Origin of the sequence: Streptomyces sp. NBC_00727, assembly GCF_045161745.1 — a bacterium.
Lineage (GTDB): Bacteria > Actinomycetota > Actinomycetes > Streptomycetales > Streptomycetaceae > Streptomyces.
This window is the reverse complement of the sequence record NZ_CP108981.1, coordinates 3,777,484-3,835,154: the sequence shown is the minus strand read 5'-3', so window position 1 is coordinate 3,835,154 and position 57,671 is coordinate 3,777,484. Positions and strand designations below refer to the sequence as shown.

The 57,671-nt window shown below is 70.9% G+C and carries 39 protein-coding genes, 2 tRNA genes, 3 rRNA genes and 1 riboswitch (2 of these 45 only partly in view); of the genes, 18 read left to right on the top strand and 26 right to left on the bottom strand.

The window, feature by feature from the left end:
- Positions 1-1,384, top strand: the 3' portion of a protein-coding gene (locus tag OG242_RS17090; protein ID WP_405898984.1) for a type VI secretion protein. It extends 242 nt beyond the left edge of the window; only the last 1,384 of its 1,626 coding nucleotides appear in the window; the start codon falls outside the window, past its left edge; its stop codon occupies positions 1,382-1,384.
- A 9-nt stretch (positions 1,385-1,393) separates the two neighbouring features.
- On the opposite strand, the gene OG242_RS17085 is transcribed toward OG242_RS17090, so the two are convergent.
- The gene (locus OG242_RS17085; RefSeq protein ID WP_405898983.1) at positions 1,394-1,951 is read right to left on the bottom strand and encodes a GNAT family N-acetyltransferase; all 558 of its coding nucleotides are present in this window, start codon (positions 1,949-1,951) and stop codon (positions 1,394-1,396) included.
- A 132-nt stretch (positions 1,952-2,083) separates the two neighbouring features.
- Between OG242_RS17085 and OG242_RS17080 the strand changes: the two genes are divergently transcribed.
- Genes OG242_RS17080 through OG242_RS17070 form a run of 3 tightly spaced genes read left to right on the top strand, consistent with a single transcriptional unit; the run spans position 2,084 to position 4,223 of the window.
- Positions 2,084-2,302: a hypothetical protein gene (locus OG242_RS17080; RefSeq protein ID WP_405898982.1), complete on the top strand. Its 219-nt coding sequence runs from the start codon at positions 2,084-2,086 to the stop codon at positions 2,300-2,302.
- Positions 2,263-3,561: a sensor histidine kinase gene (locus OG242_RS17075; RefSeq protein WP_405898981.1), complete on the top strand. Its 1,299-nt coding sequence runs from the start codon at positions 2,263-2,265 to the stop codon at positions 3,559-3,561. Before OG242_RS17080 ends, OG242_RS17075 begins: the two co-directional genes overlap by 40 nt.
- Positions 3,558-4,223 (top strand): response regulator, encoded by a 666-nt coding sequence (locus OG242_RS17070; protein WP_405898980.1) that lies wholly within the window; start codon positions 3,558-3,560, stop codon positions 4,221-4,223. The genes OG242_RS17075 and OG242_RS17070 overlap by 4 nt, the downstream gene beginning before the upstream one ends.
- A gap of 65 nt (positions 4,224-4,288) precedes the next feature.
- Here the strand turns inward: OG242_RS17070 and rrf are convergent.
- The 4 genes from rrf to OG242_RS17050 form a co-directional block, all read right to left on the bottom strand.
- Positions 4,289-4,405, bottom strand: a 5S ribosomal RNA gene (gene rrf, locus OG242_RS17065).
- A gap of 78 nt (positions 4,406-4,483) precedes the next feature.
- Positions 4,484-7,608, bottom strand: a 23S ribosomal RNA gene (locus tag OG242_RS17060).
- Positions 7,609-7,906: 298 nt separating this feature from the next.
- A 16S ribosomal RNA gene (locus OG242_RS17055) occupies positions 7,907-9,432 on the bottom strand.
- The 16S, 23S and 5S rRNA genes sit together here, the layout of an rRNA operon.
- A gap of 687 nt (positions 9,433-10,119) precedes the next feature.
- Positions 10,120-10,674: a MarR family winged helix-turn-helix transcriptional regulator gene (locus OG242_RS17050; RefSeq protein WP_405898979.1), complete on the bottom strand. Its 555-nt coding sequence runs from the start codon at positions 10,672-10,674 to the stop codon at positions 10,120-10,122.
- 155 nt (positions 10,675-10,829) lie between these two features.
- Here OG242_RS17050 and OG242_RS17045 point away from each other — a divergent pair, with 155 nt between their 5' ends.
- Positions 10,830-12,125, top strand: a complete 1,296-nt coding sequence (locus tag OG242_RS17045) for an MFS transporter (RefSeq protein ID WP_405898978.1) — start codon at positions 10,830-10,832, stop codon at positions 12,123-12,125.
- A 9-nt stretch (positions 12,126-12,134) separates the two neighbouring features.
- Here OG242_RS17045 and OG242_RS17040 read toward each other — a convergent pair whose 3' ends face one another.
- On the bottom strand, positions 12,135-13,796 hold the full coding sequence (locus OG242_RS17040; RefSeq protein WP_405898977.1) for a SpoIIE family protein phosphatase: 1,662 nt from the start codon (positions 13,794-13,796) through the stop codon (positions 12,135-12,137).
- Positions 13,797-13,976: 180 nt separating this feature from the next.
- Positions 13,977-15,293, bottom strand: a complete 1,317-nt coding sequence (locus OG242_RS17035; RefSeq protein ID WP_405898976.1) for an NAD(P)/FAD-dependent oxidoreductase — start codon at positions 15,291-15,293, stop codon at positions 13,977-13,979.
- 541 nt (positions 15,294-15,834) lie between these two features.
- Here OG242_RS17035 and OG242_RS17030 point away from each other — a divergent pair.
- Both OG242_RS17030 and OG242_RS17025 read left to right on the top strand, forming a co-directional pair.
- Positions 15,835-16,584 carry a TetR/AcrR family transcriptional regulator gene (locus tag OG242_RS17030; RefSeq protein ID WP_405901636.1) on the top strand — a complete coding sequence of 250 codons (750 nt, stop codon included), beginning with the start codon at positions 15,835-15,837 and terminating at the stop codon, positions 16,582-16,584.
- Between the two features lie 222 nt (positions 16,585-16,806).
- Positions 16,807-18,777 (top strand): sigma-70 family RNA polymerase sigma factor, encoded by a 1,971-nt coding sequence (locus tag OG242_RS17025; protein ID WP_405901635.1) that lies wholly within the window; start codon positions 16,807-16,809, stop codon positions 18,775-18,777.
- A gap of 23 nt (positions 18,778-18,800) precedes the next feature.
- Here OG242_RS17025 and OG242_RS17020 read toward each other — a convergent pair whose 3' ends face one another.
- Both OG242_RS17020 and OG242_RS17015 read right to left on the bottom strand, forming a co-directional pair.
- Entirely contained in the window at positions 18,801-22,166 is a 3,366-nt protein-coding gene (locus OG242_RS17020) for an AfsR/SARP family transcriptional regulator (RefSeq protein ID WP_405898975.1), read from the bottom strand.
- Between the two features lie 86 nt (positions 22,167-22,252).
- On the bottom strand, positions 22,253-24,364 hold the full coding sequence (locus OG242_RS17015; RefSeq protein ID WP_405898974.1) for an asparagine synthase-related protein: 2,112 nt from the start codon (positions 24,362-24,364) through the stop codon (positions 22,253-22,255).
- Between the two features lie 1,259 nt (positions 24,365-25,623).
- Between OG242_RS17015 and OG242_RS17010 the strand changes: the two genes are divergently transcribed.
- The 4 genes from OG242_RS17010 (at position 25,624) to OG242_RS16995 (ending at position 31,218) form a co-directional block, all read left to right on the top strand.
- Positions 25,624-27,207, top strand: a complete 1,584-nt coding sequence (locus OG242_RS17010; RefSeq protein ID WP_405898973.1) for a sporulation protein — start codon at positions 25,624-25,626, stop codon at positions 27,205-27,207.
- 92 nt (positions 27,208-27,299) lie between these two features.
- Complete coding sequence (gene lhgO / locus OG242_RS17005) at positions 27,300-28,550, top strand: L-2-hydroxyglutarate oxidase (RefSeq protein WP_405898972.1); 1,251 nt, start codon at positions 27,300-27,302, stop codon at positions 28,548-28,550.
- A gap of 135 nt (positions 28,551-28,685) precedes the next feature.
- Complete coding sequence (gene trmB, locus OG242_RS17000; protein WP_405901634.1) at positions 28,686-29,528, top strand: tRNA (guanosine(46)-N7)-methyltransferase TrmB; 843 nt, start codon at positions 28,686-28,688, stop codon at positions 29,526-29,528.
- Between the two features lie 88 nt (positions 29,529-29,616).
- Positions 29,617-31,218: a PrsW family intramembrane metalloprotease gene (locus OG242_RS16995; RefSeq protein ID WP_405898971.1), complete on the top strand. Its 1,602-nt coding sequence runs from the start codon at positions 29,617-29,619 to the stop codon at positions 31,216-31,218.
- 58 nt (positions 31,219-31,276) lie between these two features.
- Here the strand turns inward: OG242_RS16995 and OG242_RS16990 are convergent, their stop codons facing one another.
- The 4 genes from OG242_RS16990 to OG242_RS16975 form a co-directional block, all read right to left on the bottom strand.
- Complete coding sequence (locus tag OG242_RS16990; protein ID WP_405898970.1) at positions 31,277-32,221, bottom strand: aldo/keto reductase; 945 nt, start codon at positions 32,219-32,221, stop codon at positions 31,277-31,279.
- A 181-nt stretch (positions 32,222-32,402) separates the two neighbouring features.
- Positions 32,403-33,578 carry a M23 family metallopeptidase gene (locus tag OG242_RS16985; protein WP_405898969.1) on the bottom strand — a complete coding sequence of 392 codons (1,176 nt, stop codon included), beginning with the start codon at positions 33,576-33,578 and terminating at the stop codon, positions 32,403-32,405.
- An 11-nt stretch (positions 33,579-33,589) separates the two neighbouring features.
- A riboswitch (cyclic di-AMP (ydaO/yuaA leader) is annotated at positions 33,590-33,743 on the bottom strand.
- A 211-nt stretch (positions 33,744-33,954) separates the two neighbouring features.
- Entirely contained in the window at positions 33,955-35,118 is a 1,164-nt protein-coding gene (locus OG242_RS16980) for a PP2C family protein-serine/threonine phosphatase (protein ID WP_405898968.1), read from the bottom strand.
- 174 nt (positions 35,119-35,292) lie between these two features.
- A tRNA-Met gene (locus tag OG242_RS16975) sits at positions 35,293-35,366 on the bottom strand.
- 260 nt (positions 35,367-35,626) lie between these two features.
- On the opposite strand from OG242_RS16975, the gene OG242_RS16970 reads away from it, so the two are divergent.
- Positions 35,627-35,974, top strand: a complete 348-nt coding sequence (locus tag OG242_RS16970; RefSeq protein ID WP_405898967.1) for a hypothetical protein — start codon at positions 35,627-35,629, stop codon at positions 35,972-35,974.
- Between the two features lie 112 nt (positions 35,975-36,086).
- Positions 36,087-36,494, top strand: coding sequence for an SHOCT domain-containing protein (locus OG242_RS16965; RefSeq protein ID WP_405898966.1), 408 nt, complete (start codon positions 36,087-36,089; stop codon positions 36,492-36,494).
- 69 nt (positions 36,495-36,563) lie between these two features.
- Here the strand turns inward: OG242_RS16965 and OG242_RS16960 are convergent, their stop codons facing one another.
- From OG242_RS16960 to OG242_RS16930, 7 genes are all read right to left on the bottom strand, one after another.
- Positions 36,564-37,193, bottom strand: coding sequence for a sigma-70 family RNA polymerase sigma factor (locus OG242_RS16960; protein ID WP_405898965.1), 630 nt, complete (start codon positions 37,191-37,193; stop codon positions 36,564-36,566).
- A gap of 238 nt (positions 37,194-37,431) precedes the next feature.
- Positions 37,432-38,169 carry a hypothetical protein gene (locus tag OG242_RS16955; protein ID WP_405898964.1) on the bottom strand — a complete coding sequence of 246 codons (738 nt, stop codon included), beginning with the start codon at positions 38,167-38,169 and terminating at the stop codon, positions 37,432-37,434.
- A 136-nt stretch (positions 38,170-38,305) separates the two neighbouring features.
- Positions 38,306-38,830 carry a copper chaperone PCu(A)C gene (locus tag OG242_RS16950; RefSeq protein ID WP_405898963.1) on the bottom strand — a complete coding sequence of 175 codons (525 nt, stop codon included), beginning with the start codon at positions 38,828-38,830 and terminating at the stop codon, positions 38,306-38,308.
- Positions 38,830-41,109: a heavy metal translocating P-type ATPase gene (locus OG242_RS16945; protein ID WP_405898962.1), complete on the bottom strand. Its 2,280-nt coding sequence runs from the start codon at positions 41,107-41,109 to the stop codon at positions 38,830-38,832. The genes OG242_RS16950 and OG242_RS16945 overlap by 1 nt, the downstream gene beginning before the upstream one ends.
- A complete protein-coding gene (locus tag OG242_RS16940) occupies positions 41,109-41,324 on the bottom strand; it encodes a hypothetical protein (protein WP_405898961.1) in 216 nt (71 codons plus the stop codon). Before OG242_RS16940 ends, OG242_RS16945 begins: the two co-directional genes overlap by 1 nt.
- Positions 41,325-41,440: 116 nt before the next feature.
- Positions 41,441-42,100 carry a DUF5134 domain-containing protein gene (locus tag OG242_RS16935; protein WP_405898960.1) on the bottom strand — a complete coding sequence of 220 codons (660 nt, stop codon included), beginning with the start codon at positions 42,098-42,100 and terminating at the stop codon, positions 41,441-41,443.
- A complete protein-coding gene (locus OG242_RS16930; protein WP_405898959.1) occupies positions 42,097-43,569 on the bottom strand; it encodes a PepSY-associated TM helix domain-containing protein in 1,473 nt (490 codons plus the stop codon). The genes OG242_RS16935 and OG242_RS16930 overlap by 4 nt, the downstream gene beginning before the upstream one ends.
- A gap of 554 nt (positions 43,570-44,123) precedes the next feature.
- Between OG242_RS16930 and OG242_RS16925 the strand changes: the two genes are divergently transcribed.
- On the top strand, positions 44,124-45,341 hold the full coding sequence (locus OG242_RS16925) for a cation:proton antiporter (RefSeq protein ID WP_405898958.1): 1,218 nt from the start codon (positions 44,124-44,126) through the stop codon (positions 45,339-45,341).
- Between the two features lie 112 nt (positions 45,342-45,453).
- Here OG242_RS16925 and OG242_RS16920 read toward each other — a convergent pair whose 3' ends face one another.
- Together OG242_RS16920 and OG242_RS16915 are read right to left on the bottom strand one after the other, a co-directional pair.
- On the bottom strand, positions 45,454-45,915 hold the full coding sequence (locus tag OG242_RS16920) for a hypothetical protein (protein ID WP_405898957.1): 462 nt from the start codon (positions 45,913-45,915) through the stop codon (positions 45,454-45,456).
- Between the two features lie 101 nt (positions 45,916-46,016).
- Positions 46,017-46,418 (bottom strand): hypothetical protein, encoded by a 402-nt coding sequence (locus tag OG242_RS16915; RefSeq protein WP_405898956.1) that lies wholly within the window; start codon positions 46,416-46,418, stop codon positions 46,017-46,019.
- A 197-nt stretch (positions 46,419-46,615) separates the two neighbouring features.
- On the opposite strand from OG242_RS16915, the gene OG242_RS16910 reads away from it, so the two are divergent.
- The 4 genes from OG242_RS16910 (at position 46,616) to OG242_RS16895 (ending at position 51,882) form a co-directional block, all read left to right on the top strand.
- Positions 46,616-47,674 (top strand): PP2C family protein-serine/threonine phosphatase, encoded by a 1,059-nt coding sequence (locus OG242_RS16910; protein WP_405898955.1) that lies wholly within the window; start codon positions 46,616-46,618, stop codon positions 47,672-47,674.
- Between the two features lie 52 nt (positions 47,675-47,726).
- Positions 47,727-48,221, top strand: coding sequence for a MarR family winged helix-turn-helix transcriptional regulator (locus OG242_RS16905; RefSeq protein ID WP_405898954.1), 495 nt, complete (start codon positions 47,727-47,729; stop codon positions 48,219-48,221).
- A 425-nt stretch (positions 48,222-48,646) separates the two neighbouring features.
- Positions 48,647-49,816: a permease gene (locus tag OG242_RS16900; protein ID WP_405898953.1), complete on the top strand. Its 1,170-nt coding sequence runs from the start codon at positions 48,647-48,649 to the stop codon at positions 49,814-49,816.
- A 311-nt stretch (positions 49,817-50,127) separates the two neighbouring features.
- The gene (locus tag OG242_RS16895; RefSeq protein ID WP_405898952.1) at positions 50,128-51,882 is read left to right on the top strand and encodes a chloride channel protein; all 1,755 of its coding nucleotides are present in this window, start codon (positions 50,128-50,130) and stop codon (positions 51,880-51,882) included.
- 298 nt (positions 51,883-52,180) lie between these two features.
- Here the strand turns inward: OG242_RS16895 and OG242_RS16890 are convergent.
- The 4 genes from OG242_RS16890 to OG242_RS16875 form a co-directional block, all read right to left on the bottom strand.
- A tRNA-Lys gene (locus OG242_RS16890) sits at positions 52,181-52,257 on the bottom strand.
- A 98-nt stretch (positions 52,258-52,355) separates the two neighbouring features.
- Positions 52,356-54,476: an FG-GAP-like repeat-containing protein gene (locus OG242_RS16885; protein ID WP_405898951.1), complete on the bottom strand. Its 2,121-nt coding sequence runs from the start codon at positions 54,474-54,476 to the stop codon at positions 52,356-52,358.
- Positions 54,477-54,733: 257 nt separating this feature from the next.
- The gene (locus tag OG242_RS16880; RefSeq protein ID WP_405898950.1) at positions 54,734-56,836 is read right to left on the bottom strand and encodes a DEAD/DEAH box helicase; all 2,103 of its coding nucleotides are present in this window, start codon (positions 56,834-56,836) and stop codon (positions 54,734-54,736) included.
- A gap of 240 nt (positions 56,837-57,076) precedes the next feature.
- A protein-coding gene (locus tag OG242_RS16875; RefSeq protein WP_405898949.1) for a hypothetical protein crosses the window boundary here: on the bottom strand, positions 57,077-57,671 show its 3' portion. It continues 8 nt past the right edge of the window; the window shows 595 of its 603 coding nt (coding positions 9-603); the start codon falls outside the window, past its right edge; the stop codon is at positions 57,077-57,079.

Below are 57,671 nucleotides of genomic sequence, written 5' to 3'. Positions count from 1 at the left end.
CACACCACCGGGAGAGCTCTCCGGCTACGGCCTGTTCTGGGGCCTGCTCATCGGCGAACTGCTGGTGTTCGTCGTGCTGACGGTGTTCGTCATGGGCGTCGTCACCCGCTGGCGCGCCGTGCGGGCCCACCGCCGCGCGGACCGCGCCGAACGACTGGCGCTCCTCGAAGAGGCACGCAGGGAGGAGCGGACACAGCGCCTTGCCCAGCAGGGCAAGGGACGTGCCCGCGGCCGGCGGAGCAAGAGCGAGGAGTACGCGTACGAGGCGGCGCTCCCCGGGCCGACACCGCACCCGGAGCCCGACGCGTCCCGCAAGACCGCGCCGACAACCGGCGTTCCCGCGGAACGCGACACCGAAACCGAGCCCGAGCCCGCACCCGCCCCGGAGACGCGGCCCCTGCCGGCCACCGCAGTGACCGCCCCCGCCGCCCCAACCGTCCCCTCCCCCCGCGTCCCCCTCGTCCTCTACGGCCCCGCAGCCACCCGCCGGGCCACCGCCGTCGAGGCCATCCGCGAGGCCGACGGCCCCGTGCTCGTCGTGACCTCCGACCCCAGCCTCTGGGCCGAGACCAAGGACGCCCGCGCCAAGCTCGGCCCCGTCCTCGTCTACGACCCCGGCCACCTCTGCGACACCCCGGACCGGCTGCGCTGGGCGCCCACCACCGGCTGCGAGCAGGCCGACCGGGCCGCCGACCGGGCCACCGCACTGCTCGCCCCGGTCCGCCCGCAGGCCCGCGTGGACGTGGCGACAGCCGACACCGCCGAGACCCTGCTGCGCTGCTGGCTGCACGCCGCCGCCATAGACGGCCGCCCCTTCCGCCAGGTCCACCGCTGGGCCATGGGCGGCAACGCCCACGAACCCGTCCGCCTGCTGCGCACCCACCCGAAGGCGGCACCCGGGCTCGCCGGACTGCTGGAATCCGCGCTCACCGGCCACCCCGAACGCCGCGAGATGGCACAGGAGCTGACGGTCCGTGCGTTCGGCGCCCTCTCCTCGGTCCACGTCCGGGACGCCTGCACCCCAAATCGAGCAGATGCGCTCGCATTGGATTCCTTTGCGGACGAAGGGGGCAGCCTCTATGTGGTGGGTGAATCCATCGAGACCCCGCGATCCGGTCCAGGGACGATGCCCCTGCTCACCGCGCTCGCCTCAGACGTGGTCGAGCACGGCCGCCGCATGGCCGCACGGTCATCCGACGGCCGGCTCGACCCACCAATGACGCTCGTCCTCGACGACGTCGCGGCCGTCGCGCCCCTGCCCCGGCTTCCGGAGCTGCTGAGGTCCGGCCAGACCCAGGGTCTGTCGACCATCGCCCTGCTCCGCTCCCCGGAACAGGCCCGCTCGCAGTGGACGCAACAGCTCCGGACACCCAGCACCCTCTGAGACGGGGACTCAGGGCCGGGGCACCTCGTACTCCAGCTCACGCGCCGTCGGATCGCCCGGCATCGGCACCGTCTCCCCCGTCGGCACGAAGCCGAACCGCCGGTAGAACGCCGCGGCGCGCGGATTGTTCTCGTGCACATACAGCCGTACGCGCTCCAGCCGCGGCTTCTCCAGCGTCCACGCCCACTCCACGGCCGCCCGGAACAGCGCGTCCGCCACCCCGGAGCCCCGCGCCTCCGGCCGTACGAACACGCCGACCAGATGCCCCTGGTTCACCGAAGCCGGCTCACCGAACCGCATCTCGACGTCCGGCCCCTCGACGAGCACGGTCACCGACCCCGCCCACGAGCCGTCGGCGCCCTCGGCGACGAACTGCCGCACCTCCCCCGCACCGTCCTCGGACGCGTTCACCGTACGCTCGCGCCACGCCTCGTCCGCCCGCTTCAGGCTCTCCTCGTAGGTCTCCAGGAACGCCACCGGAGCCGCCGGGTCCTGGAGCGCGGCCAGCCGGAGATCCTTCACCGACTGCCACTCGTCGGCGCGCACCGGCCGTATCACGTAGTCCATGAACCGATCCTGACCCGCCTTCCCGCGCCCGCGCAAACGGATTCGCCCCGTCGTACCCCGGTACTACCCGGCCCCGTAGACCCCGCCCGGGGTCCGACGCCCGGCCCGCGCCGGCTCCGTAGCGTCGACCGCGTGATCAGAGCGAACGCACTCACCAAACGCTACGGGGACACCACCGTCGTCCAGGACCCCGACTTCACCGTCCGCCCGGGCTCCGCCGCACCTCTCCCGGACCCCGCCCTGCTCGCCCCGGCGCCGCGGGCCTCGGTCACACTGGTCGCGTCCACCGCGCTACTGCGGCGCCGGGACGCATGCCCCGTACGCAGCACGAGGCCGGAGGGCGACGAGTGACGGACGACGCGACGGACCGGGAGCCGGTGCCCGCGTCCACCCCGCTCACCGGCCACATACAGGGCCTCTTCCAGCGCGTCCGCGCCTTCGACCGCCGCCACCCGGCCGCCTGGAACGGCACCCTCACCACGTTCTGGGTGCTCTTCGCCGTCCTCGACGTCTCCACCGGCGGCTGGCGCACGGTCGCCGTCGACCGGCAGGTGCCGGAGCCGCTGGTCTTCACGATGAGCGTCGCGTTCTCCGCCCCGCTGCTGTGGCGCCGCACCCATCCGCTGCTCGTGCTGGCCCTCATGGCCCCGTTCTCCCTCGTCAACGTATGGACGGGCGCGGTCATCCAGGCGTCGCTGCTGCAGGAGATCGTGGTCTTCAACATCGCCGTACGGCTCCCGATGCGCACCCTGGCATGGTCCGGCGCACTGCTCGCCACACCCCTGGTGATCGCCTCGGGGCAGTTCCCGGACGACTGGGACCAACTGCTGCTCCCGCACGTCTGGATGTTCGCCATCGCCGCCCTGGCGGGCATCCTGGTGCGTACGCGCAAGGAGTACACGGAGGCCCTCGTCGACCGCGCCGACCGGCTGGAACGCGAACGCGACCAGCAGGCCCGCCTCGCCGCAGCCGCCGAGCGGACCCGGATCGCCCGCGAGATGCACGACATCATCGGCCACAACCTCTCCGTCATCACGAGCCTGGCCGACGGCGGCTCGTACGCGGCGGCCCGCAGCCCGGAACTCGCGGCCCAGGCTCTGGACGCCATCGGCACCACCAGCCGCCAGGCCCTCGCCGAGCTCCGCCGCCTGCTCGGTGTGTTGCGCGACCGGCCGGAGGACGCCGACCGTACCCCGCAGCCCACCCTCGACGACATCGACGCGCTACTGGAAGGCGTACGCCGGGCGGGTCTGCCGGTACGTCTGGATGTACGCGGTACGCCACCTGCTCAACCGCCGACGCCGGGACGCCAGCTGACGGCCTACCGGGTCGTGCAGGAGTCCCTGACCAACACGCTGAAACACGCGGGCGCCGCACCCTCGCTGACGGCCGAGGTCACCCTGATCTACCGGCCCGGCACACTCGAGGCCCTGATCACGGACAATGGCACCCCGCGCCCGGACGGGCGGGCGTCCGCCCCCACCGGACAGGGCATCACCGGGATGCGCGCCCGCGCTTCCCTGTACGACGGCACACTCGACGCCGGCCCGTCGGCCGAAGACGGCTGGCAGGTCCGGCTCCGGCTCCCCCTGGAGGACTCTCCCTCGTGACGACCGTGCTCATCGCGGACGACCAGCCGATGCAACGTTTCGGCTTTCGGATGCTGTTGGAGAGCCAGGACGACATGACGGTCGTCGGCGAGGCCGCCAACGGCCACGAAGCGCTCCAGCTCGTCGCCCGGCACCAACCGGACGTGGCCCTGATGGACATCCGCATGCCGCTCCTGGACGGCATAGAAGCAACCCGCCGCATCATCAGGGCCGGTTCCCGCACCCGCGTCCTGATCGTCACGACGTTCGACCTGGACCGGTACGCGTACGACGGGCTCCGCGCCGGCGCCAGCGGCTTCCTCATCAAGGACGCGCTGCCGGAGGAGCTGCTCTCCGGCATCCGGGCCGTGGCCGGCGGCGACGCCGTGGTCGCTCCCAGCCTGACCCGGCGGCTCCTGGACGCGTACGTACAGCACCTGCCGGCCGCACCGGGAGGTCCGGCCACCCAGGACCCGCGTATCGCCGGCCTCACCGGACGCGAGCTGGAGATCCTGACGGTCATCGGCCGGGGCTGGACCAACGCGGAGATCTCCGAGCGACTGCACCTCGCCGAGTCCACGGTGAAGACCCACGTCTCCCGCATTCTCGCGAAAACCGGTGCAAGGGACCGCGTCCAGGCGGTGATCCTGGCATACGACACCCACCTGGTCACCGCGGACTGAAGCCATGGGGGCCCGAAACGCAGAAAAGCCCCGTGCCATCGGCACGGGGCTTTCCCACAATGATTGTTCGGCGGCGTCCTACTCTCCCACAGGGTCCCCCCTGCAGTACCATCGGCGCTGAAAGGCTTAGCTTCCGGGTTCGAAATGTAACCGGGCGTTTCCCTAACGCAATGACCACCGAAACACTATGAAATTGAACCAACCGGACAACAACACGGCTGTTCGTTATTTCAGAACTAACACAGTGGACGCGAGCAACTGAGGACAAGCCCTCGGCCTATTAGTACCAGTCAGCTCCACCCGTTACCGGGCTTCCACATCTGGCCTATCAACCCAGTCGTCTACTGGGAGCCTTAACCAATCAAGTTGGTGGGAATACTCATCTCGAAGCAGGCTTCCCGCTTAGATGCTTTCAGCGGTTATCCTTTCCGAACGTAGCCAACCAGCCATGCCCTTGGCAGAACAACTGGCACACCAGAGGTTCGTCCGTCCCGGTCCTCTCGTACTAGGGACAGCCCTTCTCAATATTCCTACGCGCACAGCGGATAGGGACCGAACTGTCTCACGACGTTCTAAACCCAGCTCGCGTACCGCTTTAATGGGCGAACAGCCCAACCCTTGGGACCGACTCCAGCCCCAGGATGCGACGAGCCGACATCGAGGTGCCAAACCATCCCGTCGATATGGACTCTTGGGGAAGATCAGCCTGTTATCCCCGGGGTACCTTTTATCCGTTGAGCGACAGCGCTTCCACAAGCCACTGCCGGATCACTAGTCCCGACTTTCGTCCCTGCTCGACCCGTCGGTCTCACAGTCAAGCTCCCTTGTGCACTTACACTCAACACCTGATTGCCAACCAGGCTGAGGGAACCTTTGGGCGCCTCCGTTACTCTTTAGGAGGCAACCGCCCCAGTTAAACTACCCATCAGACACTGTCCCTGATCCGGATCACGGACCCAGGTTAGACATCCAGCACGACCAGAGTGGTATTTCAACGACGACTCCACAACCACTGGCGTGGCCGCTTCAAAGTCTCCCACCTATCCTACACAAGCCGAACCGAACACCAATATCAAACTATAGTAAAGGTCCCGGGGTCTTTCCGTCCTGCTGCGCGAAACGAGCATCTTTACTCGTAGTGCAATTTCACCGGGCCTATGGTTGAGACAGTCGAGAAGTCGTTACGCCATTCGTGCAGGTCGGAACTTACCCGACAAGGAATTTCGCTACCTTAGGATGGTTATAGTTACCACCGCCGTTTACTGGCGCTTAAGTTCTCAGCTTCGCCACCCCGAAGAGCAGCTAACCGGTCCCCTTAACGTTCCAGCACCGGGCAGGCGTCAGTCCGTATACATCGCCTTACGGCTTCGCACGGACCTGTGTTTTTAGTAAACAGTCGCTTCTCGCTGGTCTCTGCGGCCACCCCCAGCTCAGGAAGCAAGTTCCCTCACCAGTGATGGCCCCCCTTCTCCCGAAGTTACGGGGGCATTTTGCCGAGTTCCTTAACCATAGTTCACCCGAACGCCTCGGTATTCTCTACCTGACCACCTGAGTCGGTTTAGGGTACGGGCCGCCATGAAACTCGCTAGAGGCTTTTCTCGACAGCATAGGATCATCCACTTCACCACAATCGGCTCGGCATCAGGTCTCAGCCTTAATGTGTGACGGATTTGCCTACCACACGGCCTACACCCTTACCCCGGGACAACCACCGCCCGGGCTGGACTACCTTCCTGCGTCACCCCATCGCTTACCTACTACAAGTCTGGTTCATCGGCTCCACCACTACCCTCAACTCCGAAGAGATCGGGCCGGCTTCACGGACTTAGCATCGCCTGATTCAGTATTGGGCGTTTCAAAGCGGGTACCGGAATATCAACCGGTTGTCCATCGACTACGCCTGTCGGCCTCGCCTTAGGTCCCGACTTACCCTGGGCAGATCAGCTTGACCCAGGAACCCTTAGTCAATCGGCGCACACGTTTCTCACGTGTGTATCGCTACTCATGCCTGCATTCTCACTCGTGAACCGTCCACAACTCGCTTCCGCGGCTGCTTCACCCGGCACACGACGCTCCCCTACCCATCCATACAGGCGTTGGCCCTATGCGTATGAATGACACGACTTCGGCGGTACGCTTGAGCCCCGCTACATTGTCGGCGCGGAATCACTTGACCAGTGAGCTATTACGCACTCTTTCAAGGGTGGCTGCTTCTAAGCCAACCTCCTGGTTGTCTCTGCGACTCCACATCCTTTCCCACTTAGCGTACGCTTAGGGGCCTTAGTCGATGCTCTGGGCTGTTTCCCTCTCGACCATGGAGCTTATCCCCCACAGTCTCACTGCCGTGCTCTCACTTACCGGCATTCGGAGTTTGGCTAAGGTCAGTAACCCGGTAGGGCCCATCGCCTATCCAGTGCTCTACCTCCGGCAAGAAACACACGACGCTGCACCTAAATGCATTTCGGGGAGAACCAGCTATCACGGAGTTTGATTGGCCTTTCACCCCTAACCACAGGTCATCCCCCAGGTTTTCAACCCTGGTGGGTTCGGTCCTCCACGAAGTCTTACCTCCGCTTCAACCTGCCCATGGCTAGATCACTCCGCTTCGGGTCTTGAGCGCGCTACTAAACCGCCCTATTCGGACTCGCTTTCGCTACGGCTTCCCCACACGGGTTAACCTCGCAACACACCGCAAACTCGCAGGCTCATTCTTCAAAAGGCACGCAGTCACGACGCACCGAGCAAGCTCGATGCGCGACGCTCCCACGGCTTGTAGGCACACGGTTTCAGGTACTATTTCACTCCGCTCCCGCGGTACTTTTCACCATTCCCTCACGGTACTATCCGCTATCGGTCACCAGGGAATATTTAGGCTTAACGGGTGGTCCCGCCAGATTCACACGGGATTTCTCGGGCCCCGTGCTACTTGGGTGTCTCTCAAACAAGCCGCTGATGTTTCAGCTACGGGGGTCTTACCCTCTACGCCGGACCTTTCGCATGTCCTTCGCCTACATCAACGGTTTCTGACTCGTCTCACAGCCGGCAGACTGTGAAAGAGAGATCCCACAACCCCGCATGCGCAACCCCTGCCGGGTATCACACGCATACGGTTTGGCCTGATCCAGTTTCGCTCGCCACTACTCCCGGAATCACGGTTGTTTTCTCTTCCTGAGGGTACTGAGATGTTTCACTTCCCCTCGTTCCCTCCACACTGCCTATGTGTTCAGCAGCGGGTGACAGCCCATGACGACTGCCGGGTTTCCCCATTCGGAAACCCCCGGATCAAAGTCTGGTTGACGACTCCCCGGGGACTATCGTGGCCTCCCACGTCCTTCATCGGTTCCTGGTGCCAAGGCATCCACCGTGCGCCCTTAAAAACTTGGCCACAGATGCTCGCGTCCACTGTGCAGTTCTCAAACAACGACCAGCCACCCATCACCCTGCTCCTAAGAACAAGTTCACTGGGGCCGGCAACCGAAGGACGACCATGACGGCCGTACCTTCAGATACCCAACAGCGTGCCCGACCCGACCAATTGTTTTACACGTTCCACGCCGAAGCAGTACTAGTGACAAACAACTTGCCGTGCCGAGTAGTCAACGTTCCACCCATGAGCTGACCACCGTCGAACATTTGCCGACGTAGTGGCTCTGGACCCCCGAAAGGGTCTAGATGCTCCTTAGAAAGGAGGTGATCCAGCCGCACCTTCCGGTACGGCTACCTTGTTACGACTTCGTCCCAATCGCCAGTCCCACCTTCGACAGCTCCCTCCCACAAGGGGTTGGGCCACCGGCTTCGGGTGTTACCGACTTTCGTGACGTGACGGGCGGTGTGTACAAGGCCCGGGAACGTATTCACCGCAGCAATGCTGATCTGCGATTACTAGCAACTCCGACTTCATGGGGTCGAGTTGCAGACCCCAATCCGAACTGAGACCGGCTTTTTGAGATTCGCTCCGCCTCGCGGCATCGCAGCTCATTGTACCGGCCATTGTAGCACGTGTGCAGCCCAAGACATAAGGGGCATGATGACTTGACGTCGTCCCCACCTTCCTCCGAGTTGACCCCGGCAGTCTCCTGTGAGTCCCCATCACCCCGAAGGGCATGCTGGCAACACAGAACAAGGGTTGCGCTCGTTGCGGGACTTAACCCAACATCTCACGACACGAGCTGACGACAGCCATGCACCACCTGTACACCGACCACAAGGGGGGCACCATCTCTGATGCTTTCCGGTGTATGTCAAGCCTTGGTAAGGTTCTTCGCGTTGCGTCGAATTAAGCCACATGCTCCGCTGCTTGTGCGGGCCCCCGTCAATTCCTTTGAGTTTTAGCCTTGCGGCCGTACTCCCCAGGCGGGGAACTTAATGCGTTAGCTGCGGCACCGACGACGTGGAATGTCGCCAACACCTAGTTCCCAACGTTTACGGCGTGGACTACCAGGGTATCTAATCCTGTTCGCTCCCCACGCTTTCGCTCCTCAGCGTCAGTAATGGCCCAGAGATCCGCCTTCGCCACCGGTGTTCCTCCTGATATCTGCGCATTTCACCGCTACACCAGGAATTCCGATCTCCCCTACCACACTCTAGCCTGCCCGTATCGACTGCAGACCCGGGGTTAAGCCCCGGGCTTTCACAACCGACGTGACAAGCCGCCTACGAGCTCTTTACGCCCAATAATTCCGGACAACGCTTGCGCCCTACGTATTACCGCGGCTGCTGGCACGTAGTTAGCCGGCGCTTCTTCTGCAGGTACCGTCACTTTCGCTTCTTCCCTGCTGAAAGAGGTTTACAACCCGAAGGCCGTCATCCCTCACGCGGCGTCGCTGCATCAGGCTTTCGCCCATTGTGCAATATTCCCCACTGCTGCCTCCCGTAGGAGTCTGGGCCGTGTCTCAGTCCCAGTGTGGCCGGTCGCCCTCTCAGGCCGGCTACCCGTCGTCGCCTTGGTAGGCCATTACCCCACCAACTAGCTGATAGGCCGCGGGCTCATCCTTCACCGCCGGAGCTTTCAACCTTCCTCCAGGAGGAGGAAAGTATTATCCGGTATTAGACCCCGTTTCCAGGGCTTGTCCCAGAGTGAAGGGCAGATTGCCCACGTGTTACTCACCCGTTCGCCACTAATCCACCCCGAAGGGCTTCATCGTTCGACTTGCATGTGTTAAGCACGCCGCCAGCGTTCGTCCTGAGCCAGGATCAAACTCTCCGTGAATGTTTTCCCGTAATCGGGACAACACATCACGAGAGCGGAACGACAAGGTCGGAATAAGACCCGTCGTCCACTGCGTCCTCGCTGTGTTTTTGCCTGCCGAACCCGAAGGTTCCGCAGGACTTTCAAAGGAACCACCAACCTGCCGTAGCAGGCCGGGGTATCAACATATCTGGCGTTGACTTTTGGCACGCTGTTGAGTTCTCAAGGAACGGACGCTTCCTTTGTACTCACCCTCAGAACATTTTCTGGGGCTTTCCTCCGGGCGCTTCCCTTCGGTCTTGCGTTTCCGACTCTATCAGACTCTTTCGTGTCCGATTCCCGGTCGAAGCGGGTCAAGCGGTTTTCGCTTTCCAGTTCTTCGCTTTCGCGTTTCCCTTTCCGGCGAGTCCGACTCTATCAGATCCTTTCGGGCCTGATTCCCAGTCAGCGGGCTTGTCCTCCCGGCCGTTGGGCCGTTCCGACGTCCAAAACTCTAGCGGATTTTCCCGGCGGCTCATAATCGGGCCCTCGAAATGAATTCCGGCATGCCGGAATTCCTCCCGAGCGGGAGATCGTGCTGAGTTTGGGTTGCCGCATTCGCGGCGGATCGGTTACCGCTGAACCGTCAAGGCTCCGCGGCAACCCGGAGAACTTTACGGATCGCAGAGGGGTGTGTCAACCCCCTCTGGGCCGGTCCGGCAGCCGGCCTCAGTCCAGGTCGGTGAGGCGTCCGCCGGCGTCCGGCTGGGCGTGCTCCACCCGGCGCAGCAGCCGGGTCAGCATCTCGCCGAGCACCCCGCGCTCGTCGCTCTCCAGGTCCTGGAGCAGGTCCGCCTCGAAGTCGGTGGCCATCCGCATCGCCTCCAGCCACTTCGTACGACCGTCGTCCGTCAGCTCGACGATGACGCGGACGCGGTTGTTCTCGTCGCGGTCGCGGGTCACGAGGCCCTCGCCGGCCATGCGGTCGATGCGGTGCGTCATCGCGGCCGGGGTGAGTCCGAGCCGCTTGGCGAGCTCGCCCGGGCCGAGGCGGTACGGCTCGCCGCCCAGGACGAGGGTCTTGAGCACCTCCCACTCGGCGTTGCTGATGCCGAGCGCGGCGAGCTGTCTTCCGTACGCCACGTTCATCCGGCGGTTCAGCCGGCCGAGGGCGGAGACGACCTGTTCGACCTGGGGGTCCAGGTCGCGGTACTCGCGCTGGTAGGCGGCGATCTGCTCGTCGAGGCTCGGCTCATCGAGTCCGGGCTCGGTGGTGTCAGACATGGCGCGCAGTATGGCACGCCGCCCATAGCCGTCGAAGTCCTTCGAGTCGTAGTGTTCAACGTCTAACTTTAGTGGTAAAGTCTTCGGGTTCGAGTCGTTCGCTTCGTACGACTCAGGGTTTCGAGAGCTTGAGGTAGGTGAGTGTGACCAGGGAAATGGGCGCAGCACTGCGGCGGATTCAGCTGGGGAGCGCGCTGAGTGCGTTCGGGCTGGGGTTCACCGTTCCGTATCTGTACGTCTATGTGGCGCAGGTACGGGATCTGGGCGCCGGTACGGCCGGCATCGTGCTGGCGGTCTTCGCCATGGCGGCGCTCGCCGTCCTGCCGTTCACCGGCCGGGCGATCGACCGTCGTGGGCCGCTGCCCGTACTGGTCGCCGCCTCGGCCGTCGCTTCCCTGGGCGCCATCGCGCTCGGCGTGTCCTCGCAGGTCACCGCCTCCGTCCTGTCGGCGGCCGTGCTCGGCGCGGGAACCGCCGTCATGCAGCCGGCGCTCGCCACCATGCTCGTCCGGTGCACCGGCCCCGCCACCCGCACCCGGGCCTTCGCCATGCAGTTCTTCCTGCAGAACCTGGGCCTCGGCATCGGCGGTCTGGTCGGCGGGCAGATCGTCGACACCAGCAGCCCCGCGTCGTTCACGCTGCTGTTCCTGATCGAAGCCGTGATGTTCCTGGTGCTCGGCGTCATCGCGGCGACCGTGCGCATGCCGCGTATCCCCGTGAACGCGCCGGAGGCTGCGGCCGGGGCACCTGCCGCAGGCGGCGGGCTGCGGGCGCTGCTCTCGCACCGGGCGATGGTGCAGCTGTGCGTGCTGGGCTTCGTGCTGTTCTTCGCCTGCTACGGGCAGTTCGAGTCCGGGCTCGCGGCCTACGGCACCGAGGCCGCCGGCATCGAGCCCTCCACGCTCGGCGTCGCGCTGGCCGCCAACACCGCCGTCATCGTCGTCGCCCAGTTCGTGGTGCTGCGTCTCGTGGAGCACCGGCGGCGCACCCGGGTGATCGCCGCGGTCGGCCTGATCTGGGCCTTCGCCTGGATCGTGGCGGGCTACGCGGGCCTCGGGCACGGCAGCCAGACCATGGCGACGGCCGCGATGATCTCCACGTACGCGATGTTCGGGCTCGGCGAGTCCATGCTGTCGCCGACCCTCGCGCCGCTCGTCGCGGACCTGGCGCCGGAGTCGATGGTGGGCCAGTACAACTCGGCGTTCGCGCTGTGCAAGCAGCTCGCGCTGGCGGTCGGTCCCGCGGTCGGCGGTCCGATGGGGGCCTCGCTGCACGGTCCGTACATCGTGACGTTCGTGCTGTTCTCGCTGGGGATCACCGCGCTCGCGCTGCGGCTGGGCCGGCGGCTCACCCCCGTACAGGACCAGCCCTCGCTCGCGCATGTGCCGTCGCGAGTGGTGGCCGTTTCGATGCCGGAGAGCGCGCCGGAGCCCGTGGCCGCCGCGCGCTGACCGCGGGCGCTACCGCGGCAGTACGAACTCGCACCACACCGCCTTGCCGCCGCCCGGTGTGCGGCGGCTGCCCCACGACGTGGCGATCGAGGCGACGATCGAGATGCCCCGGCCCGCCTCGTCCGCCGGTTCGGCGCGGCGGCGGCGCGGCAGGTGGTCGTCCCCGTCCGTCACCTCGATGATCAGGCGGCGGTCGGTGCGGCGCAGCCCCAGCCGCATGGGCGGGGTGCCGTGCTGGAGGGAGTTGGCAACCAGCTCCCCCGCGGCGAGCACCCCGAGATCGCACAGCTCCACCGGGAAACGCCACGAGGCCAGCACGCCCGTCGCGAAGGCGCGGGCGCGCGGAGCCGCCTCGATGCCGCCGAGCAGGTCGAGCGAGGCGTTGTGGAACAGCTCGGCGGCGGCCCCCGTGCGAGCGGGGTGCTGCACCACCAGGACCGCCACGTCGTCGTCGTGCTCCGCGGTGACGTTGAGGGAGCGGATCAGCCGGTCGCAGACGACCTGCGGCGTGCCCTTCGCGCCGGACAGCGCACGCTCCAGCGCGGCCACGCCCTCGTCGATGTCCTCGCTGCGGCGCTCGACCAGCCCGTCCGTGTAGAGAACGGCCGTCGAACCGGGCGGCAGCGGGATCGTGCCCGAGGTGTGGAGCCAGCCGCCGGTGCCCAGCGGCGGGCCGATCGGGTCCTCCGCGCGGCGGACCGTGCCGTCCTCGTCGCGCACCAGGATCGGCAGATGTCCGGCGGAGGAGTATACGAGCAGGCCCTCGTTGGGGTCGTGCACGGCGTACGCGCAGGTGGCGATCTGACTGGCGTCGATCTCGGCGGCGAGCCCGTCGAGCAGCTGGAGGACCTCGTGCGGTGGGAGGTCGAGGCGGGCGTAGGCCCGTACGGCGGTGCGCAGCTGGCCCATCACGGCGGCGGCGCGCACTCCGCGGCCCATCACGTCCCCGATGACGAGCGCGGTGCGGCCCGCGCCGAGGGTGATCACGTCGTACCAGTCGCCGCCGACCGCGGCGTCGGTGCCGCCCGGCTGGTACGTGGCGGCGATCCGCAGGTCGTCGGGCTGCTCCAGCTCCTGCGGGAGCAGGGAGCGCTGGAGCGTGACGGCGGTCTCGCGGTGGCGGCCCTCGCTGGTGCGCAGCCGTTCGGCGGCCTCGGCGTGGTCGGTGACGTCGGCGGCGTACACGAGGACTCCGCCGTCGCGTCCCTTCTCCTTGTCGGGGCGCACGGGGGTGCAGGTCACGGTGTACGAGCGGCCGTCGGCGGCCTTGCGGGACTTGACCGTGCGCGGCGTGCCGCTGCGCAGGACCTGGTCCATGAGGGGCAGCAGGCCGATCTCGCTCAGCTCGGGCATCGCGTCGGCGGCCGGGGCTCCGCAGGGGCGGCCGCCGAAGGCGGCGGCGTACGCGTCGTTGACGTAGGCGATGCGGTGGTCGGGGCCGTGCACCAGGGCGACGAGGGCGGGCAGCCGGCCCAGGATGTCGCGGGCGGAGAGGTCCTCCAGATCGGGCGCCGAGGGCAGGGGGGCTCCGGCGGGCCCGTCCTGCGGCGGGCCCGCGCCCGGTTCGGCCCTGCTGTACTCGGCGCGGGCCGCCGGGACGGAGCTGTGGTCCTCCCGGGCGGCGCGACGCTGCGTACCGGGGAGGCGGGCGCTCCAACGCGTGAAGTTCACGGAATTTCTGGCCTCGTGTGTCGGTCTGGTCCGCTCGGGCGGGCTGCTTCCTCTGCCAGGGCGTCGGGGGCTTTCGGCGCCCCCGGGGTGGTCTTCGCTGGTCACTGTCGGTTGCCGCCGGCCGGGTCACTCTGTGCAGATGTGGGCCCACCCATGGTCACACGTCCAGTGTGTCGGACCCTACTGACAGTCGTCCCCGCCGGGCCGCGGCCGGCGCCCCGCGGCGAGTTCGAACTCGGCGCGGGGGTGCTCCAGGGAGCCCAGGGAGACGATCTCGCGTTTGAAGAAGGCGGCGAGCGTCCATTCGGCCAGGACGCGTGCCTTCCGGTTGAAGGTGGGAACCCGGCTGAGGTGGTACATGCGGTGTATCAGCCAGGCCGGATAGCCCTTCAGCCTGCGCCCGTAGATGTGCGCGACGCCCTTGTGGAGTCCGAGCGAGGCGACGGATCCCGCGTAGCTGTGGCGGTACTCGGTGAGCGGTGCCCCGTCGAGCGCGGCGACGACGTTGTCCGCGAGGACCTTGGCCTGGCGGACGGCGTGCTGGGCGTTGGGCGCGGTGGTGCGGCCGGTTTCGGCGGCGGTGAGGTCGGGTACGGCTGCGGCGTCACCCGCTGACCAGGCGTGTTCGACGCCCTCGACGGTGAGCTCGGCGGTGCAGACGAGCCTGCCGCGTTCGTCGAGGGGGAGGCCGGTGGCGGCGAGGAGCGGGGCGGGTTTGACACCGGCCGTCCACACGAGGGTGCGGGTGGGGAAGCGGGAGCCGTCGCTGAGCACGGCCACCCGGTCCTCGCAGGAGTCGAGCCGGGTGTCGAGGCGTACGTCGATGTTGCGGCCGCGCAGTTCCCGTACGGCGTAGCGGCCCAGGGATTCGCCGACCTCGGGGAGGATGCGGCCGGTGGCCTCGACGAGGATCCACTTCAGGTCATCGGCCTTGATGTTGTGGTAGTACCGCGAGGTGTAGCGGGCCATGTCCTCCAGCTCGGCGAGCGCCTCGACGCCCGCGTAGCCGCCGCCGACGAAGACGAAGGTCAGGGCGGCGTCACGGACGGCGGGATCGCGGGTGGCGGATGCGATGTCCATCTGTTCGATGACGTGGTTGCGCAGCCCGATGGCCTCCTCGACCGTCTTGAAACCCACGCCGTGGTCGGCGAGGCCGGGGACGGGAAGGGTGCGCGAGACGGAGCCGGGGGCCAGGACGATTTCGTCGTACGCGATCTCCAGGGCGCCGGTGCCGTCCTCACCGCTGGCCAGGGTGGTGACGGTGGCGGTGCGCTTGGTGTGGTCGATGGTGCGGGCCTCGCCGATGACGATGGTGCAGTGCGGCAGGACACGGCGCAGCGGTACGACGACGTGGCGCGGTGAGATCGAGCCGGCGGCGGCTTCCGGGAGGAACGGCTGATACGTCATGTAGGGCTCGGGCGCGACCACGACGATCTCGGTCTCGCCGCTTCTCAGCCGCTGTTTCAGCTTCCGCTGGAGACGCAGCGCGGTGTACATCCCGACGTAGCCTCCGCCGACGACGAGAACGCGCGTCGCCGGCGGAGGGCCGGGGGGCGTGCCCCCGGAAGCTGAAGCCATCACCTCCCCATGACGCATCGTGCACCGGAGTTTGTCCACAGCCCCGGCAAATTGTGTGACCGGAGGTCTTGGACGGGCCACCGGTGCCGGGGGGACCGTTGGTGCGCAAGTCCCGCAGGTCAGGCATTGCGGTACGGGGCACGGCTCCTGGCCAAGTGGTGATCAACCGGTCCTTGCTCCGATCGGGGGGCGCTCCGGGCGGAACTGCCCCCTTCTGAATTGACCCCGGCTCAACTATGTTCGTATGTCGTCGGGGTGTCGGACGGTGACGATCGGTCCACCCCGACTGACACGGCGGGAGTCTCCGGGGGGAGACGTCATAACCGGGGGAACTGTTATGGATATTCAGGAATCGCATTGGTCGACCACTGCTGTGACGCCTGACGAAGGCGTACATATCAGGGCGGTTGGCGCTCTCAACGGGGTGGGAGGCACCACGACCACGGTGCCTCCCGCTCCGGTGGGCACGCTCGGCAGCGGGCTCGGAGCCCAGGCCGGCGCCGCGTCCGCACAGTTGCGGGCAGCCCCGCTGCGGGTGGACGCGCAGCGCAATCTGGAGCACGTACTGCGCGCCGCGCGCGAGGTGTTCGGGGAGCTGGGATACGGCGCGCCGATGGAGGACGTGGCCCGTCGGGCCAGGGTCGGTGTCGGCACGGTCTACCGGCGTTTTCCCAGCAAGGACGTACTGGTGCGCCGGATAGCCGAGGAGGAGACCTCCCGGCTGACCGACCAGGCGCGGTCCGCGCTGGGGCAGGAGGACGAGCCGTGGTCGGCGCTCTCGCGCTTCCTGCGGACCTCGGTCGCCTCGGGTGCCGGACGGCTCCTGCCCCCGCAGATACTGCGGGTCGGTGTGGAGGCCGAGGACTCGACCGCGGTCGGTGAGGCCGTTGAATCCGCGGGGGGCGAGCCGAGGGTGCCCCAGCAGCGGCAGGAGGCGGGTCCGGCCGCGCACCGGACGGCCGGACAGCGGACCGCCCCGGAGAGCGGCGAGGACCTGGGCGCCGGTGCGGCCGAACTGCTGGAGGTCGTGGGGCGGCTGGTCGACCGGGCGCGGGCCTCGGGCGAGCTGCGCCGCGATGTGACGGTGTCGGACGTCCTGCTGGTCATCGCGACGGCGGCCCCTTCGCTGCCGGACGCGGTGCAGCAGGCGGCGGCCTCCTCCCGGCTGCTGGACATCCTGCTGGAAGGGCTGCGCTCGCGGCCCGAGTGACGGGCGTCGGGGCGCGGGGCGGGGCGGCGACGCCCCTGCCCTCGCCCGCGGTCATGTCAACCGAACCCGGCGCACCTTCCCCGAATGAGTGCCCGCTGGTGCTCACATTCGCGGAGGACTCCCCGGATGAGTGGTTGGTAGGACTGGAGGCCTCCCGCATCGGTTCTCTGTGGCACGCTTGCCCGGTATTCGGGTCCGATGGCGCATACGGGGGCGTCCGCGATGAGCGGTGACGGGCAGAGGGAAGAGTCGTACGACGGTGTGTCCACCGCGGGCGACGGTACGGAGCCGGCCGGCTCGCCCGGACACCAGGCGCCGAGCCAGGCCGTCCCCGGCCACCAGGGTGTCGACGAGGACGCCCCCGGCGGAACGGTCCTGCCGGGGCCCTGGCCGGCCGAGACGGTTCCCGCTGTGCCGATGCAACGGGCGGGGCGGGGCTCGAGTGCCGTGGCAGGCGCCGCGGCCGGGCCGTCGGACGCGCAGCTGATCCAGCGGATGCGCGAGGGCGACGACCTCGCGTACGACGAACTGTTCCGGCGCCACTCGCAGGCCGTGCGCCGGTACGCCCGCACCTGCTGCCGGGACGCGCACACCGCGGACGACCTGACGGCCGAGGTGTTCGCCCGGACCCTGCAGGCGGTACGGGGCGGCAAGGGGCCCGAGGAGGCGGTGCGCGCCTACCTGATGACGGCCGTCCGGCACGTGGCCGCCGCCTGGACGAAGACCGCCAAGCGCGAGCAACTGGTCGACGACTTCGCCGCGTTCGCCGCGCAGGCCACGCGGTCGTCGGAGGTGTCGGACGCGGACACCCTCGACCTCGGCGCGGATGTGCTGGCGATGCACGAGGCCGAGCAGTCGATGGCCATGCAGGCCTTCCGCAGCCTCCCGGAGCGCTGGCAGGCGGTCCTGTGGCACACCACCGTCGAGGAGGAGTCGCCCAGCGACATCGCCCCGCTCTTCGGGCTGACCGCGAACGCCACATCGGTCCTGGCCAGCCGGGCTCGTGAAGGACTCAAGCAGGCCTACTTGCAGGCCCACGTGAGCCAGGCGCTCACCTCGGGCGGCGACTGCGCGCGGTACGCCGACCGGCTCGGCGCGTATGCCCGGGGCGGGTTGCGGATGCGGGCGGAGCGCGGGCTGCGGGGACATCTGGACGAGTGCGCGAAGTGCCGGGTGGCGGCGGGCGAGCTCGCCCACGTCAACGCCGGCATCCCCGCGCTGCTGCCGGTCGCGGTCATCGGCTGGTTCGCCGCCGGTTACACGCTCAAAGCCGCTGGGATCGTGGCGGGAGGCGCCGCCGGAGCCGCCGGGGCGGGGGCCGCGGCGGCGGCGACCGGAGGCGGCTCCTCCGCGGGCTCCACCGGTGGTGCGGCCGCCTCCGAGGGGCTCGGCGCCCCGGCCAAGGCCGGGATCGCCGCTGCGGTCGCCGTCGCGGCGGCGGCCGGGCTCGTCTGGGCCCTGGTGGGCGACGACAGCCCCCGGCCCGAGGCGAAGCCGGCCGCCAAGCCCCCGGCCATGGCGCCCGCGGTGCCCTCGCCGACACCGCCGAAGCCCACACCTCCGCGGCCCACACCACCGAAGCCCGAGCCGGCCCCGCCGCAACCCGCTCCGCCGGCTCCCACGCCGCCGAAGCCCACGCCCACCCCGACTCCGGCACCCACCCCGACGCCCACTCCCACCCCGGCCCCCACACCGCCCCCGAAGCCCACACCGACGCCCACCCGGACCCCGACTCCGCCGCCTCCCGCACCGGCGCCGGAGGTCTACCACGTCAGCGAGATGGCCTACACCCTCCTCGGCGACCACACCGAGCCCGAGGTGGTGCTCGGTGAGAGCGGCTGGGTCTGGCAGCGCTCCGGGATGTCGGTCGGCGGCTCGCGGTACGCGCACGGGGTGACGGTCAACAGCCGCTCCTCGGTGGTCATCCAGCTGAACCGCCAGTGCACCCGGTACGAGGCGATGGCGGGGGTCGACGACGTCACCATGGGGCTAGGAGCGGTGCGGTTCTCGGTGTTCGGCGGGGACGGGACGCGGCTGTGGCAGTCCCCGGTGGTGCGCGGCGACGACCCCGCCGTGCCGGTCGGGGTGAACGTCACGGGGCAGCAGCGGATCCGGCTGGTCGTGGAGCCTGAGCAGCCGTTCGGCGGGGTCGCCCTCGCGGACTGGGCCGAGTCACGCGTCAGCTGCCGCTGAGGGGCGCGCCCGGTCCGCTCCCGTCACGGCAGGTCCGCGACGATGCCCTCCAGCAGACCGACGACGTCGTCGAGGGTCAGCGCACGGCCGGCGGCGCGCTCTTCCTCATAGCGGGTGGCGCCCAGCTCCTCGCGGCACAGGTGCTCGGCCGCGTCGATCTCGGTCCGCTCCCCCTCGGTCCTCGGGCTCGACGTCCGTCGCCAGTCGTCGGCGGCGGCAAGGATGCGGACGGCGGCCGCGTGGTGGCCCAGCCTCGACAGGACCGTCACCGCGCCGTCCGCCAGATGCCCCGTGACGATCTCGGCGCACTGCGCCTCCTTCGCCGCGACGAGGGACGCGGTCAGCCCGCGCGCCCCGGCGACCAGGCCGCCCTCCGGCCCGGGTTCGTGCACGGCGATCCGGGCCGACAGGCCGCCCATCGCCACGGTGAAGTGCGACGGCGGGCCGCCGCGCCCTGCCTCCTCCGTCGCCGCGTCGAGCAGGCGCCGGGCATCCGCGATGTCGCCCCGGTAGAACGCCATGGTGGCGCGCAGGTAGTGGACGTACGCGGTGGCGTCGTGCGCCTGGTGACGCTCCGCCTCGGCCTCCGAACTGTCCAGCCGCTGGTGGGCGTCCGCCAGGTCGCCGGTGCGGTAGGAGAGTTCGGCCAGCCGGGCCAGATGGAACGGTGCCTCGGCATGGGCGCCGACCTCGCGGGAGAGCAGCAGCGCCTCCTCGTACGCGGCGCGGGCCTCGTCGTAACGGCCGCGCATCATGCCCGCCTCGGCCACCGCGCTCGCGACCTGCGCCCGCATCCAGCGGTCGCCGACGCGGCGGCCCAGGGTGCGCAGTTCGTCGAGATCGTCGTCGATGCCGGGCATGCCGCCGGGCATGTCGACCATCATGTGCGCGCGGAACATCAGGATGACGCCGTACTCCCACGGGCCGCCGTGCTCACGGGCGTTGTCGACCGCCTTGTCGATCTTGGCCCGGGTTTCGTCCGTCGTGCCGGTGAGGTACGAGGTCATCGGCCAGAGCAGTCCGGGGAAGCGGACGCTCTGGGCGGGGGAGCCGGCGAACGCGTCGGCCACCCGGATGACGAGCGCGTGGAGCGCGGGGTCGTCGTGCGCCATCGCGGCCTGCCCGCTCTCCGCCGCGTAGAAGAACCACAGCAGGTGGAGGTTCATCCGGGGCCAGTACCGGGGGTCCGGCTCCTCGGTGGGCTCGGGGCCGATCGAGCGTGCCTTCCGGGTCCAGGACAGACCCTCGGGGCGGTAGTTCCGCAGCCACCAGAACCAGCCCATGCCCAGCACCAGGCGGGCGGCCTCCGCCTCGGAGGGGGCGGCGGGGTCCGTGGTGCGCTGGAGGGCCGCCCGGATGTTGTCCAGCTCGGTCTCCAGGCGCTGTATCCAGGGCAGCTGGTCGCCGGAGCGCAGGCGCGGCTCGGCCTCCTCCACGAGGGCGAGGAAGTAGACGGTGTGCGCCCGCTCGGCGGCCGCGCGCACCTCGGGGGCCTCGGCGGACCGCTCGGTGGCGTACTCGTGGATCGTCTCCAGGAGGCGGTAGCGCATCGCGCCGTCCGCCGCCGGAGCGGCCACGACCAGGGACTTGTCGACGAGCGCGCCGAACAGGTCGGCGGTGTCGGCCGGTGTGCTGATGACGGCTTCGGCGGCGGCCAGGTCCCAGCCGCCCACGAAGACGGAGACCTGGCGCAGGGCGGTGCGCTCGTCCTCGTCGAGGAGGTCCCACGACCAGTCGACGACCGCCCTCAGGGTCTGCTGGCGTGGCAGTACGGTCCGGCTGCCGCCCGTGAGCAGGCGGAATCGGTCGTCGAGCCGGTCCGCGATCTGACGCGGTCCGAGCAGGCGCAGCCGGGCGGCGGCCAGTTCGATGGCGAGCGGCAGCCCGTCCAGCCGCCGGCAGATCTCCGCGACGGCTTCCGCGTCGTGCGCGGGCTCGTGGTCGGGGTCGAATCCGGGGCGTACGGCCCGGGCGCGTTCGGTGAACAGCCGGTGGGCGGGATCGGCCGGGAGCGGACCGACCGGACGCACGGACTCGCCCGGGACGGCGAGCGGTTCCCGGCTGGTGGCGAGGATGCGCAGGTGCGGGCACCGGGTCAGCAGGGCCTCGGCCAGCGCGGCGGCGGCCCCGATGACGTGCTCGCAGTTGTCGAGGATGAGGAGGACGGGCGTGGGGCGGGAGCCGTGCCCCAGGCGGTCGACGAGCAGGTCGACCGGGTCGGTGCGCGGTGGCGTCCCGTCGAGCGTGGTGTCCCGCAGCAACGTGGTCTCGCGCAGCCCGAGCGCGGAGAGCACGGCGTCCGGGACGGCCTCGGGGTCCTCCACGGGGGCGAGTTCGGTGATCCAGACGTCCGGCGACGGGGTGCCGGGAGCGGGCTCATGGCGTGCCGCGGACTCTTCGGCGAGGCGGGTCTTCCCGGATCCGCCGGGGCCGGTGAGGGTGACCAGCCGCGACCGGGTCAGATCGTCGCGGATGGCGCGCAGTTCGGGCTCGCGCCCCACGAAGGAGGTCAGCCGGGGGCGCAGATTGCTCCGACCGGGTTTCACGTGAAACAACCCGGTTTCGGCGGGCTCGGGCGTGGGGGTCAGGAGTTCCCGGTGCAGGGCCGCCAGTTCCGGCCCGGGGTCGGTGCCGAGCCCGTCGGCGAGGGCGCGGCGTGCGTCCTCGTACGTGGCGAGCGCATCGGCCTGCCGGCCGTCGGCGCGCAGGGCCCGTATGAGCTGGACCCGGAAGCGCTCGTCGTACGGATGGGCGGCGGTCAGCTCCGTCAGCTCGGCGACGAGGGAGGCGGCGGACGGGGCCGGCGCGTCGGCTACCGGCAGGACCGCGTCGGGGGCGGCACCCGCGACGCCCGCGGCACCGTGAAAGTCGCAGGCGTCGCCCGTCACCCGGCGCAGGTCCGCCTCGATGCGGCGTTCCATGGCAGCCAGGCGGTGGGCTTCGGGGCGGAGGGCGTGACCCCGGTCTCCGTCGGGCAGGTCGGCCAGGGCCGGGCCGCGCCACAGCGCCAGGGCGGTACGCAGGGTGCGGGCGGCCTCCTCGGGGGCGCCCGCCTCCAGTTCGGCCCCGCCCTGCCGGGCCAGCCTCTCGAACACGTACAGGTCGACGTCGTCCGGGCCGGCCGTCAGCCGGTAGCCGCCCGGGGTGCTGGCCAGTGCCTCCCGGCCGAGCACCCTGCGCAGCCGGCCGACGAGGGCCTGGAGCGCGGCGGGTGCGTCGGCCGGGGGATCGTCCGCCCAGACGTCATCGACGAGATCGGCGACGGGGACGGGGCGTCCCGGCCGCAGGGCGAGGGCGGCGAGAAGGGCACGCAGCCGGCTGCCGCCTAGGGGCAGCAGGCCACCGTTCTCGTCTCGCGCCTCGGTGGCGCCCAGGATCAGATACCGCACGTCACCATTGTGTCCCGCCGACTGCCCGGTCAGCAGTGCCCAAACGGTCGCACACGCTGTTGGCTACGGAAACCAGTGGCGCCGGCTCACCCCTGCAGCGACCGCCGGGCCGGCACCACCCCGCCGGCCACCGCGCGCTGGCGCGGGGCCGCCGTGCCCGTCCAGCAGGTGCCGCGTCGTGAGACGAGCCGGCGCAGCCACAGTTCCGTGGAGGCGAGGTCGGCGAGGCCGTCCAGGGGCAGCGGCTCGCCCTCGGAGGCGGCGCGCAGGGCCTTGCGTACGACCCGGGCCTCCACCAGGCCGGCGTCGGCGAGCAGCGGGGCGTCGAAGAGGGCGATCAGCTCGGGCAGGGCGGCGCGCAGGCCGGTCCGGGTCACCGCGGTCGAGGTGTGCTGCGAGGGGGCGCCCCAGCCGGGGGGCAGTTCGTGGATGCCCGCGCCGGCCAGCACGCGCCGCAGGATCGCCGCACGGGCACCGGGCTGCACCCGCAGGGACTCGGGGAGCGCGCGGGCGGCGCGTACGACCTGGTTGTCGAGGAAGGGGGCGTGGAGCCGCTGGCTGCGGATCTCGGCGGCCTGCTCCAGGATGCGGTGGTCGGCGGCGCTGCGCGCGAGGGCTGCCCTGGCCCGGGCCTCGCCGGGACGCTGGACGAAGGAGGGGCGGATCGCCGCCTCCTGGAGGCGAACCGATACTTCAGCCAGCGCCTCCCCGGTCAGCCACCGGGCGGCCGGCCCGGGTCTCGACCAGGCGAGCGCGGCGAGCGAGGCGTCGGCCGGGGTGTCGAGCCCGGGCGCGACGCGGTTGGCGTCGGGCAGCCGGCCGGCGGCCGCTTCGAGGCCGGTGCGGTACGACGTACGGGCCAGCCGGCGGGCCGCCCGGTAGACGGTCAGCGGAACGAACAGGGACTGCGCGGAGGGCCCTTCCGCCTTGGCGAGGGCGGCGACCGGGCGCAGCAGGTGGCGGCGGCGCCGGTCCATCAGCAGGTCGGCGAGGCGGGCCGGGTGGGCGTCGAGCACCTGCCGGGCTCCGGCCCCCACGAAGTGGTCGGCACTGCCCGCGGAGAGCCGGCGCCGGTGGCGTTCGGCGAGGACGAGCGAGGGAGCCGGCTCGTCGGTGAGCGCGCCGGCACCCAGCTCGGCGTAGGGCAGGGCCTCTTCGCCCGCCGCGACGACGACGTGGTGGAGCCGGGGGTTGGCCGCGATGGCGCGGGCGCGTTCGAGTTCGGGCTCGTGGGCGCGGGTCGTCAGGTCGTTGAAGGTGACGGCGAGCAGCCGCTCCCCCGCCCCGGTGCCGTGGCCCAGGATCGTGCCGGGCAGCCCGGGGAGACCCGCGGCGAGCAGGGCGAGAGTCGCCGACGCGCTGCCCCCGGAGAGGTCGGCGCCGATGCCGGGCACGGGGGCTCCCCGGGCGGCGCGGCGTTCGGCCGGGCCCATGCCGGGGACCGGGCCGGGGTCGGGCGGCAGGGTCTCCGGGGCGTGGCGCGGGGCCAGCAGCCGGGCGCGTACCGCTTCGACCAGCGCGTCGCGCACCCCGTCGACGGCGCTCACCGGGTCGAGCTCGGGCGCGGCCACGGCGAGGGAGGCCACGGCCTCGTACCCGGTGATCTCCCGCGAGCCCTCGCGGAGGATGAGGGCGTGTCCGGGCGGGATGCGCTTCACGCCCGCGTAGGGGGTGCCGTCGCGCAGCGCCTCCGGGGTCTCCGGGCAGGCGAGCAGCGCGGCCAGGTGCCCGATGTCCAGCTGGGCCTCGATGAGGTCGGCGAGGGGGAGCGCCGCGGTGGCGTACGCCGTGCCACCGGCCCAGGGCGTGTAGAAGACGGGGCGGGCTCCGGCGAGGTCGCCGACGACGGTGATCCGGCGGCCGATCTGGACGACCGCCGTGTAGCTGCCGGTCCACGCCGTGAGGTGGCGCAGGGCGCCGCCCCGGGCGGCGAGCAGGCCGACGCGCAGCTGTTCGTCGGTGGCGCCGCAGCAGCCGAGGACCGCGAGCCTGACCATGGGGGCGCCCTCGGCGGTGTCCACCCGGACCGTGCGGATCTCGTCGGGCCGCCAGTCACCGACCGCCCAGAGCGGATCGGGGTCGCCCCACAGGAGTTGGGAGCCCACGGGGTGCATCGTGCGCCCGTCGTCGCTGCCGCCGACCGCCCCGGCCGTGCCGAAGCTCGCGGCGATACTGCTCCAACCCACCAACCAACGCATCGCCGCCTCCACAGGCTGTGGACAAAAAAACGGCGCGGCAGGCAGGCACCCGGAGAACTCCGGTGACGATCGGCGCCGTTGCGGACATGCTGCCACGACAACGGCGCGCAGGAGTGGCTACGGACGGCGCACGTCGTGAGCGCATGCGCCCCTGGCAAAGGCCGCAGGGCGGACGCCGGGTCCCACGTCCCGCGCACGGCCCGCGCGCGTCGCGCACCGGGCCAACGGAACTGTCGATTCCGGGCGTTGCGTTCCCCGGTACCGCCTCGCGCGAACGGCTCGGTTCCGGCCACCCCCCGCACCCGGCGGGCGCGGCCACACGGAGGTACGCGTCTCCCCCGGCCCGACCGCATCCGACCGTCGACATCCGGCCAATTTCAGGCCCGGGAGGAACCGTTGGGCCAGTGATCGATTGACCTCTTCATCCGCGTTCGCCCTGGTTCGGCCGAGGCTTCCCCGGTCGGCACGCCCGGCCCGCCGCACGCCCGCCTCCCACCCGCGGAACACTCCCGCACCCCCGGGAACACACGGTCCGGGAGGCGGGCCTCGCCCCCCGGACCGGTTCCGCCGCCTGCGGGGAATGAGGCGGCGTTATCCCCCAGCCCCCTGCGTCCAGCGCAGCGGGCCGATCCACGCAGCACCCATGCAAGCGCCGCCCCCCGGGCCGGGCCAGAGCGCACGTACAGGCGCACGGCCACACACCGGGGGGCACGCGCGATGACCCCGAAGGGGCCTTGCGGAAGCGGCCGTAGGCAGGGGGGACCACACCGCACCCGTACGCCCCGCGCGCCGGTCCGCGCTGGTCGGCGGGCGATGGAACGCCGGGAACCGGGCTCTTCCCCGCCCGGTTCGAGGCCAATCCCCAAGCAGGCGCCGACCGCCCGGAGTTCCGAGTCGGCGGCCTCCACTCCCCCTCCCCCGCTCCCCCGTCGATCCCCCGCTTTTCCTTCGCTCTTCCTCCGCCGCGTGTTCGCCCCTGCCGCCCCGCACGCCCCTCGCGACCCCTCTCGTCCCACAGCCCTCCACGAGTGGCCGGGACGGACAACAATCCCGCCATACGGACGTCCAGCCCTTAACGGTAGGGATGCGACGAACTACGCTGGGTGCACTGATGTTCTCAGCAGGGCGGCATATTCCCCGGGGCACGGCCAAATGCGTGTGCGGGCGGAGTGACAGGGTTCGTCCCTGGGGAGAACACGGTACGAATGCCGCGCGCCGTGACGGTGACGCGGCTGCCGTCTGTGTGTCGAGGGGTGGCCATGTCCAGGGAGCAACGCGGACCGAACGAGAAGCTCGGCACCGTTCTCGCCCTCGCGGGAATCAGTAACGCCGGGCTCGCCCGGCGGGTCAACGACCTCGGGGCGCAGCGCGGACTGACCCTCCGGTACGACAAGACGTCGGTCGCCCGGTGGGTCTCCAAGGGCATGGTGCCGCAGGGCGCCGCCCCCCATCTCATCGCCGCGGCGATCGGCGCCAAGCTCGGCCGGCCCGTCCCCCTGCACGAGATCGGACTCGCCGACGCCGATCCGGCGCCGGAGGTAGGCCTGGCCTTCCCGCGCAACGTGGACGCGGCGGTGCGGTCGGCGACGGAGCTCTACCGACTGGATCTGGCCGGACGGCGGGCCGGCAGCGGCGGGATCTGGCAGTCGCTGGCGGGTTCCTTCTCCGTGAGCGCGTACGCCACACCCGCGTCCCGCTGGCTGATATCCCCCGCCGACCCGTCGGTTGCGCGTACACCGGCGACGGTCGGAGGGCAGCCGCCCGGCGCACAGGGCGCACCGGGGGCGCACGGCGCCGCCGGGGCACCCGCACAGCCGGGCCTCCCGGAAACTTCCCCCCAGCGCAACGGCACCGCGCCGGCCCCCGGCCACAGCCTGCTGATCCCGAAACAGCCCGGCCCCGAGTCCGGAGCCGACGCCTCCTCGCTCCGCGTGGGCCACAGCGACGTCTCCAAACTGCGCGAGGCCGCCCAGGACGCGCGCCGCTGGGACTCCAAGTACGGCGGCGGGGACTGGCGCTCCTCGATGGTCCCCGAGTGCTTACGGGTCGACGCGGCCCCGCTGCTGCTCGGCTCGTACAGCGACGAGGTCGGCCGGGCGCTGTTCGGCGCCGCGGCCGAGCTGACCCGGCTCGCCGGCTGGATGGCCTTCGACACCGGCCAGCAGGAGGCGGCCCAGCGCTACTACATCCAGGCGCTGCGCCTCGCCCGCGCGGCGGCCGACGTGCCGCTCGGCGGCTACGTCCTGGCGTCCATGTCGCTGCAGGCCACCTACCGCGGCTTCGCCGACGAGGGCGTCGACCTCGCGCAGGCCGCCGTCGAACGCAACCGGGGCCTCGCCACCGCGCGCACGATGAGCTTCTTCCGCCTGGTCGAGGCCCGGGCGCACGCGAAGGCGAACGACGCGCCGGCCGCGGGGGCAGCGCTCAAGGCGTCCGAGAGCTGGCTGGAGCGTTCCCGGGAGGGCGACGCGGACCCGGCGTGGCTGGGCTTCTACTCGTACGACAGATTCGCGGCCGACGCCGCCGAGTGCCACCTCGACCTCAAGGCACCGCGCCAGGTCCGCCGCTTCACCGAGCAGGCGCTGTCCCGGCCCACCGAGGAGTTCGTGCGCTCGCACGGGCTGCGGCTCGTCGTGTCGGCGGTCGCCGAACTGGAGTCGGGGAACCTGGACGCGGCCTGCGCGGCGGGCACCCGGGCCGTGGAGGTGGCGGGCCGCATCTCGTCGGCGCGCACCACGGAGTACGTACGCGACCTGCTGCACCGGCTGGAGCCGTACGGGGACGAGCCGCGCGTCGTCGAACTGCGCGAGCGCGCCCGCCCCCTGCTGGTCGCCCCGGCGTAGAACCTTCGCTCCTCGGGAAGCGCCACGCTGGCCGTACGGGTTTGAGCCCGTTGTCAGTGGGTCAGTGCACTATCGGGGTGGGAGGTGGCGTGATGATGACGCACGCGGCGTACGACTGCGATGTGCTGGTGATCGGCGGCGGGATCGTCGGCCTGTCGGCCGCGTACGCGCTCACGCGCGCCGCGCCGGGCACCCGTGTGACGGTGCTGGAGAAGGAGGACGCCCCGGCGCGCCATCAGACGGGGCGCAACAGCGGGGTGATCCACAGCGGGATCTACTACCCGCCGGGCTCGCTCAAGGCGCGGTACGCGCTGCGCGGCGGCGCCGAGCTGGTCGACTTCTGCCGGGAGCACTCCATTGCGCACGCGGTGACCGGCAAGCTGATCGTCGCCACGGACCGCGCCGAGCTGCCCCGGCTGCACGCCCTGGTCCAGCGCGGCCGTGAGCACGGGCTGCCGGTGCGCGAGCTGGGGCCCGCGCAGATCGCCGAGTACGAGCCGAAGGTGCGGGGCCTCGCCGCGATCCGGGTCGGCACCACGGGGGTGTGCGACTTCAGGGCGGTCGCCGGACGGCTCGCCGACGAGGTGCGCGGCGCGGGCGGCGCGATCCGGTTCGGCGCGGAGGTCACGGCGATCGACCGCCGCCCCTGGGGCGTGGCCGTGCGCACGGCCGACGGCCTGGTGGTCCGGGCCAGGGTGCTGGTGAACTGCGCGGGGCTGCACTGCGACCGGATGGCCCGGCTGGCCGGCGACGACCCGGGCATGCGGATCGTGCCGTTCCGGGGGGAGTACTACGAGCTGGCGCGGCCCGAGCTGGTGCGCGGCCTGGTCTATCCGGTGCCCGATCCGGCGTTCCCCTTCCTCGGCGTCCATCTGACCCGGGGCTTCGACGGCTCCGTCCACGTCGGCCCCAACGCGGTGCCCGCGGCGGCCCGCGAGGGCTACGGCTGGCCGGTCGTCCGCCCCCGCGAGCTGATGGACACGCTGAGCTGGCCGGGCTCGTGGCGCATCGCCCGCAGGCACTGGCGGTACGGGGCGGGCGAGGTGCACCGCTCCTTGTCGAAGCACGCGTTCACAGAGGCCGTCCGGCGCCTCCTGCCCGAGGTCACGGAGTCCGACCTGCGCCCCGCACCGGCCGGGGTCCGCGCCCAGGCCGTGCTGCGGGACGGCACCCTGGTGGACGACTTCCTGATCCGCGAGGCCCCGCACACGGTCCATGTGCTGAACGCCCCGTCGCCCGCCGCCACCGCCTCGCTGCCGATCGGCCGCGAGGTGGCCCGCCGGGCGCTGCTCCGGGCGCGGGCGGCCGGGTGGAAGCCGCCGACGCCGGCGAAGGCGGGGTGAACGGCCGGACCTGTCGGACACCCCTCCGCCCGCGGCCCCGTAGAACGCACGGCCCCACAGAACGCACGGCCCCACAGAACGCACGGCCCCGTAGAACGCACGGCCCCGTAGAATCAGGGCATTGTGTCTGAGCCCATGAACCCCTCCCGCCCGGCCTCCGGCGACCCCGCCGGGCCGGACGGCACCGCGCCCACCACCGCCGGAATCCCGGACGACCTGCGGGCCGCGTCCCTGGAGCGGGCGCGCCGGATGCGCCAGGAGCCCCGCTTCCCCGGCGGCCCCGCGGCCGACCCGGCCGGCTCGCACCACGAGCGCCGCATCCGCAGCTTCCAGCCGCGCCGCAGCCGGGTCACGCCCGGCCAGCAGGATGCCCTTGAGCGGCTGTGGCCCAAGTGGGGCCTGGACATCGACGGGCTCAGCGCCCTGGACCTGCCCGCGATGTTCGACGGGCTCCCGGTGGTGCTGGAGATCGGCTTCGGCATGGGCGAGGCCACCGCGCAGATGGCCGCCGCCGACCCGGGCACCGGCATCCTCGCGGTGGACGTGCACACCCCCGGCCAGGGCAACCTGCTCGGACTCGCCGACCGGAACGGCTCGACCAACGTCCGGGTCGCCAACGGTGACGCGATCATCCTGCTGCGCGAGATGCTGGAGCCGGAGTCGCTGGACGGGCTGCGGGTGTACTTCCCCGACCCTTGGCCCAAGACCCGCCACCACAAGCGCCGGCTGATCCAGCCGGAGTTCCTCGACCTGGTCGCGGGCCCGCTGAAGCCCGGGGCGATCGTGCACTGCGCGACAGACTGGGAGCCGTACGCCGAGCAGATGCTCGAAGTCCTCACCGCGCACCCCCGCTTCGAGAACACGACGGCCGACGGCGGCTACGCCCCGCGCCCGGAGTTCCGTCCGCTGACCCGGTTCGAGGGCCAGGGCCTGGGCAAGGGCCACGTGGTGCACGACCTGCTCTTCGCGCGCGTCTGACCCGTCGCGTCTGACCAGCAGGGGCCGGCGCCCCGCGCCGGCCGCACGCGCCATGGCCGTTGTCAGTGCCGCTCGTTAGGGTCGAGGGGTGTCGGACGGGTCTGTTCAGCAGCAATGGCAAGGTCAGCCGGTCGTCCCCGTGCTCCAGGAGCAGCGGGTCGGCGAGATCCTGGCTGCCGTGCCGGAGCGGAGCCAGTGGCGCTACCGGCCGCGCCGCGTCGGCCCACTGTGGCGGAACCGGACGTTCCGAGTGGTCGCCGTCTTCGCGACGCTGGCGCTCTGCGGTGTGGTGATCCTGGCCCTGGTCCGCGACCAGACCGGGACCGAGGGGTTCCTGGTCGGCCTGGGTCTGGCCGTGCTGCCGGTCCCCGCTCTGATGGCGGCCTTCCGCTGGCTGGGCCGGGTCGACCCCCGGCCGTGGCGGAACCTCCTGTTCGCCTTCGCGTGGGGCGCGTGCGCGGCGGCCTTGGTCGCGATCCTCGCCAACTCCTTCGCCACCCGGTGGATAGCCGGGTCCGATCCGGGCAACGCGGACACCCTGGGTGCCACGGTCATCGCGCCGGTCGTCGAGGAGAGCGCCAAGGCGGCGGCCGTCCTGCTGCTCTTCCTCTTCCGGCGACGGGAGTTCACCGGCCTCGTCGACGGCGCGGTGGCCGCCGGTTTCACGGCGACGGGCTTCGCCTTCACCGAGAACATCCTCTATCTGGGCAACGCCTTCGGCGAGGACCAGCAGATGGGCACCGCCTTCGCGTCGGTGACGGTGATGACGTTCCTCATCCGCGCGGTCATGACACCGTTCGCCCATCCGCTCTTCACCGTCCTGACCGGCATCGGTCTCGGGACCGCCGCGAGCACCGCACCCGGCCGGCGGTTCAGGCGCATCGGGGCCCCGCTGCTCGGCCTGGTCCTCGCGATGGGCATGCACGCCCTGTGGAACGGCTCGGCCACCTTCACCCGGTACGGGTTCTACATCGTCTACGGGGCGTTCATGGTCCCCGTCTTCGGCCTGATCACGTGGCTCCTGATCCGGGCGCGCCGGCAGGAGCTGCGCTCCCTGGCCGTCGAGCTCCCCGCGTACGCCGGGGCCGGCTGGCTCTCCCCCGCCGAACCCCTCGCCCTCGCCTCGATGCGGGCCCGCGCCCTCGCCCGGAACGCGGCGCGCCAGCGGTACGCGGCGGCGGCCGGCGCGTACGGCCAGCCGCACCGGGCGACCCCGTACGGCCACGCCCACGCCCCGGCCCACGCGAAGCACCCCAAGGAGGCCAAGGAGCACGGCAGGGCCGCGGCCCGTACGGTCGCCGAGTACGAGGCGTTCGCGACGTCCCTCGCCTTCCTGCGCCGGCAGGCCCGCCGGGGCACGGCCGATCCCGACTTCGCCGCCCGCGAGCTGGAGCTGCTGCACCACCTGTGGCAGCGCCGGGACGTCGCGGGCCCCGCCCTGGCGTACGCGGCTCGCGCCACGCACCGCCGGCCCCCGGGCTTCCCGCCGCCCTGGCCGCATCACGCGTACGGACCCCACGCCCACAGCGCCGCCCCCGCCCCGTACCCGTACGGCGCCCCGTCCCCGTACACAGCGCAGCCGTACGGCCAACAGCCCGTACCGCCGTACACCGCACCGCCCTACACCCCGCAGCCGTACGCCGCACCGCCCTGTGCCGGCCCGCCGTACAGCGGCAGCCCGCCGGCCTGATCCGCGACCGACGGGCCGCTGCCCCGACCAGGAGGAGGCCTAAGCCGGGTCAACGCGCCTACGCGGACGCTTCGGTGAGTGTCGACAGTTCGTCGTCCGTCAGGCGGAGGTCGGCGAGCGCCAGCAGGGCGGGGAGCTGTCCGACCGTGCGGGCGGAGGCGATCGGCGCGGCGACCGTCGGCCGGGAGGCGAGCCAGGCCAGGGCCACCGTCGCGATCTCGGCGTCCCGCTCCCGCGCCACCGTGTCGAGCGCGGCGAGCACCCGCTGCCCGCGCTCCGACTCCAGGTGGCCGGCCGCGCTCCCGGCGCGGGCGCTGTCCACGGCCGCACCCGGGCGGTACTTGCCGGTGAGGAAGCCGGCGGCCAGCGCGAAGTACGGGACGGCCGCGAGCCCGGCGCGTGCGGCGGTGTCCTGGAGCCCGCCCTCGTAGGTGTCGCGGGAGACCAGGTTGTAGTGCGGCTGGAGCGCCACATAGCGGGCCAGTCCCTCGCGCTCGGAGAACTCCACCGAGGCGCGCAGGCGCTCAGGGCTGATGTTGGAGGCGGCGATCTCCCGGACCTTGCCCTCCCGCACCAGCTGGTCCAGGGCGGTGATGATCTCCTCGACGGGGACGGTCTCGTCGTCGAAGTGCGTGTAGTAGAGGTCGATGTAGTCGGTGTTCAGCCGGCGCAGCGACTCCTCGGCGGCCGACTTGATCGTGGGCGCCGACAGCCCCTTGTATCCGGGGAGCGCGCCGGCCTTGGTGGCCACCACGACGTCGGACCGGTTGCCGCGCGCCGCGAGCCACTTGCCGATGACCGTCTCCGACTCGCCGCCCTCGTTACCGGGAACCCAGTGCGAGTAGGCGTCGGCGGTGTCGACGAAGTTGCCGCCGGCCGCCGCGTACGCGTCGAGGACGGCGAAGGACTGGTCCTCGTCCGCGGTCCAGCCGAAGACGTTTCCACCGAGGCAGAGCGGGAAGACCTGCAGGCCGGACGGGCCGAGAGTGCGCAGTGAAGTCATAAGGGGGACAACGGTTTCCGGCCACCCCACTATTCCGTGCCACCTACATCCAGCCAGCCGCGGACCTACGGACCGGCAGCCCTGACGTCGGGGGGTGTGCGTCAGGGCTGCCGGGGTTCGGAAGGGCGCGGACCGGGAACGGCGCGGGCCGTCCCGGACTCGCGGGAGGCAACGCCGAGGGTCAGACGGTCAGACCGCGGGCGCGCAGCCAGGCCATCGGGTCGATGCCGCTGCCGTCCGGGGTGTGGACCTCCAGGTGGAGGTGCGGGCCGGTGACGTTGCCGGTCGCGCCGACACGGCCGATGGTGTCGCCGGTGGTGACCTTCTGGCCGACGGTGACACCGATCGATGACTGGTGGCAGAACCACAGTTCGGTGCCGTCCTCGAGCTCCAGCACCGTGCGGTAGCCGTACGAACCGGACCAGCCGGCCGACTTGATGGTGCCGGTGTGGATGGCCTTGATCGGGGTACCGGTCGGCGCCGCGAAGTCGAGGCCCGTGTGATAGCCGGAGGACCACATCGAACCGGCCTCGCCGAACGTCGAGGTGATCGTGTACGAGGAGGTGGGGATGGCGTAGCTGGCGGCGAGCTTGGCCAGGCGCAACGCCTCGGCCTTCCTCTTCGCCTCCTCCTCCGCCTTCTTCTTCGCGGCGGCGGCCTTGGCCTCGGCCTCGTCCTGCTGCTTCTTCGCCTCGGCGGCGGCCTTCTCGGCCGCGGCCTTCTCCTCGGCCGCCCTGGCCTCGGCGTCGGCGGCGCCCTGCTGCTGCTCGGCCTGCTGGAGGATGCGGGCGCGCAGCGCCTCGCCGGCGTCCGTGGTGCCCTGCTCGGCCTCGGCGGTGGTGATGCCGGCGGTGGTCAGCGGGGCGGCAGCGGTCGCGGTGACCCGGGCCTCGGCCTCGGTCTTGGTCTCGCCGGAGAACAACGCACCTACGCCCGGAAGGGAGTTGGCGTCGGGGAGATTGTCCGCGATGGAATCGGGAAGAGAGATGGAGACCGGCGGTTTGCTCTGCGCGGTGGCCATGCCGCCCGCACCGACGGCCGCGATGACACCGACGCCGAGGACGGTGGAGCTACGGGCCAGACCATTGCGCTGCTTGGCGACACGGTGCTTGCCGCGGACGGGACGGACGGACTCCTCGGTGGGGTTCCATTCCTCCCAGGTCCGCTCGGAGTCGGCATCGTCGGCGCGGAAACCGCTGCCGGGACCGGCGCCGGTGCCGTAGCCGTTGCCCCCATCGGTCGCGTAGTCGATCCCCTGTTCCGGGATGTACGCGGTAGCGGGGCCGTTCGCGAAGTCGGCGCCGTACTCGGGCACGAACCGGGAGGGTGATTCGGGGGCAGGCTTGTTGGACGCCACGCGGGCGCACTCCTTTCCTTCCTTCTCGCCTACCGGGTTAGCTGACGGGTTCGGAGCAGGAAGGTCTCCTACGGGTCCCTCCGCCTCTCGTGAAGACAGAGATGCCCGATTCACCCCATGTAGGTGGTTCCCCGGTTCCCTTGCGGAATTCGGCGCTCGCGCACGGTGCCGCCACTGACGGCGGCTGTGACAACCGCGCTGCGTTATCGAACGTTAATAGACAGACGGGTCCGATTCCAAGCTGTTCCCACTGATCGTTCCCCTCCTCGGCCCGGACTTTATGGGACACAACCGGGTGGAATCGGGCGAGTTGAACGAGGTCCGGCCACTACGCGTTTTCTGACGTTGCGTCAAATGTTATGCGGAGCGGCGCCTGTCAGTCACGCAGGGTTGTACCCCGCTTGATGATCTTCACCGTCCTGCGCCGGTCGGGCTGCCCCTTCGCCGGCCGCGCCACCGCGAGCAGCGCCATGTCGTCGGTCGACTCGCCCCCCGTATGCAGCCGTACGTCGTCGGTCAGCGCGGACAACAACTCCTCGGGCCCCGGAAAGAGGCGCCCGCGCAGCCGCCCAGCCGGGTCGTAGAAGACGCCGTCGGCATCACGTGCCTCGGACAGGCCGTCCGTGTAGAACAGCAGCGTCCCGCCGGCCGGCAGCTCCCACCCGTCCGAGCGGTCCGGCCGCACCCCCAGGCCCATGCCGAGCGGCAGCGCGGGCTCCGAAGGCGTCAGGGCCTCCACCGCCCCGTCCCCGTGCAGCAGCAGCGGGTCGGGGTGGCCGCGGTTCACGATCCGTACCGCCTGTCCGCCCGGCGGGATCTCCGCCAGCACGGCGGTGACGAACTCCTCGAACGCGTCGAACCCGCCGCCCCGGGTCGACTCACGCGCCAGCGCCCGCTCCAGCCGCTGCGCCACGCCCTCCAGCGTCGTCTCCTGCTCGGCCGCCTCCCGGAACGCCCCGATCACCACCGCCACGGCCCCGACCGCCTCCAGCCCCTTCCCGCGCACGTCCCCGAGCACGAGCCGCACCCCGTACGGGGTGTCCGCCGCCGCGAACAGGTCACCCCCGACGAACTCGTCCGCCTGCGCCGCCTCGTACCGCGCGGCCACCTGGAGTCCGCCGATCCGCTCGGGCGGCTCCGGCAGCACCGCACGCATGGCGGTCTCGGCGATGATCCGGGCGGACGCCAGCTGCTCGTTGCCGCGCCGCACGACCCGGTTGATCACGCACGCCTGGAAGGCGACCGTGACCACGGTGAGCATCTCGACGAACGAGACCACCTTGACCAGATCCCCGCTGTAGAGCCGGATTCCGGCGACGGCGAGCACAGCGACGATCCCTATCCGGACCGTGGTGCCGAGGCCGAAGAACGGCGCGGCGATCAGCGGAGCGGCCGCGAACATCGGGACGGCCGTGAAGGGCGGCGGCGTGAAGAGGTCGAACGCCACCCCGATGACGATCATCGCCACCGGCAGCACCCGGACGAACCGGCGGCTCCGCACGCCGCCACGCCCGCGCCACCGACGCTCCCACTTCCCCACCTGCGGTCTCCTGCCCGGTGCAGCCACGGCCGCGGACGGTACCGCGCACCTCCCCCAGCCTCGCCGCCGCCCGGCCGACGGGCGACTCCTCGGCCGCCGATGGGGCTAAACACGTATACGCCGACAACGCATCAGGCCCGGCACGCTGCTTGCGTGCCGGGCCTGATCCTTCAGTAGCGGGGACAGGATTTGAACCTGCGACCTCTGGGTTATGAGCCCAGCGAGCTACCGAGCTGCTCCACCCCGCGTCGGTAAACACAACTCTACGGCATGTTCGGAGCTCTCGTGACCACCCGCCTCGCACGCCCCACGCACACGGGTCCTCACCGAACGTCAAAGTGCCGAAAACGAGAAGGTGTTGCAAGGAACATGTGTTCTGTCGCAAGGTATCTGCTGCACCCCCCGGCTCGGTGGGCTGCCCGTGTGAGCAGCTCCGACCGCGCATGCCGGCGCGCACGGAGAGCCGCTCCCGGTCTCTGATCGCAGCCTGTCTGGAGGGCTCTCGACCATGACCGCACCGCTCGCCTCCGATCGCACCCCCGCTCCCTCTGCCACCCCGCCGTCACCCGTACGCGCCGCCGCCACGGGCGGCCTCATCGGCGGCGTGCTGGGCGCGGTGATGAGCGCGGCGGTGAACTACCTGGCGATCGGCCTCCCGGGCAGCGAGTCGGTCAACGCGGCCAACCACGCGATATCGGGCCTGATCAGCGGGTTCCTCGCCGGCTTCATCGGCATCATGGTGAACAGCAGGAAGGCGGCCGCCGCCACCGCGCCGGACGCGGAAGCAGGCACGAGGACGGCGTCCGACGAGGACACCGGCAAGGCTCCGGTCACCGCATCCGGGCCGGAGAAGTAGCCGCCGCGCCCCCTCCTGACCAGAACCCGGATCCTCTCAACGGGCGCATGCGCCCATATGGCGATATGACTGAGTTCGGACTCAGCCATGTCGACGGCGCCGGGAGTGGACGATGGACGACTATCCCCTGCTCAACCTGTTCTGGACGATGCTCTGGTTCTTCCTCTGGATCATGTGGCTCTTCCTTCTCTTCCGGGTCATCATGGACGTCTTCCGCAGCCACGACCTCGGCGGCTGGGCGAAGGCCGGCTGGCTGGTCCTCGCGCTGGTCCTGCCCTACCTGGGCGTACTGATCTACGTGATCGCCCGCGGCAAGTCCATGGGCAGGCGCGACGTCCAGGAGGCGAAGGAACGCGACGCCGCCTTCAAGGCGTACATCAGGGATGCGGCGGGCACGGAAGGCGGCGGCGGTCACAGGGGCGGCCACGTCGACGACCTCTCCAAGCTCGCCGACCTCAAGGACAAGGGCGCGATCACGGAGGACGAGTACCAGCGCGCGAAGTCGAAGCTCCTGGTCTGACGCCCCCTCCCCCGGGCAGCGCCCGTGGTGCCGGGGCCGGACCGAGCAGGGCCGGCCCCGGCACACGCGTCAGACGGCCGGTGCGATCGCCCCCGGTTCACCGCCCTCCAGTTGTGCCGCCAGGGCGGTGCGTGCGCGGGCCACCCGGGAGCGGACCGTGCCGACCGGACAACCCGTCACTCGGGCGGCCTCGGCGTAGGAAAGCCCGAGCAACTGCGTGAGGACGAACGCCTGCCGGCGGTCGTGGGGAAGCGCTGCCAGGAGTCCTTGGAGAGCGATCCCGTCCTCGAAGCCGGGCAGTCCGGTCGGCTGGGCGCGCTCGACGGTCATGCGCCAGTCGTCGGTGTCGGCGAGCAGCGGGCGCGCCGCGGCCCGGCGGAAGTCGTCCACGACGGCACGGCGGGCGATGGTCAGGAGCCAGGTCCGGGCCGAGGAGCGGCCCTCGAAGCGGTGCAGCGTGCGCAGCGCTCGCAGAAACGTGTCCTGTGCGAGGTCCTCCGCCGACTGCGGGTCGGCGGAGAGGTGGGCGACGTACCGCACGACGTCACGGTGCAGGCACCGGATGAAGGCGTCGGCGGCCGCACGGTCCCCGCCGCGGGCCGCCAGCGCCCAGGCGGTCGCGATGGCGTCCTCGGCCGTTCTGTCGCGCGGGGCGGAGGCGCGCTGCGGTGCGCGCGGGATGGGCAGGGTGGTGTTCATCGCCAGGGATGTCCTTCACGGATCGGTCCGGCGCCGGGCGTCCGGTCGGTGCGCGCACGCCGCGGCTGCGGCATGGGGCAGCGCCGACGGGACGGTCCGGGTTCCGGTGAACGGGGCACCCGGGCCCTTCGGGGCCGGGTGTGCCGGAGGACTTCCGCCTCGTGCGGGTACGGCCGGGCACCGGTCGGCGACCGGTTACGAGCCCGCTTCTACGTCCTCCGGAATGCCTGCCGCGTCCTCACGACGCGGCGGCCACCCCGGGCGGCCCCCGCCGGTCCCGTGCCCGTGCGCACCGCAGCCCCGGCGTCGGCCGGTCGCTCAGGCCCCGGCGGGGTCGCAGACGGCGGCGGGGAGCGGGCAGCGGTGCTGTGCACAGGGGCCGCAGCGGAGCCAGCAGCCGGCCGGCGAAGGCGCGCAGGACCTGGAAGGCGGCGCGCTCACCCCGGGCCAGCCAGATTCCGCAGACCAGCGCGGCCAGAACGTGCGCGGCCAGCATCCCGGTCGATGACATTCCGCCCAAGTGGTGGCCCGCGTGCGCCATGGGACCCGAGCTCATCGCTCCCACGGCGGAGGCATGCCCCGTGCCCACCACGTGATCCATACCGGCCATGTGGTGCACGCCTGCCATCGCGTCGCCCATGGGCGCGTGCCGCATGCCCGCCATGTGGTCCATGCCGCCCATGGCCGCGGCCGGCGTCCCGCCGGTGCCCGCTGTGCCCAGCGCGGACTGCGCGGACGCGAAGGCGTTGTGCAGCACGCCCTGGGTCAGGACGGCCAGAGCGGTGACGACCCAGGGACCGCGCTCGCGTGCGGCGAACCACCAGCCGGGGACCGCGAGCGCGAGGAAGCCCGTGGCCAGTACCCAGAAGGGGAGCGGCGCCTCGGACATCAGGACGTGTCCGGTGGCCGCAAGAGTGACGGAGACGACGGCGAACATCGCCGCCCTCACCACGCGTCCGACCGGTCCGGCCTCCATGGCGCCTCATCCTCCCATCGCGGGGCGCCGCACGACATGGGAAGGTGTCCGGCTTGCCGCCCATGCCCGACAAGTCACCGCTGGAGTGCGGTGTCGGCATATGCCGTGCGCGTGGGACGTGGTGCGGGACATGGCGCTACGGGCGGGGAGGGCGGTTCTTCTCGGCGCCTGGCCGCACCACGACCGCGTTGACCCGCAAGGGCTTCCCGTGGGCGAAATGGAGGGTGAACGACACCACTTCACCGGGCCGCCACGGAGTCCTCGGCCGCACGGTCACGTCGTTCCCGTGCGGGTTCATGGCGAGCCCGGCCCGTGCCGGGACGAGGATGGAGTCGACGGGCTGCCGGTAGGCGCCGTTGGACGACGTCATCCGGTGTCCGCTCAGTCCGGGCGGCTCGGTGGTGTCGGGCGAGGTGACGCGCACGAGCCGGTCGGCGGACCCCCCGTCGTTGGTGAGGGTGAAGAACGCGGCCGTCTCCGGTGTGGAGCCGAACGACTGGTAGACGTACGCCCGCGCGACGCCCACGTGCGGAGGGCTGCCGGCGCGCCCACTCGCCGTCCAGGCACCGAGGCCCCCGAGCGCGAGACCGCAGGCGAGAACGGGAACGCCGGCGGCGGTGAGCGACGTGCGCAGGCGCGAGTCGGGGGTGGGAGGAGTCATCAGAAGGCCGCCCGCGAGGTGGGGCGCCGGCGCGCGGCGGCCGGCGCCGGCTGCCAGCGGCGCAGGCGGAGGCTTCCGAGAACGACGAGGACGGAGCTCAGCGACATCGCGGCGGCGGCGAGCATCGGGTTGAGCAGGCCGACCATGGCGAGCGGAATGGTGACGACGTTGTAGCCGAAGGCCCACAGCAGGTTGCCCCGGATGGTGGTGAGGGTGGCGCGGGCCAGGCGCACGGCGTCCGCCAGGGCCTCGATGTCGTCGCGGACGAGGGTGACGTCGGCGGCGCCGATCGCGACGTCCGTGCCGGTGCCCATGGCGATGCCCAGGTCGGCTTCCGCGAGCGCCGCGGCGTCGTTGATCCCGTCCCCGACGACGGCGACCCGCTTGCCCCGCGCGCGCAGTGAACGGACGAGTTCCGCCTTGCCCTCGGGGGTGCGGCGGGAGTGGATCTCGTCGATGCCGAGCGCGTCGGCCACGGCTCTCGCGGGTTCCTCCCGGTCCCCGGTGGTGAGGACGGGGCGCACGCCGAGTCGGCGCAGCCGGTCCACGGCGTGGTAGCTGCCGGGGCGCACGACGTCGCCGAGCGCGAGGACGGCCTCGGGCTCCCCGTCGACGCGGACCAGGACCGGGGTGTGGGCGGCTTCCAGCGCGGCGGCGAGGGCCGCGTCCAGCTCCGCGGGCAGGTCTCCCCCGGGCGCACCGACCTCCACGCGCTGCCCGTCCACCTGTCCGCGTACACCGTTTCCGGGCAGCGCGGCGAAGTCGCGGAGCGCTGCGGGCCGTACGGCTCCTCCGGGCAGCGTGCGCTCGGCGTGGCGGACGACGGCACGGCCGAGTGGGTGCTCGGAGCCGGTCTCGACGTTGGCCGCGAGCCGCAACGCCTCGTGCGCGCCGATGCCTTCGGGGCGTGCGGTGAGGGCGGCGACGGTGAGATGGCCGGAGGTGAGGGTGCCCGTCTTGTCGAGCACGACGGTGTCGATCCGCCGGAGCGCTTCGAGGGCCTGGGGGCCTTTGATCAGGATGCCGAGCCGGCTGCCCCGGCCGGTGGCCGCCATGAGCGCGGTGGGGGTCGCGAGACCGAGCGCGCAGGGGCAGGCGACCACCAGGACGGATACGCATGCGGTGACGGCGGGCTGCGGGTCCGCACCCGCTCCGAGCCAGAAGCCGAGCACCGTGACCGCGAGAGCGAGCACCACGGGTACGAAGACCCCGGCCACGGTGTCCGCGATCCGCTGGGCACGGGCCTTCCCGGCCTGTGCCTCGGTGACGAGAGCCGTGATGCGGGCGAGTTGGGTGTCCGCGCCGACCGCCGTCGCGCGGACGAGCAGAAGTCCGCCGGCGTTGACCGAGCCTCCCGTGACGGCAGTACCGGGCGAGACCTCCACAGGCCGCGTCTCACCGGTCACGAGGGACAGGTCGACGGCGGACGTGCCGTCCACCACCTCGCCATCGGTCGCGACACGTTCCCCCGGCCTCACGAGGAAGACCTGCCCAGCGACGAGGCGCGTGGCCGGAATGATCCGCTCGGTTTCCCCGTCCCGCACCGTCACCTCCTTAACGCCGAGTCGGGCGAGAGCGCGCAGGGCCGCCGAGGTTCCGCGTCGCGCGCGGGCCTCCAGGTGGCGGCCGACGAGGACGAAGAGCGGGACGCCGACCACCGCTTCGAGGTAGACGTGCGCCACCGCGTCCGACGCCGTCGGCAGCAGCGTGAAGGGCATCCGCATGCCGGGAGCGCCGGCGCCGTCGAGGAAGAGCGCGTACGAGGACCAGCCGAAGGACGCGAGGACGCCGAGCGAAACGAGCGTGTCCATCGTGGCCGTACCGTGCCGCAGCCCGCGCCACGCTCGTTCGTGGAAGGGCCACGCGCTCCAGGCCGCGACGGGGGCGGCGAGGACGAAGCACATCCACTGCCAGTTCCGGAACTGGAGTGACGGCCCCATGGACAGGACGAGGACGGGGAGAGCGAGGAGCGCGGTCACCACGAGCCGTTGCGGGTGACCGGTGCCGTTCTCCTCCGTGGGCCGCTCCCCCGCGGGCGCGGGCGGTCCGGGGAGACGGGCGGTGTACCCCCCTCGTTCGACGGCCGCGATGAGCGTGTCGGTGCCGAGGTCCGCCGGGTGCACGACGCGCGCCGCCCCGGTGGCGAGGTTGACGGTGGCGCGCACGCCTTCCAGGGCGCCGAGCTTCTTCTCCACCCTGCGTACGCAGGCCGCGCACGTCATGCCGCCGACCAGCAGATCCGTCGTCGTGAGGGTGGGCGGGGCGGCTTCCCTGCCCATCAGTGGCCCATCCCGCTCATGCCGCCCATGTCGGGCGAGCCGGGTTCGTCCGGCTGCGTGACTCCGCGCATGTCGGGGGCCACGGGGCCGGCGAGGCGCCCGGCACCGTACGAGACGGCGAACAGCGCGGAGAGCAGAAGCACGAAGCCCCCGAGCAGCGCGTACGGGGCAGGGGACGGGCGCCGTTGCGTGCGGGGCATCACCGAGTGGTCCATGGGGCAGGCTCCGGGCGAGAGTGCGAGTCGTACGCACCAGTGGTCGGCCGCCCCGGGCCGCGAGTTCCCCCGGACCCGGGTGGCGTGCGTCACGTATCAGCCATTCGGCCGACTCCTCACACCATGACGGCGAACATCACCGCCATGCCCAGCGCCATCAGTCCGTGGCAGCCCAGGTCCCAAGCAGCGTGTGCCGCCCCGCCCGACGACGCGTCGCCGGTAGCGCGGGGCACCGTGCGGCCCGTGTCGAAGCCCCTCGCGAGCCAGCCCAGCGCGAGCGCCAGCAGAAGGAGTGCGAGGAGACCCGCGCTCCAGCGGTCGCCGGTGCCGCCGAGTGTCATCGTCGCCAGAGCCCCGGGCGCGGACATGTCCATCCCGGGCATGTCGTGCGCCTGGCCCCCACCCGCCGCCCCCGTGGACATGCCCGAGGACATCGCGGCGGCCATCCACGCCATCGCACCCGTCATCAGGGCATGCGGCAGCGCCTCGGCGAGAGCCCGCCCCCGCGGCCCGGAGCCGCTGGGCAGGGCGAGGGCGGCCACCACGAACCAGACCGCGGCGGCGGAGAAGAAGACAACCTGCGGGGAAGCGGGCAGATCCATACCCCAGGACCAGGCCATCGCGAACATGGCGAGGGCCATCACCGCGTGCAGCCCGTGCGCGAGCCGTGCGCTCCACGCATGGGAACGGGCCGCGAAGGCGCGCCACATGCCGTAGGCGGCGAGTACGCAGAAGAGCAGCGTCAGAATCCAGCGCAGCCCGGTGGCGGCGATCATCGAGCCATCTCCCTCGGCGTCTCGGCTCGTGCTTCCGTGTGTGCGCGCCCGCGTCGGCGCACCTGGGCGACTGCCACGTCCACGAGCAGGAAGCAGACCAGGGGCAGTCCGAACAGCGGCAGGTAGTAGGCGACGACAGCGGTCACGACGACGAGCGGGGCCATCACCCTGCCCGGAACCCGCCGCCAGGCTCCCCGCGCCGGTGGACGCCCGAACCGTGTCCCGTCGCCTCGGGTGGGGCGCCGCAGCCACCACATGCGGTAGCCCCAGAGGAGCATCCCGGTGAGCGCGAGGGCGACGACCGCGAGGGCGATCTGGTTGGCGAGGCCGAAGAGCAGGCCCATGTGGGCGTCGATGCCCCAGCGGGTGAGTTTGGCGAGGACGGGGAAGTCGTCGAAGACCAGCTTGTCCGTGACCTTTCCGGTGGCGGGCTCGATGGCCACCGAGTCCTGCTGCTCCGGCCAGTGCCGCGTGTTCTCCTCGACGACGTACGCGCTCCTGCCGTCCGCGGGCGGGCTGATGACGAGCTTGCCGCGCAGACCTTCGGCACGGGCGATGCGGACGGCTCCGTCGAGATCGACCCGCGTGGCGGAAGTGCCGGGCGCGGACTGCCCCGAGCCCGCCCCGCCCAGGGTCGAGGAGACGGACGGTGTCGCCCCGCCCAGCGAGTCCTGGATCTTGCCGATGTTCACGCCCGCGTGCGCGGACCACGTCAGTCCGGTTGCCGACAGCCCGAGGAAGCCGGCCGACACCCACAAGCCCACGGCCCCGTGCCAGGACAACGTACGCCTGCGCCCCTTCGCGCCCCGGCGCGGTACGAACAGCCGGCGCAGCCGCTCCCGCCCGCGCGGCGCCCCGAGCCACAGGACGAGCCCGCCCAGCACCTCGACCCACAGCCAGCTCGCGGCGATCTCGCTGTAGTTGCGGCCGAACTCGCCGAGGTGCAGCGTGCGATGCAGGCTGTCGAACCACGCCCGTACGGGCAGCCACTCGCCGAACGTACGCAGCGAGCCACGGACCTCCGCCGTGTAGGGATCGACGAACGCGGTCTGTGTGTAGCCCTCGGGCAGTCCCTTCACGTCGAACGTGACGCGCGTGGTGTCCTCGCCCTCCGCTCCCTTGGTGACGGAGACGAGCTGCCCGCCGGGTATCGCCTCGCGGGCCGAGTCCACCTGGGCGGCCAGCGGCCTCGGTTCGCCGTGCGGCGTGACCTTCAGTTCGTGGTGGTAGACGACGGACTCGATCTGCGGCGTCGCCGTGTAGAGCAGTCCGGTCACGGCGGCGACCAGCAGAAACGGGCCGATGAGGACGCCCGCGTAGAAGTGCAGCCGCAGCAGGAGGGGCCGCAGCCCGCTCCACGTGCCGCCGCTGCTCCTCGTCGCGGGCGTGGCGAAGTCCTCGGTGGGGGCGGCCTCCTCGGCCGTACGTTGCCGGAGCGGCGGTGACGCGGCAGGCGTGGTCTCGGTCATCGGCTCTTCCTCATGCGTGGACCGGTGGGGACGGTGACGTGCACGTACAGGAGTCGGAGCGAAAGGTGCGCGAGTTCCCGCCGCCACAGTGAGGCGCGTCACACTGCGGGCGAACAGAGAAATGCCCCAGGTCGCAAAACTTCGACCTGGGGCTGAGATGTAGGCCGTGTGGGACTCGAACCCGCAACCAACGGATCAGAAGTCCTGGCCCACACGAGGTGTCTGGTGCCGGGCCGTGCCGCGTCGTCCCGAACTGCCTGGTCGGACAGGGTGAGCGGTGTCGCAAGGTCCGGTTCGTCCCGGGTCGGGCGAACGGCCGGTGGCTGCGGCGTCCGCGACGACCCGCGCGCAAAGCCGGATGCCCCGGAACACTTCCTGGACGGGTTTCGCAACCCGCCCTGTCCTGCCGGAGCCCGGCAACGAATCGGCTCTGTCAGTACCTCAAGGGTGCCTGCCGCTGCCGAGTCAAGGATGTGTAAAGTAACCGGCGGTGTGCCGGGAAGTCTGGTCGGCGAGTCCTGTCAGAGGTCTGTTCCGATCGGAGTTCCACAGTCATGGTGCTGATTGCGGTTTTCGGTGTCGCGCTGCTTGTCGCGGTGCTGCTGTCGGGGCTCGCCGCCCGCACGGTCCTGTCGACCTCCCTGCTGTTTCTCGTCGGCGGGGCCCTGGTCAGTGACGGGTTCCTGGGGCTGATCCATGTCACTCCGGACAGCGAGATCGTGGCGGTCACAGCTGATCTCGCTCTCTTCGCCGTGCTGTTCACCGACGGTATGCATGTCTCGTTCGCCAAGCTGCGTGCGAACTGGAAGAGCCCGGCGCGTGCCCTGGGGCTGGGAATGCCGCTGGCCTTCGCCGGAATGGCTCTGGCGGCCCATTACCTGGCCGGCCTCGACTGGACGACCTCGTTTCTCGTAGGGGCCGTGCTCGCGCCCACCGACCCGGTCTTCGCCTCGGCCATCGTGAGCCGCCGGGAGGTACCGGCCAGGCTGAGGCAGCTGCTCAACGTGGAGAGCGGGATCAACGATGGTCTCGCCCTGCCGGTCGTGCTGGTCCTCATCGCGGCGGCCGGGCCCACCACCGGGCACGTCGAGGCGGGCCTCGGCAAGATCGCGCTGGAACTGGCGCTGGGTCTGGCTCTCGGCATCGTCCTGCCGTTGGCCGTGAGTGTCCTCGTCAAGTTCCGGCTGCTCGGCGCCGAGCCCAAACTGCAGCCGCTTCTGCCTCTTGCGATCGGCGTGATCCTCTACGCGGCCTGCCACCTCACGCACGCCAACCCCTACCTGGCCGCCTTCTCCGGCGGTGCGGTCCTCGCCGCCCGCCTGCCGCGGTCGAAGAGAGCGTTCGAGCCTCTCGGTGAAGCACTGGCCGAACTCGCCAAGTTCGCCGCTCTGCTGGTGTTCGGTGCGCTGCTGACGCCGCAGCTGTTCGGCGAGTTGTCGTTCGGCGGTTACATCGCCGTCCTCCTCGCGATCTTCCTGATCCGGCCGGCGTCGCTGCTGCTGTCGCTCTACGGCACCCGGTTCGAGGCGAAGGAGAAGCTGGTGGCAGCGTGGTTCGGCCCGAAGGGCTTCGCCTCCGTCGTGTACGGACTTCTGGTACTGCAGGCGGGAATCCCGCAGGGCGAGGAGGCGTACACACTCATCGCCGTCTGCATCGCCTTCTCGATCATTGCCCACAGCAGCACCGACGTCCCCATCGCGCGGCTCTTCGACGTCGAGGACCTGGCCGGCGTCGAAGAGCCCCGGCGGGCGGAGGCGTCAACCGGTCCGTGAAGCGACGGTGGGTCCCGTGGGCAGCTCCATCACCGCCTCGGTCTCGGCGGTTCTTCGACGGACAACACGTCTTCGTATCGCCAGTGGCTTTGTCCCCTGAGGCGTCGAACGCTCAGGCTGAGTCGGGACCGCTGTCGGCTTCGTACGCTCCGGTTGCCCCGCTCAGCTGGGCGGCGAGGCGGAGGGCGGTCTTCTCCCCGGCTCGCTGCCTGATCAACCCCTCTTTGGCAGCTGCACGAAGCCAGACTTCCGAACTGTCTTCATCGGCCTTCAACACTCGCGCGGTGACCACTACGGGATTCAGTCCGCCGGCACCGCCACCGACGACAGCGCGAACCGTTCGGTCCTCGCCGGAGCCGACGGGCACGGTTTCGACCACGCGGCCCGCCTTCCCGAGCACACCGGAGACGTGCTTCACCACGTTGTCGAACGGCAAGGGAACGAGCAGATCGATCTCATGGACGTTCTTTCTCATCAGCCCGGCCATCATCCGGACCAAGCGACCACCACCCCCACCCACCGTGCCGAGAGCAGCGAGCTCGTCGGCCAGGACCTGGTCTTCGCTCTGATACACGGACCCCACCCTCCTCGACAGACCGCTCCCACCAGGCGGCCACATGCTGTTTCACTCACGGCGCCAACCGTTCGGCACGCCCGTCTCCTATGGACACCCTGCTACTCGAACTCGGTCGTGGGCAGGCTTGCCGGTCCCTGCGCGGGCTGGGACGCGACGCCTATCGGGCGGCCCGGTTCGCGCTCCGCCTCGACGGGCAGGCGGCACACCGTGACAAGGAAGGCGACGAGAACAGCGAAGACGCCGGCCGCGCTCGCCGCGCGGCGCATACGGCCCGGTGCGTCCAGGTCACGCCAGGCAACCGGATCGGCCGACTCCAGTGCCCAGGTCTCGCCGACCGGCGCGAAGCCGCTCGGATGATCCGCTGACGGCGCGTTCGTCTCCGGAAGACACGTGCCCTCTGCGCGTTCCCGCGCCGAAGGTTCTCTGGGCGCGGTCCGGCGTATGGCGTCTTCGTTGTCCTGGAGGAACTTGTGCCAGGTCTCGTCGGGATCGCCTGTCATGCCTGTTGCCTCCTCCTGACTCCGTTCCGGCCGCTCGGGGCGCCGGCTTCGAGTGTGCCCGCTTCTACCTGTACGCGGGACTCGATTGCGTAACAGACCGGCATCGCAACTATTAGCCTGTGCAATTTTTGCATACGTTAAAGCTGGGAGGGGTAACTCGTCGAGGCCACAGGGGCCGGTGTGATGTCGGGAGCATCATGATCACTGCAAAGCACTGGGGCGGTCGGGTGCTGCTGTCCTGGCTGCCTGTCGTGGTGATGGTGCTCGTGGCCGTCGTGGATCTCACGGCCGGACCGGGAGTGGGACTCCTCCCCCTCGTCTCACTCGGTCCGGCTTTCGCCGGGCTGATCGGTACGTGGCGCCGCCCCGCCCTCATCGGCACGGCCGCCTTGCTGCTCTGTGCGGGGCTGGGGGTCTACGACGGCCTTTTCGAGACGCGGCGCGGCTGGACGGCGATGGCCTCGGTCGCGGGTGTCACCCTCGCCGCCGTCGCCGCTGCGGTGACGCGCGGGCTGCGCGAAGCGGAGCTTGCCAGTGTGCGTTCCATCGCGGAAGTGGCACAGCGTGTCCTCCTCAGGCCGGTCCCCCGGAGGGCCGGTCCTTGCCTGGTGGCCGTCTCCTACACCTCCGCGCTCGCCGAGGCCAGGATCGGCGGTGACCTGTACGAGGTGGTGGCCTCGCCGTACGGGGTGCGCGTCATCGTCGGTGACGTACAGGGAAAGGGGCTGGCCGCCGTGGAGACAGCGGCTCTGGTACTCGGGGCCTTTCGTGAGGCGGCATACGACGAGCCTGACCTCGTCGCGCTCGCCGGACGGCTGGAGCGCAGTGTCTCCCGGGACATGGGCGAGGAGAGGTTCGTGACCGCCGTCCTCGCCGAGATCCAGGAGGGGGTGGCCGTCCTGCTCAGCTGCGGGCACCCGGCGCCCATGCATGTCGGCTACGACGGATCAGTCGACTTTCCGCAGCCGCCTGTCCATGCCCCGCCACTCGGTCTGGGCCTGCGCGGAGGTGAAGATCCCCAGCCCTACCGGATCGGCTTCGTGCCGGGCGAGCAGCTGCTTTTCTACACCGACGGAGTGAGCGAAGCCCGTAACGCGGAGGGAGCGTTCTACCCGCTCGGGGAAAGGGCCTCCCTGCTCCGGGGCAAGGACATCGACAGCGCGCTCGCAGCCCTGCGGGAGGACATAGTCGGCCACGTCAGGGGCCCGGTGGAGGATGACGCCGCCATGCTCCTTCTGCGGTACCAGCAGCAGTGAATCGCACACGGGACGGAAGTCTGCGGCATCGCGAACAGGAGGGAAGGGTGGAATGGGCAGGGATACGGTGACGGCGCGCACTCCGGACGATGTGGACGAGGTGTCCCGGGCGGTGCTCACGGCCTCGCGCATGCTTGCCTCGATCTCAGCGCGTTCCCTGAGCGACGTCGAGGAGCGGGTGACACTCCCGCAGTTCCGGATGCTCGTGCTGCTCTCGACCCAGGGCCCCAGCAAGCTGGTCGCGCTGGCCGACCTGCTGGGCACGGCCCCTTCGAGCACGATGCGCATGGTGGACCGGCTGATCAGCACCGGTCTGGTCCTACGCGAGACCAATCCGGGCAACCGGCGCGAAACCCTGCTGCGCCTCACCGACGACGGACGGCGGACGGTCCAGGACGTCACCCGCCGCCGCCACCACGAGATCACGGCGATCGTCCAGAAGATGGCGAGCGAGCAGAGGGCGACGCTCGTACAGGCGCTGAACATCTTCAACCAGGCAGGCGGCGAACCGCTCATCGCACAGCTCGACGAAACCCTGAATCCATGACAGCGAGTGCCCACCACAACCGTCACGCGAACGCCACCTCGCGCGGGGCACGCCCCGCTCCGCGCATGCCGACGGGTACGGAACACGCGCCGCCACCCGTCGTAGTGCACCCCCTCCACGATGGCTGCCGCTGCGTCACGATCCGTGGCAGACCGGTGGGCACGGCCTCCTCCCCCGGCGATGTCATGACGTTCCTACGACAGGCCGGAGTCGTCCTGGACGCCGAGGAGCTCCCGACGACACCGCTCGTCGAGTGGCGCGGCGGGGGCCCTGACCGGTGGCAGGAATGAGGGCCGGCGCGTACGCGCCGCTGGAGCGGGGTCCCGAGTCGGCGTGGCGCCCCGTACCCGCGAGCCTTCTGGCACTACAGGTGGGAGGCACCAACTGGGCGGTGCGCCGCGCGCCTCCAGGGCAGGAGGACGTACATGCACGCGATCTGGCACGCCTTGTCCATCACCGGCTCCATGGCCTGGGAGATCGCCTGGGCGCTGATCCTGGGCTTCACCCTGTCCGCCGTGGTTCAGGCCGTGGTCCGCAAGTCCACCGTCGTCTCCCTGCTGGGTGACAACCGTCCCCGGACTCTGGCGACCGCGACCGGACTGGGCATTGCCTCGTCGTCCTGTTCCTACGCCGCCGTGGCCCTGGCGCGCTCCCTGTTCCGCAAGGGCGCGGACTTCACCGCGGCCATGGCCTTCGAGATCGCCTCCACCAACCTGGTGGTCGAACTCGGGGTCATCCTGGCCCTGCTCATGGGCTGGCAGTTCACCGCCGCCGAGTTCACGGGCGGCGCCGTCATGATCATCGCCCTGGCGGTTCTGTTCCGTCTCCTTCTGCGGGACCGGCTGCTGCGCGGAGCCCGCGCGCAGGCCGAGCGCGGGGTGGCCGGCTCCATGGAAGGGCATGCCGCTATGGACATGTCCGTCCGGCGGGAGGGCTCCTTCGCCCGGAGGCTGTTCTCCCGCGAGGGATACACCTCGGTCTCCCACGTGTTCGTGATGGAGTGGGCGGCCATCCTGCGCGACCTCGTGATCGGCCTGGTGATCGCCGGCGCCATCGCGGCCTGGGTGCCGGACTCGTTCTGGCGCTCCTTCTTCTTCGACGGCCACCCGCTCGCTTCCAAGCTCTGGGGACCGCTGATCGGCCCGCTGGTCGCGATCGCCTCGTTCGTGTGCTCGGTCGGCAACGTGCCCCTGGCCGTCGTCCTGTGGAAGGGCGGTATCAGCTTCGGCGGCGTCGTGGCCTTCCTCTTCGCCGACCTGCTGATCCTGCCGATCCTGAACATCTACCGGAAGTACTACGGCGCACGCATGGCCCTGTTCATGCTCGCCACCTTCTACACCGCCATGGTCTTGGCCGGATACGTCGTCGAGTTCGCCTTCGGCGGCCTCGGACTGGTCCCCGACCGGGCCGCCGCGACCGTCCCGGACAGCGGCGTGAGCTGGAACTACACCACCTGGCTCAACATCGTCTTCCTCCTGCTGGCCGCGATCCTGATCGTCCGCTTCGTGCGCACCGGTGGCAAGGACATGCTGCGCATGATGGGCGGATCACCCGACTCGGGCCACGACCACGCAGCGAACCGGTCGCATCTGTAGCTCCGCAGTGATGGTGGACCGCCTTCTCGGTCTCCCTCCTCGAACCCGCCGACCCGAAAATTTGGACTGTGCAAAGATTGCACAGCACAAATCTTTCAGCTGCTCGCCGACGGCTGCGCCCGCGAGCGCCGACGCAGAGGAAGAGAACGAGCCCGATGGTGACCAGTTCCTCCGCTTCCTCCGCTTCCTCCGCTTCCTCCGCTTCCTCCGCTTCCTCCGCTTCCTCCGCTTCCTCCGCGCATACGCGTACGGACCTCCCCACGTCTCGGATACCGCTTCGCCGGACTCTGCGGAGCGCTCCACTGGGTCTGATGGTGCTGGCCGTAGCCGTCGGTGCGGGAGCCGGTGCCGGATCCATCGTGTTCCGTTGGTGCATCGAGACCTTCACGCGCTTCTTCTCCGGTCACACGGACTACGCGTCGGACCCCGGCAGCCCCCATCCCCACATGGCCTGGCTCGGGCCGGGTTTCGTCGTGCTGGCCCCGGTGGTCGGCGGCCTGCTGTACGGACCGCTGGTGAACCGGTTCGCCAAGGAAGCGCGGGGGCACGGCGTGCCCGAGGTCATGGTGGCCGTCGCCCAGCGGGGCGGGCGCATCAGCCCCAAGGTCGCCGTCGTCAAGACACTCGCCTCCGCCCTCACCATCGGCTCGGGGGGATCGGTGGGGCGGGAGGGGCCGATCGTCCAGATCGGTTCCGCTCTCGGCTCCACCCTCGGACGCGTGACGAAGGTGACGGAGGGCCAGATGAAACTGCTGGTCGCCTGCGGCGCGGCCGGCGGCATCGCCGCCACCTTCAACGCCCCCCTGGCCGGTGTGTTCTTCGCCATGGAGCTCATCCTCGGCACATTCAGCGTGGAGGCGTTCGGCGCCACAGTCCTCGCGAGCGTCACCGCCAGTGTGATCGGACGCGCGGCCTTCGGCGACACCGCCTTCCTCGACCTCCCGGCCTTCCACGTCGAACACCTGGCCCAGTACGCACTGTTCGCCCTGCTCGGCATCATCGCGGGTGCGGTAGGTGTCGGCTTCGCCCGCATCCTGTACGCGATCGAGGACGCGTGCGACTGGGCATGGCGCGGGCCGGAGTGGCTGCGCCCGGCGGTGGGCGGCCTGGCTCTCGGGCTGGTCCTTCTCGCCCTGCCCGAGATGTACGGCGTCGGATACCCCGTGCTCCAGCGGGCCACGGAGGGGGGCTACGCCCTCGGCTTCCTGCTGCTTTTGCTGGCCGGGAAGATGGTGGCCACCAGCGTGACGATCGGAATCGGCGGCTCTGGTGGTGTCTTCGCGCCGAGTCTGTTCATCGGCGCCATGCTCGGTGCCGCCTTCGGAGCAGCGGCCGGCGACGTCATGCCCGCGACCGCCGGAGCGGTCGGCGCCTACGCACTCGTCGGCATGGGTGCCGTGTTCGCCGGTTCCTCACGGGCACCGATCACGGCCGTCGTCATCCTGTTCGAACTCACCGGCGAGTACACGATCATTCTGCCGATGATGCTCGCCATCGTGCTCGCCACGGCCACGAGCCGCGTGCTCTCGCACGAGACGATCTACACCCTCAAACTGCTCAGACGGGGCATAGACCTGACCCGTCCCGCGCAGGGGGCACCGATCGGCCGGCAGCGCGTCGCCGACGTCATGGAGGCGCTCCCCCGAACCGTGCCGGCGAACAGCCCGCTGAGCGAGGCGTCAGGACTGCTCAGCCTTTCGGGCCACGGGGCCCTGCCGGTCCTCGACGAGACGGGCGACTACATCGGGGTGGTCACAGCCCGGGCTGCGGCCGAGGCCCTCGCCCAGCAGCCGTCGGACGCCCCGGCCGTCGTACGCCAGATAGTGGAACCGGCACCCCGCGTCACCACGAACGACTCACTCGCCTCCGCGATGAAGAAGCTCGTCGACGTGTCCGGAACCGGGCTACCGGTGCTGGACGACGAAAGCGGCAGACCCCTTGGCTGGCTCAGCCATCAAGGAACACTGCGCGCCTTGCACTCGCCCCTGCCCCACCGCCCTCACATGGACTCGCGAAGCAGTGCGGCTCCCCGAGCCATGCGGGCACGCGCGTACGAGGGCTCGTAGCGGGGTCCGAGGGAGCTGAGGTCGAGAGCCTGCTTGCGGGATGACACCGGTGCACCATGCACGGGGCCGCCTTCTCCGTCGGCGGTACTCGTCCCTCAGGTCACCGGCTGAGGGCTTCAGGCTCGCCGACCACACGTCAGGTTTCGTAGCCGGCCGATCCCTCAAGAGCGGTCTTTCAGTGCCCCTGAAGGCGCACGCCGCTCAGGCAGAGCTGCCCGACACGACGGGGCACCCCAGCCACAACAATCTGGTTGAGGCGCTCCGGTGCAGCTCAGGAGGGGTTCCCCCGCCCTGCTGTTGGTAGGCCGTGTGGGACTCGAACCCACAACCAACGGATTAAAAGTCCGCTGCTCTGACCAATTGAGCTAACGGCCCTCGGAACATCACACCCGAGCATAGCCCGCCCCGGCCGCGCAGCCGATCGGGTATCGGCCGCGCGGCCCCGTCATCGGGGTGGGGGCGGGCTCAGGGGCTCAGAAGATGCCCTTGTACGTCCAGCCGGTGGCGATCTGGGTACGGGGTCCGAAAGAGCCCTTGCCGTTGCCGTTGTTGCGGAACAGCTTGCCGGCCGAGTCGCGGACGACGATGTCGTTCCGGCCGTCGCCGCTCAGGTCTCCCACGCCGACCAGCGTGTTGTACGAGCCGCCCCAGTCCGAGAACACCTTCACGCGCGGCGCGAAGCGGCCGTTGCCCAGGCCGTTGTAGCGCCACAGGCCGCCCTTGCGGTCGTGACCGAGCAGGTCCGGGATGCCGTCGCCGGTGATGTCGCCGACGCCGGTGATCTGGGCGTACGTCCGCCAGTCGGTGTTGATCCGGGTCTTCGGGACGAACTTCCCGGCGGCGGTGCCCGCGTAGAAGTAGATGTCGCCGGTGGACTTCTGACGGGCCACGAGGTCGGCCCGCCCGTCGCCGTTCAGGTCGCCGGGCGAGGTCAGCACGTCGTACTGCTGCCAGCCGCCGCCGATCACGGTGTGCTTGCTGTTCGGCGTGTAGCCGGACCGGCCGCAGTGTCCGGCGTACTGGCGCAGCTCGCCGCCCGGCATCCGGACGAGCAGCTCGGAGCAGCGGTCGCTGCCGGTGTCCGCGAAGGGCACGGCGAGGGTGCCGGCCGGCCAGCCGGAACCGGACTTCTTACCTCCGAAGACACCCCCGGGCTGGCCGAACTGCATGGTCAGCCCGCCGGAGGAGTTGAGGGTGACGAGGTCTCCGTTGCTGTAGTAGCCCTGGTCGTGGAAGCCGGCTCGGCCGCCGCTCACGACGAAGCTGCCGCTGGTGGAGTACGTGCCCGCGCCGTCCTCGGCGTTCGCCTTCAGGGTCCAGGTGTGGGTGCCGTTGCCGGTGTACCCGCCCGCGTCCGTACGGCCGTCCCAGCTGACGTTCGCCTCGGTGCCGGGGCCGCCCTTCTGGGTGTGTACCGTGCGGCCCGTCCAGTCCTTGACGGTGTACGTCCACGTGACGGGCTTGCTGAGCTGCCAGGAGGCGTCCCAGCTCTGCAGGCCGTCGATGCCCTTGATGTCCATGTAATCGCCACCGGGGTCGGAGGCGATCTTCGCGAGGGGCTGCGTGGGCACGCCGCTGGGCACGATGTGCATGGTCTGCGCGGCGTCGAGGTACACGATGTCGCCGCCGAACTTGTCCACCGCCCAGGTCAGTCGCCGCTGGTCGGCGGTCTTCCCGGCGGGGAGGGCCGCCACCACGCGCGGAGCGGCGGCCTTGCCCGTGTGGAAGTCGGAGAGCAGCAGCTCGCCCGCGCTCCGGTCGTGCCGGACGAGGTAACCGTCGCCGACGAGGGCGGGCCCGGACGGCGCGGTGAACGACTTCTTCGCCGTACGGTCGTACACGCCCGCCGCACCGGTCGAGCCGCAGTTCCAGTACACCCAGCGGCCGACCGCGCGGACCTCCTTGATCACGCAGGGAGCGCCGGTGGCCGCCTTCTCCACGACCTTCTTCGTCTCCAGGTCGGTCGCGGTGAGAGCCCCCGCGGCCGTGGTCGCCGCCCAGAGCCGGGTCCCCCAGACGGAGGCCGCGCCCGGGGTACGGACGATGGGGGCGGCGGTGGAGGTGTGGCCCGGGTACATGGCGGCCCGCTGCCTGGCGGGGGAGCCGCCGTTGACGACGTAGGCCCGCGCCGTCAGGTCCACGATCCTCGCGGTGCCCGCGGGGTGGACGACGTCCCCTCCGAAGTACGAGCTGTCAGGGCCCCAGAACTGCGCCCGTTCGGTGCCGGCGTCATCGCCCGCTTCGAAGACGACGCCGAACCTCCCATGGCCCGAGGCGACCAGTTCCACGCACGCGCCGTTGTCGCACGGCACCGTCCTGAAGTGCGCGCCGTTGGCGTACGTCCCGGCGAAGGCACGGTTCTCGCGCGCCCCCACGGTCACGGCGTCGGCGGACACCCGGCGCTCGTACACCACGCGGTCGCCGGAGGGGCTCCGCTCCGCCGTCACCAGCCGCCCGCCCGCGAGGTCGAGGCCGTACACCCCGGTCGTCGCCACGGTGGCCGGGGCCGGTCCGGCGGCGCTCGCCGGTACGACGGCGGCCCCCCAGGCGACCGTCACAGCCACCGCACCGCGCACGAACACATGACGTCTCATAGCCAGGCCCCCTGGGCACCTCGGAGATGGCATGAGGAGGACGCGGCAGACGTGCCGCGGTTTGCGCGGAGTGAAACCCCCCGGCCCCAACCCCCCATGCGAATGCGATGACTTTAACAGCAGACACACAGGCATCGACAGTGAGATTCGAACTCGTTCAACTCCAGCCCGCAGCGGGTCCCGAAGACGAAGAAAGCGGGCCCGTCCGGGAAGGACGGACCCGCTCTCAGCAGACCTTCAGAGGGTCAACGACGCACTCAGCCGTTGCGCTTCCAGCGCGGCTTGTCGTCACGGCGGCCGAAGGAACCGGTGCTCGTGCCGGTCGAACGGTGGTCGTCGCGGCGGCCGTTCGGACGGTCGCCGCCGGAGCGGAAGCCACCGGAGGGACGGTCGTCGCGACGGTCGCGGTTGAACGGACGGTCGCCACCGGAGCGGAAACCGCCCGAGGGACGGTCGTCGCGACGGTCACGGTTGAACGACGGGCGCTCGTCGCGGCGCTCGAAGGAGCGGCCACCACGGTCGTCACGACGGTCGCCACCGGAGCGGAAACCGCCCGAAGGACGGTCGTCGCGACGGTCACGGTTGAACGACGGGCGCTCGTCGCGGCGCTCGAAGGAGCGGCCACCACGGTCGTCACGACGGTCGCCACCGGAGCGGAAACCGCCCGAAGGACGGTCGTCACGGCGGTCGTTGCTGCTGCGGAACGAGGGGCGGTCGCTGTTGCCCCGGTAGCCGCTCTGGCCGGCGGGACGCCCGGAACGCTCACCGACGCGGTCGTCGCGCCGGTCGTTGCCCCGGTAGCCACCACCGCGGTTGTCGCGGCGCTCGTAGTTGCCCCGCTCGTCGCGGCGGTCCTCGCGCACGGCCGGCTGCTCCGGCACGGAGGCGGCGGCTGCCGCGAGGGCGGCCTCGGCCTCGGCGGTGACCTCGGCCACGGCGGCCTCGGGGTCGTCGCCCCGCTCGCGGGCGGCACGGGCCACCAGGCGGTCGGCCTCCTCGCGGAGCTCGACGGCACGGCGCTGGGCGCGCTCCAGCTGCTTGGTCAGCTCGGCGGCCTCGCGCTCGGCCTGCTTCGCGGAGTTGTTCGCGGAGTCGGCCTGGACCTCGGTGAGCGAGCGGGCACCGGTGATCTCGGCGACCTCCGGCTCGAAGACACCCGCGCCCTGCACGATGTGGCGCGAGGCGTCGACGCCCGCGTCCTCCATCAGGCGGAAGATCTGGCGGCGCTGGTGCGGCAGGGCCAGCGAGACGACGACACCGGACTTGCCGGCCCGGGCGGTACGGCCCGAGCGGTGCAGGTAGTCCTTGTGGTCACCGGCCGGGTCCACGTTCAGGACCAGGTCGATGCCGTCGACGTGGATGCCGCGAGCGGCGACGTCGGTCGCGACGAGCGCGTTGACGTAGCCCTTCTTGAAGTCCTCCAGGACGCGGGTGCGCGCGCCCTGGGTCATGCCGCCGTGCAGCGCGTCCGCCTTGACGCCCGCGTCGACGAGCTGCTCGGCGATGCGGTCGGCGCCCAGCTGGGTGCGGACGAAGATGATGGTGCGGCCCTTGCGGGCGGCGATGGCGGAGGTGACCGGCGCCTTGTCCTTCGGCTTCACGACGAGGACGTGGTGCGACATGGTCGAGACGTTGCCCTGGGCGGAGTCGACCTCGTGGGTGACCGGGTTGCTCAGGTAGCGCTTGACCAGGGTGCCGATCTCGTTCTCCATGGTGGCGGAGAAGAGCATGCGCTGGCCGCCCCCGGGGATCTGGTCCAGCAGCTCGGTGACCTCGGGCAGGAAGCCCAGGTCGGACATCTGGTCGGCCTCGTCGAGGACGGCGACCTGGACGTTCTCCAGCGAGCAGGCACCGCGGTTGATGATGTCGCGCAGCCGGCCCGGGGTGGCGACGAGGACGTCGACGCCGCGCTCCAGGGCGTAGATCTGGTTGCCCATCGACGTACCGCCGCAGACGACCTTCATCTTCAGGCCGAGCACGTCGCCGTACGGCTGCAGGGCGTCCGCGACCTGCATCGCGAGCTCACGGGTCGGGGTGAGGATGATCGCGCGGGGCTTCTTCTTCTCGGTGTGGCCGTCCGCCAGCGCGGAGAGGGTCGGCAGACCGAAGGAGAGGGTCTTGCCGGAGCCGGTACGGCCGCGGCCGAGGATGTCCTTGCCGGCCAGGGCGTCCGGGATGGTCGCCGCCTGGATCGGGAAGGGCGTGCTCACACCGTTCTGCGCGAGCTTGCGGACGATGCCCTCGGGCAGGCCCAGGTCGCCGAAGGTGATGGTGGGCTCGGTCTCCGCCGCCTCGGCGGACTCGGCCACGACGGCCTCGGCGACAGCGGTGAGCTCGACGTTCTCGACGTTCTCGGGCATGACGGTGTGGTCAGAACTGGAAATTGACATGCGAAATGCGAAACCTTCCGGAGTCTCGGCACGCGCCCATAACTCCGTGATTTCGCAATGTCGACCGCCTCAATGCGGTCCAGCCACGGCAAGGGAGAGTACGCGCCACACGGCGCTCTTCTGTGTCGGCGCCGGGCAATGGGATCAAACGATCTACCACCATACGCACTCTCACCCACATTGCGCAAACCGCCTCCTCACGGCCGCCCCTCAGACCGGTCCCGCCTGCGGTGATGCCTGCGGCGTACGCAGCGCCTCGACCCCGCCCGGCCACCCCATGGCGTCGGTACGGACCTGAGCGGCCGGAGACGCCGACGGCGCCGGCGGCGCGGGCTCCGAGGGCTCCGGTTCGGGCTCCGGGTCCGGCGGCGCGGGCGTGTCCTCCGGTTCCGGTACGGGGCCCGGGTCACCCGGAGCCGGAGGTTCCGGCTGCTGAGGCCACTCCGGCTGCTCCGGCGCACCCGGCTCGGGCGAAGCCGCGGGCGGGGAGGTGTGCACAGCCCGGTCCTCCCCCTTGCCCTCGCCGCGGTCACCCTCGGGCTCGTCGGCGGCCGGGCCGTCCCCCGAGGGCGACGCGGAGGCGCCCGGTCCGGCGCTCCGGCGCTGCGACTGCGCTCCGGGACCGCCCATGCGGGAGCCGCCGGTACCCGCCACCGTGGAGCCGTCCGGCTCGACCGCCGCCCCCTTGGGTTCGGCGGAGCGCGAGGGCGCCGGTTCCGCACCGTCGGAGCCGACACTCATACAGCCGGTGGACGTGGCAAGCGTCACAGCGGTGACGGCTGCCCAGCGGACGGGGACGGAGAAC

Bases quoted from the DNA above. Each gene is read 5' to 3' on its own strand.
- OG242_RS17085 (WP_405898983.1), bottom strand. From the start codon at position 1,951: ATGGACTACGTGATACGGCCGGTGCGCGCCGACGAGTGGCAGTCGGTG.
- lhgO (WP_405898972.1), top strand. From the start codon at position 27,300: ATGATGACGCACGCGGCGTACGACTGCGATGTGCTGGTGATCGGCGGC.
- trmB (WP_405901634.1), top strand. From the start codon at position 28,686: ATGAACCCCTCCCGCCCGGCCTCCGGCGACCCCGCCGGGCCGGACGGC.
- OG242_RS17045 (WP_405898978.1), top strand. From the start codon at position 10,830: ATGGGCGCAGCACTGCGGCGGATTCAGCTGGGGAGCGCGCTGAGTGCG.
- OG242_RS16940 (WP_405898961.1), bottom strand. From the start codon at position 41,324: ATGGACCACTCGGTGATGCCCCGCACGCAACGGCGCCCGTCCCCTGCC.
- OG242_RS17050 (WP_405898979.1), bottom strand. From the start codon at position 10,674: ATGTCTGACACCACCGAGCCCGGACTCGATGAGCCGAGCCTCGACGAG.
- OG242_RS16905 (WP_405898954.1), top strand. From the start codon at position 47,727: ATGGGCAGGGATACGGTGACGGCGCGCACTCCGGACGATGTGGACGAG.
- OG242_RS16900 (WP_405898953.1), top strand. From the start codon at position 48,647: ATGCACGCGATCTGGCACGCCTTGTCCATCACCGGCTCCATGGCCTGG.
- OG242_RS16990 (WP_405898970.1), bottom strand. From the start codon at position 32,221: ATGACTTCACTGCGCACTCTCGGCCCGTCCGGCCTGCAGGTCTTCCCG.
- OG242_RS16925 (WP_405898958.1), top strand. From the start codon at position 44,124: ATGGTGCTGATTGCGGTTTTCGGTGTCGCGCTGCTTGTCGCGGTGCTG.
- OG242_RS16945 (WP_405898962.1), bottom strand. From the start codon at position 41,109: ATGGGCAGGGAAGCCGCCCCGCCCACCCTCACGACGACGGATCTGCTG.
- OG242_RS17010 (WP_405898973.1), top strand. From the start codon at position 25,624: ATGTCCAGGGAGCAACGCGGACCGAACGAGAAGCTCGGCACCGTTCTC.
- OG242_RS16935 (WP_405898960.1), bottom strand. From the start codon at position 42,100: ATGATCGCCGCCACCGGGCTGCGCTGGATTCTGACGCTGCTCTTCTGC.
- OG242_RS16970 (WP_405898967.1), top strand. From the start codon at position 35,627: ATGACCGCACCGCTCGCCTCCGATCGCACCCCCGCTCCCTCTGCCACC.
- OG242_RS16910 (WP_405898955.1), top strand. From the start codon at position 46,616: ATGATCACTGCAAAGCACTGGGGCGGTCGGGTGCTGCTGTCCTGGCTG.
- OG242_RS17075 (WP_405898981.1), top strand. From the start codon at position 2,263: ATGCCCCGTACGCAGCACGAGGCCGGAGGGCGACGAGTGACGGACGAC.
- OG242_RS16885 (WP_405898951.1), bottom strand. From the start codon at position 54,476: ATGAGACGTCATGTGTTCGTGCGCGGTGCGGTGGCTGTGACGGTCGCC.
- OG242_RS16915 (WP_405898956.1), bottom strand. From the start codon at position 46,418: ATGACAGGCGATCCCGACGAGACCTGGCACAAGTTCCTCCAGGACAAC.
- OG242_RS16950 (WP_405898963.1), bottom strand. From the start codon at position 38,830: ATGACTCCTCCCACCCCCGACTCGCGCCTGCGCACGTCGCTCACCGCC.
- OG242_RS17015 (WP_405898974.1), bottom strand. From the start codon at position 24,364: ATGCGTTGGTTGGTGGGTTGGAGCAGTATCGCCGCGAGCTTCGGCACG.
- OG242_RS16955 (WP_405898964.1), bottom strand. From the start codon at position 38,169: ATGGAGGCCGGACCGGTCGGACGCGTGGTGAGGGCGGCGATGTTCGCC.
- OG242_RS16930 (WP_405898959.1), bottom strand. From the start codon at position 43,569: ATGACCGAGACCACGCCTGCCGCGTCACCGCCGCTCCGGCAACGTACG.
- OG242_RS16895 (WP_405898952.1), top strand. From the start codon at position 50,128: ATGGTGCTGGCCGTAGCCGTCGGTGCGGGAGCCGGTGCCGGATCCATC.
- OG242_RS17025 (WP_405901635.1), top strand. From the start codon at position 16,807: ATGAGCGGTGACGGGCAGAGGGAAGAGTCGTACGACGGTGTGTCCACC.
- OG242_RS16965 (WP_405898966.1), top strand. From the start codon at position 36,087: ATGGACGACTATCCCCTGCTCAACCTGTTCTGGACGATGCTCTGGTTC.
- OG242_RS16880 (WP_405898950.1), bottom strand. From the start codon at position 56,836: ATGCCCGAGAACGTCGAGAACGTCGAGCTCACCGCTGTCGCCGAGGCC.
- OG242_RS17035 (WP_405898976.1), bottom strand. From the start codon at position 15,293: ATGTACACCGCGCTGCGTCTCCAGCGGAAGCTGAAACAGCGGCTGAGA.
- OG242_RS16960 (WP_405898965.1), bottom strand. From the start codon at position 37,193: ATGAACACCACCCTGCCCATCCCGCGCGCACCGCAGCGCGCCTCCGCC.